Annotated in this window: 52 protein-coding genes, 1 tRNA gene, 1 pseudogene and 2 riboswitches (1 of these 56 running past the window's edge); of the genes and pseudogenes, 25 read left to right on the top strand and 29 right to left on the bottom strand. The window is 33.0% G+C overall.

Annotated features, from left to right (window positions below; genetic code table 11):
* The 9 genes from N4T77_RS17395 to N4T77_RS17355 all read left to right on the top strand — a co-directional run.
* Window positions 1-582 carry the 3' portion of a TetR/AcrR family transcriptional regulator gene (locus tag N4T77_RS17395; protein WP_261673120.1) on the top strand. It extends 87 nt beyond the left edge of the window, so only the last 582 of its 669 coding nucleotides appear in the window; its start codon lies off the left edge, out of view; its stop codon occupies window positions 580-582.
* Between the two features lie 186 nt (window positions 583-768).
* A complete protein-coding gene (locus tag N4T77_RS17390) occupies window positions 769-2,193 on the top strand; it encodes a sigma-54-dependent Fis family transcriptional regulator (RefSeq protein ID WP_261673119.1) in 1,425 nt (474 codons plus the stop codon).
* A gap of 76 nt (window positions 2,194-2,269) precedes the next feature.
* Window positions 2,270-2,368: riboswitch (guanidine-I (ykkC/yxkD leader) on the top strand.
* 57 nt (window positions 2,369-2,425) lie between these two features.
* The gene (locus N4T77_RS17385; RefSeq protein ID WP_261673118.1) at window positions 2,426-2,740 is read left to right on the top strand and encodes a hypothetical protein; all 315 of its coding nucleotides are present in this window, start codon (window positions 2,426-2,428) and stop codon (window positions 2,738-2,740) included.
* A 355-nt stretch (window positions 2,741-3,095) separates the two neighbouring features.
* On the top strand, window positions 3,096-4,232 hold the full coding sequence (locus N4T77_RS17380) for an acyl-CoA dehydrogenase family protein (RefSeq protein ID WP_261673117.1): 1,137 nt from the start codon (window positions 3,096-3,098) through the stop codon (window positions 4,230-4,232).
* A gap of 31 nt (window positions 4,233-4,263) precedes the next feature.
* On the top strand, window positions 4,264-5,049 hold the full coding sequence (locus N4T77_RS17375; RefSeq protein ID WP_261673116.1) for an electron transfer flavoprotein subunit beta/FixA family protein: 786 nt from the start codon (window positions 4,264-4,266) through the stop codon (window positions 5,047-5,049).
* A gap of 17 nt (window positions 5,050-5,066) precedes the next feature.
* Entirely contained in the window at window positions 5,067-6,068 is a 1,002-nt protein-coding gene (locus tag N4T77_RS17370; RefSeq protein ID WP_261673115.1) for an electron transfer flavoprotein subunit alpha/FixB family protein, read from the top strand.
* A 133-nt stretch (window positions 6,069-6,201) separates the two neighbouring features.
* Window positions 6,202-6,918, top strand: a complete 717-nt coding sequence (locus N4T77_RS17365; RefSeq protein ID WP_261673114.1) for a CoA transferase subunit A — start codon at window positions 6,202-6,204, stop codon at window positions 6,916-6,918.
* A 13-nt stretch (window positions 6,919-6,931) separates the two neighbouring features.
* Window positions 6,932-7,597, top strand: coding sequence for a 3-oxoacid CoA-transferase subunit B (locus tag N4T77_RS17360; RefSeq protein ID WP_261673113.1), 666 nt, complete (start codon window positions 6,932-6,934; stop codon window positions 7,595-7,597).
* A gap of 254 nt (window positions 7,598-7,851) precedes the next feature.
* Window positions 7,852-7,940 (top strand) — tRNA-Leu (locus N4T77_RS17355).
* 777 nt (window positions 7,941-8,717) lie between these two features.
* On the opposite strand, the gene N4T77_RS17350 is transcribed toward N4T77_RS17355, so the two are convergent.
* The 5 genes from N4T77_RS17350 to pckA form a co-directional block, all read right to left on the bottom strand.
* Window positions 8,718-9,551, bottom strand: coding sequence for an undecaprenyl-diphosphate phosphatase (locus N4T77_RS17350; protein WP_261673112.1), 834 nt, complete (start codon window positions 9,549-9,551; stop codon window positions 8,718-8,720).
* 243 nt (window positions 9,552-9,794) lie between these two features.
* Window positions 9,795-11,114 (bottom strand): hemolysin family protein, encoded by a 1,320-nt coding sequence (locus N4T77_RS17345; RefSeq protein WP_261673111.1) that lies wholly within the window; start codon window positions 11,112-11,114, stop codon window positions 9,795-9,797.
* Window positions 11,115-11,200: 86 nt separating this feature from the next.
* Window positions 11,201-12,262, bottom strand: coding sequence for an AI-2E family transporter (locus tag N4T77_RS17340; protein WP_261673110.1), 1,062 nt, complete (start codon window positions 12,260-12,262; stop codon window positions 11,201-11,203).
* A 64-nt stretch (window positions 12,263-12,326) separates the two neighbouring features.
* Complete coding sequence (locus tag N4T77_RS17335; protein WP_261673109.1) at window positions 12,327-13,178, bottom strand: aromatic acid exporter family protein; 852 nt, start codon at window positions 13,176-13,178, stop codon at window positions 12,327-12,329.
* Between the two features lie 186 nt (window positions 13,179-13,364).
* Complete coding sequence (pckA, locus tag N4T77_RS17330) at window positions 13,365-14,951, bottom strand: phosphoenolpyruvate carboxykinase (ATP) (protein WP_261673108.1); 1,587 nt, start codon at window positions 14,949-14,951, stop codon at window positions 13,365-13,367.
* A 435-nt stretch (window positions 14,952-15,386) separates the two neighbouring features.
* On the opposite strand from pckA, the gene N4T77_RS17325 reads away from it, so the two are divergent.
* Window positions 15,387-16,238 (top strand): YitT family protein, encoded by an 852-nt coding sequence (locus N4T77_RS17325; protein ID WP_261673107.1) that lies wholly within the window; start codon window positions 15,387-15,389, stop codon window positions 16,236-16,238.
* A 168-nt stretch (window positions 16,239-16,406) separates the two neighbouring features.
* Here the strand turns inward: N4T77_RS17325 and N4T77_RS17320 are convergent, their stop codons facing one another.
* Window positions 16,407-17,303, bottom strand: coding sequence for a DMT family transporter (locus N4T77_RS17320; protein WP_261673106.1), 897 nt, complete (start codon window positions 17,301-17,303; stop codon window positions 16,407-16,409).
* An 18-nt stretch (window positions 17,304-17,321) separates the two neighbouring features.
* Complete coding sequence (locus N4T77_RS17315; RefSeq protein WP_261673105.1) at window positions 17,322-18,065, bottom strand: glycerophosphodiester phosphodiesterase; 744 nt, start codon at window positions 18,063-18,065, stop codon at window positions 17,322-17,324.
* 328 nt (window positions 18,066-18,393) lie between these two features.
* On the opposite strand from N4T77_RS17315, the gene N4T77_RS17310 reads away from it, so the two are divergent.
* Together N4T77_RS17310 and N4T77_RS17305 are read left to right on the top strand one after the other, a co-directional pair.
* Window positions 18,394-19,752 carry a Mur ligase family protein gene (locus tag N4T77_RS17310; RefSeq protein ID WP_261673137.1) on the top strand — a complete coding sequence of 453 codons (1,359 nt, stop codon included), beginning with the start codon at window positions 18,394-18,396 and terminating at the stop codon, window positions 19,750-19,752.
* A 15-nt stretch (window positions 19,753-19,767) separates the two neighbouring features.
* Window positions 19,768-20,502 (top strand): type 1 glutamine amidotransferase, encoded by a 735-nt coding sequence (locus N4T77_RS17305; RefSeq protein ID WP_261673104.1) that lies wholly within the window; start codon window positions 19,768-19,770, stop codon window positions 20,500-20,502.
* Window positions 20,503-20,563: 61 nt separating this feature from the next.
* On the opposite strand, the gene N4T77_RS17300 is transcribed toward N4T77_RS17305, so the two are convergent.
* The 7 genes from N4T77_RS17300 to N4T77_RS17270 form a co-directional block, all read right to left on the bottom strand.
* Entirely contained in the window at window positions 20,564-21,334 is a 771-nt protein-coding gene (locus N4T77_RS17300; protein WP_261673103.1) for a polysaccharide deacetylase family protein, read from the bottom strand.
* Between the two features lie 127 nt (window positions 21,335-21,461).
* Window positions 21,462-22,454, bottom strand: coding sequence for a UDP-glucose 4-epimerase GalE (galE, locus tag N4T77_RS17295; RefSeq protein ID WP_261673102.1), 993 nt, complete (start codon window positions 22,452-22,454; stop codon window positions 21,462-21,464).
* Between the two features lie 130 nt (window positions 22,455-22,584).
* Complete coding sequence (locus tag N4T77_RS17290; RefSeq protein WP_261673101.1) at window positions 22,585-23,838, bottom strand: helix-turn-helix domain-containing protein; 1,254 nt, start codon at window positions 23,836-23,838, stop codon at window positions 22,585-22,587.
* A gap of 21 nt (window positions 23,839-23,859) precedes the next feature.
* Window positions 23,860-25,164 carry a helix-turn-helix domain-containing protein gene (locus N4T77_RS17285; RefSeq protein ID WP_261673100.1) on the bottom strand — a complete coding sequence of 435 codons (1,305 nt, stop codon included), beginning with the start codon at window positions 25,162-25,164 and terminating at the stop codon, window positions 23,860-23,862.
* A 267-nt stretch (window positions 25,165-25,431) separates the two neighbouring features.
* A complete protein-coding gene (locus N4T77_RS17280) occupies window positions 25,432-25,596 on the bottom strand; it encodes a YtxH domain-containing protein (protein WP_261673099.1) in 165 nt (54 codons plus the stop codon).
* 174 nt (window positions 25,597-25,770) lie between these two features.
* Window positions 25,771-26,691, bottom strand: a complete 921-nt coding sequence (locus tag N4T77_RS17275) for a ribonuclease H family protein (protein WP_261673098.1) — start codon at window positions 26,689-26,691, stop codon at window positions 25,771-25,773.
* A 27-nt stretch (window positions 26,692-26,718) separates the two neighbouring features.
* The gene (locus N4T77_RS17270; protein WP_261673097.1) at window positions 26,719-27,669 is read right to left on the bottom strand and encodes a YkvA family protein; all 951 of its coding nucleotides are present in this window, start codon (window positions 27,667-27,669) and stop codon (window positions 26,719-26,721) included.
* A 528-nt stretch (window positions 27,670-28,197) separates the two neighbouring features.
* Here N4T77_RS17270 and N4T77_RS17265 point away from each other — a divergent pair.
* The gene (locus N4T77_RS17265; RefSeq protein ID WP_261673136.1) at window positions 28,198-29,928 is read left to right on the top strand and encodes an ATP-dependent metallopeptidase FtsH/Yme1/Tma family protein; all 1,731 of its coding nucleotides are present in this window, start codon (window positions 28,198-28,200) and stop codon (window positions 29,926-29,928) included.
* 147 nt (window positions 29,929-30,075) lie between these two features.
* On the opposite strand, the gene N4T77_RS17260 is transcribed toward N4T77_RS17265, so the two are convergent.
* The 3 genes from N4T77_RS17260 to N4T77_RS17250 form a co-directional block, all read right to left on the bottom strand.
* Window positions 30,076-31,083, bottom strand: coding sequence for a rhomboid family intramembrane serine protease (locus tag N4T77_RS17260; RefSeq protein WP_261673096.1), 1,008 nt, complete (start codon window positions 31,081-31,083; stop codon window positions 30,076-30,078).
* 90 nt (window positions 31,084-31,173) lie between these two features.
* A complete protein-coding gene (locus N4T77_RS17255) occupies window positions 31,174-32,232 on the bottom strand; it encodes an HD-GYP domain-containing protein (RefSeq protein WP_261673095.1) in 1,059 nt (352 codons plus the stop codon).
* 144 nt (window positions 32,233-32,376) lie between these two features.
* Complete coding sequence (locus tag N4T77_RS17250) at window positions 32,377-32,781, bottom strand: DUF6762 family protein (RefSeq protein WP_261673094.1); 405 nt, start codon at window positions 32,779-32,781, stop codon at window positions 32,377-32,379.
* 103 nt (window positions 32,782-32,884) lie between these two features.
* Here N4T77_RS17250 and N4T77_RS17245 point away from each other — a divergent pair, with 103 nt between their 5' ends.
* On the top strand, window positions 32,885-33,217 hold the full coding sequence (locus N4T77_RS17245; protein ID WP_261673093.1) for a hypothetical protein: 333 nt from the start codon (window positions 32,885-32,887) through the stop codon (window positions 33,215-33,217).
* A 26-nt stretch (window positions 33,218-33,243) separates the two neighbouring features.
* Here N4T77_RS17245 and N4T77_RS17240 read toward each other — a convergent pair whose 3' ends face one another.
* Together N4T77_RS17240 and N4T77_RS17235 are read right to left on the bottom strand one after the other, a co-directional pair.
* On the bottom strand, window positions 33,244-33,663 hold the full coding sequence (locus N4T77_RS17240) for a Fur family transcriptional regulator (protein WP_261673092.1): 420 nt from the start codon (window positions 33,661-33,663) through the stop codon (window positions 33,244-33,246).
* A gap of 18 nt (window positions 33,664-33,681) precedes the next feature.
* Complete coding sequence (locus tag N4T77_RS17235) at window positions 33,682-34,233, bottom strand: manganese efflux pump MntP family protein (RefSeq protein ID WP_261673091.1); 552 nt, start codon at window positions 34,231-34,233, stop codon at window positions 33,682-33,684.
* Window positions 34,234-34,523: 290 nt separating this feature from the next.
* Here N4T77_RS17235 and N4T77_RS17230 point away from each other — a divergent pair, with 290 nt between their 5' ends.
* Window positions 34,524-35,438, top strand: coding sequence for a transposase (locus N4T77_RS17230; RefSeq protein ID WP_261673090.1), 915 nt, complete (start codon window positions 34,524-34,526; stop codon window positions 35,436-35,438).
* A gap of 180 nt (window positions 35,439-35,618) precedes the next feature.
* On the opposite strand, the gene N4T77_RS17225 is transcribed toward N4T77_RS17230, so the two are convergent.
* The 10 genes from N4T77_RS17225 to N4T77_RS17180 form a co-directional block, all read right to left on the bottom strand.
* Window positions 35,619-36,332: a M48 family metallopeptidase gene (locus N4T77_RS17225; protein ID WP_261673089.1), complete on the bottom strand. Its 714-nt coding sequence runs from the start codon at window positions 36,330-36,332 to the stop codon at window positions 35,619-35,621.
* A 9-nt stretch (window positions 36,333-36,341) separates the two neighbouring features.
* On the bottom strand, window positions 36,342-37,958 hold the full coding sequence (locus N4T77_RS17220; protein WP_261673088.1) for a S41 family peptidase: 1,617 nt from the start codon (window positions 37,956-37,958) through the stop codon (window positions 36,342-36,344).
* A gap of 258 nt (window positions 37,959-38,216) precedes the next feature.
* Window positions 38,217-40,925: a cell wall-binding repeat-containing protein gene (locus N4T77_RS17215; protein WP_261673087.1), complete on the bottom strand. Its 2,709-nt coding sequence runs from the start codon at window positions 40,923-40,925 to the stop codon at window positions 38,217-38,219.
* Window positions 40,926-41,199: 274 nt separating this feature from the next.
* On the bottom strand, window positions 41,200-43,326 hold the full coding sequence (locus N4T77_RS17210; RefSeq protein ID WP_261673086.1) for a cell wall-binding repeat-containing protein: 2,127 nt from the start codon (window positions 43,324-43,326) through the stop codon (window positions 41,200-41,202).
* 316 nt (window positions 43,327-43,642) lie between these two features.
* Complete coding sequence (locus N4T77_RS17205) at window positions 43,643-45,121, bottom strand: cell wall-binding repeat-containing protein (protein ID WP_261673085.1); 1,479 nt, start codon at window positions 45,119-45,121, stop codon at window positions 43,643-43,645.
* 467 nt (window positions 45,122-45,588) lie between these two features.
* Complete coding sequence (locus N4T77_RS17200) at window positions 45,589-47,082, bottom strand: zinc ribbon domain-containing protein (protein ID WP_261673084.1); 1,494 nt, start codon at window positions 47,080-47,082, stop codon at window positions 45,589-45,591.
* A 27-nt stretch (window positions 47,083-47,109) separates the two neighbouring features.
* The gene (locus N4T77_RS17195; RefSeq protein WP_261673083.1) at window positions 47,110-48,039 is read right to left on the bottom strand and encodes a zinc ribbon domain-containing protein; all 930 of its coding nucleotides are present in this window, start codon (window positions 48,037-48,039) and stop codon (window positions 47,110-47,112) included.
* Between the two features lie 280 nt (window positions 48,040-48,319).
* Complete coding sequence (locus N4T77_RS17190; protein ID WP_261673082.1) at window positions 48,320-48,952, bottom strand: hypothetical protein; 633 nt, start codon at window positions 48,950-48,952, stop codon at window positions 48,320-48,322.
* Window positions 48,953-49,099: 147 nt separating this feature from the next.
* Window positions 49,100-50,257: an ABC transporter permease gene (locus N4T77_RS17185; RefSeq protein WP_261673081.1), complete on the bottom strand. Its 1,158-nt coding sequence runs from the start codon at window positions 50,255-50,257 to the stop codon at window positions 49,100-49,102.
* Window positions 50,241-50,960, bottom strand: coding sequence for an ABC transporter ATP-binding protein (locus N4T77_RS17180; protein ID WP_261673080.1), 720 nt, complete (start codon window positions 50,958-50,960; stop codon window positions 50,241-50,243). Before N4T77_RS17180 ends, N4T77_RS17185 begins: the two co-directional genes overlap by 17 nt.
* A gap of 297 nt (window positions 50,961-51,257) precedes the next feature.
* Window positions 51,258-51,366, top strand: a riboswitch (TPP riboswitch).
* 96 nt (window positions 51,367-51,462) lie between these two features.
* Here N4T77_RS17180 and tenA point away from each other — a divergent pair.
* From tenA to N4T77_RS17130, 10 genes and pseudogenes are all read left to right on the top strand, one after another.
* On the top strand, window positions 51,463-52,122 hold the full coding sequence (gene tenA / locus N4T77_RS17175; protein WP_261673079.1) for a thiaminase II: 660 nt from the start codon (window positions 51,463-51,465) through the stop codon (window positions 52,120-52,122).
* Between the two features lie 6 nt (window positions 52,123-52,128).
* Window positions 52,129-52,881 carry an ABC transporter ATP-binding protein gene (locus tag N4T77_RS17170; protein ID WP_261673078.1) on the top strand — a complete coding sequence of 251 codons (753 nt, stop codon included), beginning with the start codon at window positions 52,129-52,131 and terminating at the stop codon, window positions 52,879-52,881.
* A complete protein-coding gene (locus N4T77_RS17165) occupies window positions 52,878-53,618 on the top strand; it encodes an ABC transporter permease (protein ID WP_261673077.1) in 741 nt (246 codons plus the stop codon). The genes N4T77_RS17170 and N4T77_RS17165 overlap by 4 nt, the downstream gene beginning before the upstream one ends.
* Window positions 53,618-54,637 (top strand): ABC transporter substrate-binding protein, encoded by a 1,020-nt coding sequence (locus N4T77_RS17160; protein ID WP_261673076.1) that lies wholly within the window; start codon window positions 53,618-53,620, stop codon window positions 54,635-54,637. Before N4T77_RS17165 ends, N4T77_RS17160 begins: the two co-directional genes overlap by 1 nt.
* 271 nt (window positions 54,638-54,908) lie before the next feature.
* A complete protein-coding gene (locus N4T77_RS17155) occupies window positions 54,909-55,133 on the top strand; it encodes a DUF1659 domain-containing protein (protein WP_261673075.1) in 225 nt (74 codons plus the stop codon).
* Between the two features lie 99 nt (window positions 55,134-55,232).
* Window positions 55,233-55,451, top strand: a complete 219-nt coding sequence (locus tag N4T77_RS17150) for a DUF2922 domain-containing protein (protein WP_261673074.1) — start codon at window positions 55,233-55,235, stop codon at window positions 55,449-55,451.
* A gap of 67 nt (window positions 55,452-55,518) precedes the next feature.
* Window positions 55,519-55,683 carry a YvrJ family protein gene (locus N4T77_RS17145; RefSeq protein WP_261673073.1) on the top strand — a complete coding sequence of 55 codons (165 nt, stop codon included), beginning with the start codon at window positions 55,519-55,521 and terminating at the stop codon, window positions 55,681-55,683.
* A gap of 74 nt (window positions 55,684-55,757) precedes the next feature.
* Window positions 55,758-56,348 (top strand): sigma-70 family RNA polymerase sigma factor, encoded by a 591-nt coding sequence (locus N4T77_RS17140; RefSeq protein WP_261673072.1) that lies wholly within the window; start codon window positions 55,758-55,760, stop codon window positions 56,346-56,348.
* Window positions 56,349-56,383: 35 nt separating this feature from the next.
* Window positions 56,384-57,319 (top strand): DnaD domain-containing protein, encoded by a 936-nt coding sequence (locus N4T77_RS17135; protein WP_261673071.1) that lies wholly within the window; start codon window positions 56,384-56,386, stop codon window positions 57,317-57,319.
* Between the two features lie 148 nt (window positions 57,320-57,467).
* A pseudogene (locus N4T77_RS17130) lies at window positions 57,468-57,671 on the top strand (DNA replication protein); the annotation flags it as partial.

The following is a 57,671-nucleotide window of genomic DNA, read 5'->3' as shown; positions in this document are numbered from 1 at the left end:
TTTGTTACTATTAGAAAAGTTTCTGATATAGCTGGCTTTAATAGTGCTACAATTTATAATTACTTTGGTAACTTAAATGAACTATTATTTTTTAGTTCAATAAAATACTTAGAGGACTATGCTCACGATCTTCCTAATTATACTAATAACTGTAGCAATTCTTTAGACACTTTTATGGGTATATGGAGATGTTTTTGTCTTCATTCATACAAAAATCCAAGAGCATACTATAATCTTTTTTTTGAAGAAGGGGTGAACCCTTCCAATAGTTCAATTAGGAACTACTTTCATATTTTTTCTGATGAACTAAGTAATCAGTCAGAAGAGCTACTTCCAATGTTACTAGGTGAAAGAATATATGATAGAAACTTAACGATTTTAAAGAAATGTGCCAAGGATGGTTTTATAAAAGAGGAAGATTTAGAAGAAATTAATGAAATGATTTTGCTGATTTACCACAGCATGCTTTATAGAGTACTAAAGCATCAATGCAGCTATACCGCTGAAGAAGCAACTGAGAAAACTTTAAGCTACATAGGTCATACAATAGACTCTTTTAGAGATACGAACTCTAAAGCTTAGTATTTTTTCATACCTTTGGGGACAGTTCACAATTATTCAACAGATCAGAATAATTGTGAACTGTCCCTTTAATTGCTGAAAAATTGTAGAGTGTCCCCTAAAAGATATAATGATTTGCTGCTCTTATGAATATATATCTTATAAACGTAATTATTAATTTATATAACTTATGAGGAGGAGTATTAATTGGATAAAAAAGATTACTTATTTAACCCACTTACAAATACAGAAACCCTCATGAATACATTAAACACTCTGCTTGAAAATTCCTATGAAGGTATTATAGTTATAGATAAGGATGGTATCATAACTACTGTCAATAGTTCCTTTGCTAGATTTTTGTTAACAAAGCCAGAAGAAATAACAGGGAAACGCATTTTAGAGGTGTCCCCTGACAGCAAATTAGTAAACATTTTAGAAACAGGGAAAATAGAAATTGGTGAACTTGCCTACCTAGGAAAAAACAAAATGATAGTTATGCGTATACCAATCTTTAAAGATGATGAAATAGTAGGTGCTATAGGAAAAATACTATTTAGAGACATAAAGGAATTAAAATCTCTTGTAAAAAAGATTGATATGATGGAAAATGAACTTAAATATTACAAAGGTAAGTGTAATGGAACTCAGGGGGCTAAGTATGATTTCACCAATATCATAGCTGTAAGTGATAAGCGAAGTGAAATGGTGAAACTGGCTAAAAAAGTATCTAGGACAGATTCTACAGTTTTAATTACAGGTGAGACTGGCACCGGCAAAGAATTAGTTGCTCATTCCATACATAACAATAGCCTCCGATGCTATGGTCCTTTTGTAAGAATTAACTGTGCTGCTATTCCAAAAGAACTACTAGAAGCAGAGCTCTTCGGCTATGAAAAAGGAGCCTTCACCGGTGCAAAATCTGAGGGAAAACCCGGCAAGTTCTCTGCGGCAAATGGTGGAACTATATTCTTAGATGAAATAGGAGATATGCCTCTCTCTATGCAAACTAAGCTTTTAAGAGTCCTTCAAGAAAAAGAAGTTCAGCCTGTTGGTGCAAATTACGTACTTGACTTAGATGTTAGGGTTATAGCCGCTACAAATAAGAACTTAAAGGAAATGGTGACGCAAAATAAATTTAGGGAGGATTTATATTACAGACTTAATATTATAGCTCTTACTGTCCCACCTTTAAGAGAAACCAAAAAGGACCTTATTCCTTTAACACAGAAAATAGTCAATGAGTTCAATGATAAGCTAAATTTAAATATCAAAGGGGTTTCTGAGGAGGTTATAGAAACTTTTAAAAGATATAACTGGCCTGGAAATATCCGTGAGCTTCATAATGTGCTGGAAATAGGGGTAAACTTCTGTGAAAAAGATGTAATTGAGCTTAAGGATTTACCTACCTCCTTTTTAGAAAATTTTAAAGAAAGCTGTGAAGATGTGGCAATTACTAGAGAAGATACGGAAGTGCTATGCTTAAAGGATGCAATAACTCTTGCGGAAATAGATGCCATAAAAAAGGCATTAGCCTCTACCAAGGGTAACAAGGTAAAGGCAGCTAAAATACTTGGAATTCATCGCTCAAGTCTCTACCAAAAGTTAACCCAATACCATCTTAGCTTTTGATATATTAAATTATATTTATTTAACCCTGTTGTGTTTTTTAATAAACTGTAGTATAATCAAGAAAAATTGAAGAACTATCAATGTTTTCTAGGGTTCCGCAGCTTTTTAGCTGGTCTGGTCCGAGAGAAAACACACAGGATATCTGTGACCACGGTGGGATAAAAGCCCAGGAGGATTATTTTTAATTCCTCTTGGGCTTTTTTTGTTTTATTAATTATAAGGAGGTTTTTCTATGAACTATATAATCGAAAATAAGTGGCTAATATTAATATGTTTAGAGGTTCTTGCTTGGTCTTCAACTTTTTTTATGCTATATGCAAGATATGGCCTTAATTCCTCAGCTCTTTTTAAGGTTGGTACCGTGCTGACTATTTTAACAGGGGTAATTCCACAGGTTACATTGGGAATAGTTAACTTTATATCTTCTAGAAAGATAGATTTGTTTACTGTTATAATAGTTGTTTTAATTATCTATGGATCTACTTTAGGTCGTAAAAAAATTAAACAATTAGATCTATGGGCTAAAAACAAATTCCAAAGCCAGTAGAAACAATCTCGTTATATTTATTTACTGACAGCTTAATATACTGTAGAAACTTTTGCACATGTCTTATTTTATAGACATGTGTTTTTTCTTTATAATAAACAAACCGTTAACAAAGTGTCTGATAATCTATACATCTTCTCTTTTTATTAAAAGTTAATTAAATTAAACTTTTCCGCAAATTTACCTCTTATTTTAAAAATATTTTTTATGATATCTGACTGTGAAACAGGGCTTTAATGACAACTTTCCTTAGTCCAATCTTATATGATAATTCAATTTACTAACAAGGTGGCATAAGTATTGCTATATATAAAAGCGGGATAACTAATAATTCACTATTTAGGGGGTATATAAAATGAATTTTAAGCTTACAACTGAGCAGGAAATGATAAAAAATATGGTTAGAGAATTTACTGAAAAGGAAGTAGCACCTTACGATGGAGAAATGGATAAAAAGGGAGAATTTCCTTGGCATATTATCGACAAGATGAGAGAAAACGATATATTCGGTATTCCTTTTCCTGAAGAGTATGGCGGTGCTGGAGCAGATGCAATTTGTGAAGCAATTACTTTAGAAGAACTTGGTCGCGGAAGTGCCAGTGTTGCAATCACTTTAGATGCACATATGCTTTGTGCTAACCCTATGCATCTTTTTGGAACAGAGGAGCAAAAGAAAAAATATCTCCCTGACTTAGTATCTGGTAAAAAACTTGGAGCTTTCGGCTTAACAGAACCTTGTGCTGGCTCCGATGCTGCCGGAATACAAACTATGGCTAAACTTGAAGAAGATCATTATGTTTTAAATGGACGTAAGGCATGGATAACTAATTTCAGTGTTGCTGATGTTTATATAATAGCTGCTAAAACAAACCCTGATGCAGGAGTGAAGGGAATTAGTGCTTTTATAGTTGAAAAAGGAACTCCTGGCTTTATTATCGGTGATAAGGAAGACAAAATGGGAGTAAGAGGCTCAGATACTGGAGAATTAATATTTGATAACTGTAAGATACCAAAGGAAAATCTTTTAGGTTCAGAAGGTCAGGGCTTTAAAATAGCTATGATAGCATTAGACTCTGGAAGAATGGGTGTTGGCGCCTTTGGAGTAGGTATTGCTCAGCATGCCATGGAGGAAGCTATAAAATACGCAAATCAAAGAACAGCCTTTGGAAAGAATATAGGAAAATTCCAGGCAATTCAGTTTATGATTGCAGACATGGCTACAGAAATTGCTGCAGCAAGAAATCTAGTATATGCAGCAGCCTTTAAAAGAGATTGTAAGGAAAGGTTCTCCTTAGAAGCAGCTATGGCTAAATTATACTCCGCTGAGGCTGCAATGAAGATTACTAAAAACGCTATTCAAGTCTTCGGTGGATATGGCTATAGCAGAGAATATCCTGTAGAAAGACTTTTGAGGGATGCTAAGATTCTTGAAATTGGCGAAGGTACATCAGAAATCTTAAGAATGGTTATTGGCGGAAGCATGGTTAAGTAAAAACTTCAAAAGGAGAGGAGGTACTATAGCTTTGAATATAGTTGTGTGCATAAAACAAGTTCCAGATTCTATGGAAGTAAAAATAAATCCAAAGACAAATAACCTAGACAGAGAGGGCATTAAAAGTGTAATGAATCCCTTTGATAAAAACGCCTTAGAGGAAGCTTTAAGAATTAAAGAAAGTCACGGAGGTAAAGTCACTGTAATTAGTATGGGACCTCCTCAAACAGAGAGCATTTTAAGAGAAGCACTGGCTATGGGCTGTGACGAAGCAGTACTTTTAAGCGACAGAGCCTTCGCCGGTGCAGATACTATAGCAACCAGCTGTGTTCTAGCAAGGGCAATTGAAAAATTACAGGATAAAACAGACATTATATTCTGCGGCAAACAAGCAGTAGACGCAGACACTGGACAGGTAGGCCCTGGTATAGCTGAAAGACTTCAAATTGCTCAAATTACCTTTGTAGAAAAGGAAGAAATATTAGGTAATAAAATACAGGCTAGAAGAGAACTTGAAGATGGTTATGAAATAGTTGAGGCTTATCTGCCAGTGCTGATAACTATTACAGATAAGATAAATACACCTAGATATACAAAACCAATAAACATTATGAAAGCTGCTAAAAAGAAAATTACAGTTTGGAACTTAAAAGACCTGGATCTGCCAGAAGAAAAAGTAGGGCAAAACGGATCACCTACTCAAGTATGCAGACTTTATATACCACAGCCTAAGGGAAAAGCAGAAATATTTGAAGGAGAAGCAGAAGCCTTATGCGATAAACTCCTCCAAAAATTAATAAAGGATAAAGTGATTTAATAAGGAGGTTGGCCCTAATGATAAATGAATATAAAGGCATATGGGTTTTTGCAGAGCAAAGAGAAGGTAAGCTTCAAGAGGTAACCCTTGAACTGCTAGGTAAATCTAGAATAATGGCAGACAAAATAAAGGATAAGGTAACTGCCTTGCTGCTAGGAGAAAATGTATCCCATTTATCTGATGAGTTAATTTCCTATGGAGCAGATTCTGTGGTTATTGTAGAAGATAGCAGCCTAAAAGCCTACCAGACAAATGCTTATACTTCAGCAATTCGTCAAATCGTTAATAAACATAAACCATCTATTTTGCTTTTCGGAGCTACTACTATAGGAAGAGACCTAGCTCCTAGACTTTCTACTAGGCTAGAGACTGGACTTTCTGCTGACTGTATAGACTTGGAAATAGATAAGGACGGTATCTTAATTCAAACTAAACCATCCTTCGGCGGAAACATTATGGTAGAGATTATTTGCCCTAATCGCAGACCTCAAATGGCTACTGTAAGGCCTAAGGTACTGGGAACACCAGAGAAAGATTTAAAACGAAAAGGCTCCAAAGTCTTTGAGACTGTATCTATAAATCCTACTGATCTTCTCACAGCACTGATTAAATCAGTAAAAGAAACTACCTCCGCTGAGAGGATTGAAGATGCTTCTATCGTTGTAGCTGGCGGCAGAGGTATGCAGAATAAGGAGAATTTCGACAAGCTATATCCACTAGCTGACGTACTAGGAGCTATGGTTGGAGGTACAAGACCTGCTGTAAATGAAGGTTGGATTGGCGAAGATAAACAAATAGGACAAAGCGGTAAAACAATTTCTCCAAAACTTATGATTTGTTGTGGTGTCGGTGGTGCAGTTCAGTATCTTGTAGGTATGCAAACTGCTGAAACAGTTATCGCAATAAATAAGGATCCTAATGCTGCTATATTTAATTATGCCGACTACGGTATTGTAGGAGACTGCAGCGAGATTATTCCTATTTTAACAGAAAAGTTAAGGAGTTTGCTGAGAAAGTAGGACGTTGTTATTTATCAAAAATATTTAAACAACTAACCTTCCTATAGGGCGAAAACCCTATCTGAATTCTAAGAATTTTGTTTGTAAATTTATATAAGAAGCTGATATTAAGTTTTATAAGGGGGATATAAAAATGCCTGAAATTTTAAGTATGGAAGAAGCTCTAAAGAAATATGTTAAAAATGGCTCAAGTGTTATGATTGGGGGATTTTTAGGTTGTAACACTCCATTAATGGCTGTAGATAAGCTAGTAGAGCTAGGAATAAAGGATTTAACAGTTTTATCTGCAGTAAACTCCTTTCCTGGTGGTGGATGTGAAATAGGCTTACTTTTCGATAAGGGATTAGTTAAGAAATTTGTAGGTTCTCATATAGGAACTAACCCTACTGCAGTTAAACAGTATATGGCAGGTAATCTTGAAGTAGAATATTATCCTCAAGGCAGCTTTATAGAAAAGGTTCGCTGTGCTGCCGCTGGGCTTGGCGGAGTCTTAACTCCTACTGGACTTGGAACACTGCTTGAGGAAGGCAAAGAAAAAATAACTGTAGCTGGAAAAGAATACTTGCTCGAAACTCCTCTAACAGCGGATGTTGCTATAATCAAAGCTCAAAAGGCAGACAAAATGGGCAACTTAGTTTACAGCGGAACACCAAATACTAACCCTATAATGGCAGGCGCTGCAGCGGCTACAATTGTTGAAGTTGAAGAAATAGTTGAAACTGGCACTATTAATCCAGAAGATGTAGGTACTCCAGGAATTTTTATTGATGCTATCTGCGTAGGCTACTCCTTTGAACAGTATCGTGAGAAGATGAGAGCAATGTGTAATAATATAGGCGGTTTAAAATAAAGGGGGTATCATAATGGATATGAAAAATAGAATAGCAAAAAGAGCTGCTCAAGAATTTAAAGACGGTATGGTAGTTAACTTAGGCTTCGGTGTTCCAGTTTTAGCAGGAAACTATATTCCTGAAGGAGTAAAGGTTATCCTTCAATCAGAAAATGGAATTTTAAACTTCGGTGCTAACGCTAAAAAAGGCGAAGATAACCCATTCATCTGTGGTGCTGGTGGCCCACCATTAACTACATTACCAGGCTGCTCTATATTTGATTTAGCTACCTCTTTCCTAATTATAAGAGGCGGACATGTAGACATGACAATACTAGGTGCTCTAGAGGTTGACCAGGAAGGAAATATAGCAAACTGGGCAATACCTTATGGCAACGGAAAATATGGTCCAGGAGTTGGCGGTGCTATGGACTTGCTTGTAGGTGCTAAGAAGGTTGTAGCTACTATGACCCATACCGCAAAGGATGGTTCTTCTAAAATCTTAAAGAAATGCGCCCTTCCTCTTTCTGCAGCTAAAGCAGTAAACTTGATTATTACAGAACTGGCAGTTATGGAAGTTACCGATAAGGGACTAGTTCTAAGAGAAATAGCTCAAGGCACTACTCTAGAGGAAGTTATTAAAAAAACTGATGCTGAATTAGTTGTTCCAGAAGACTTGAAGGTAAGCGACATTCTATAGGGACAGTTCACAACTTTTCAACAGCTTACAACAGACTCTTACATGGGGACAGTTCACAACTTTTCAACAGCTTAGGGGACAGTCTACAATTATTCCACATTACAAATAGGGTTTATTTTTAATTATGCTAGCGAAAAATTGTGAACTGTCCCCTTTATATGTGGAATAATTGTGAACTGTCCCTAACTTTTTCTTATTTTGCTATTGACTTCATTACATCTTTCTAATATAATAAATCTTGTCGATGAAGATATGCTGAAGTGGCGGAACTGGCAGACGCACAGGACTTAAAATCCTGCGGGCCTTAAAACCCGTACCGGTTCGATTCCGGTCTTCAGCACCAAAAGATGAGATATTTTATATCTCATCTTTTTTTATTTTTATTTAATTAAAAAATATCTTAATATGGACTTTATATACATGTATATGCTCTGCCTCTTATCTTCAAGCTAAACTTGCCTATCAGTGATATGGCAGTATTTAAGAGCTAGTTCAACTACATTCTTGCTTCACTTTTAAATCATAGTGTGGAGGTAAAGGTATATAATTAAGGATACAATACCTAAAATCATCCTTAATACTCTACTTTTTTTGTCTATCACTATCTCAATAAATAATACCCCTGCCACTAGAATCCATATTCTCTCAATGAAAAACAACCCTAAAAGGGTCAGAATGGAAAACCCAAATATGGGAGTGACTAAAAATAGTGATATTATAAAAATCCCACCTAAAAAGATAAGTCTTATTCTAAGAGAATACTGTTTATAATAGGAAATTGCTATGAAGCATATAATAGTACACAAAACTATCCATTGAATAATCATATATAATTCCTCCATTTTGCTGAAATGACGGTGCCATTTAGTAGTTATAATACTTAATATACTGCACTATATTAACGCTACTTTATTCTATTAATTATGCTATTGACACATTTTTATTGGCAGTATTTATATAACAGAAATTTTTATGGTGCTAAAAACAGGTATATAGATAGAGGTGTAGCGTGTAGAAGGCTTCTAATAAGCGATTAGAAACTTTCTACACACTACACCTCTATTTAACCCACTGATATTTAGTGTCTTAAAGGATTTGCTACACAATATTGTACAAAATCCTACACTGTTATCACCTTTGTAAAAGCTAAAACAAGTATTATTATACCAATAAATATTCTATAAATAGCAAATATCCTCATTGGTTTTCTCTTTAAGAAATTTAGAAACTTTTCAACAACTACTAATGCTACTAGAAAGGATACAACAAAACCTACTACTAGCGCGATGATTTGCGTAGTATCCATTGCAATTTTTACTTTTAACAATGAATATCCAGAAGCAGCTACCATCGTCGGTAAAGCTAAGAAAAAGGAGAACTCAGCTGCTGCAAAGTTATTTAATCCACTTATCCAAGCACCCATTATAGTAGATGCAGATCTTGACATTCCCGGCCATAGTGCAAGACACTGGAAACATCCTATTTTAAAAGCTTGTACCAAGTTTACATCATCTATACTTCTAGTTTTGTTTCCTCTTCTAAATTTATTCTCCATGAATATCATTACAAATCCACCAATTACAAGAGCAAAGGCTACTGTAACAGCATTAAATAGCTTTGCCTTTATAAGATCATCAAGTAAAAGTCCTACTACAGCTGATGGTATAAAAGCTACGATAACATTAAGCCATAGCTTAAAGCCCCACTTGCCTGGTGCAAGATTTTTTAATGAGTTAAATATTTTATTCCAGTATAAAACTACGATTGCAAGTATAGCTCCAAGTTGGATTACTATTTCAAACATATCAACATACTCTTTTGGATATGCTGGAGCTTGAAAGTTAATTAAGTTACCTACTATAATCATATGTCCTGTAGAAGATACTGGTAGAAACTCTGTTATTCCTTCCACTATACCAATTATAGCTGCTTTAAGCATAAGTATTATTTCCATTATTCACACTCACTCTCTTATTTCATTTTATAGCACAATTTTTATTATACTATTTTTAACAATAGCAATACAATATGTAATTGTTATATAGATTCCCTCACCTTATAAGCGGCTTAGTTTTTCTTAAAACACAATGTACCAAATACCTCATATTTATCAGTATTAACCTTGGTAAAGTTAACACTGATAAGAGACATCTGGTACTGTGTCCTAAAATAGCTGATACAATGACATAGGCAGAGGCTAAACCTCTGCTTGTATGCATATTCTTATCTTTTCAATTCTTTTTTCCTTAAGCTCTTCAATATTAAATATAAAGTTTTCATATTCTATATTTTCTTCTTCAGCACTTTCAGGTATACGTCCAAGAAGGTCGATTATAAATCCGCTTATAGTATCGTAACCCTCATTTTCAATATTAGTATGGAAATACTCATTAAAATCATTAATTGAAAGCATACCATCTATTAAAAAAGTAGCATCATCTACTTTATTTATTTCTGGTTCGTCATCATCATATTCATCCTCAATATTTCCCATAACCTCTTCTATAAGGTCTTCTATAGATACTATTCCTGAAAAGCCTCCGTATTCGTCTATCAATATTGCTAAGTGATTTTTAGACTCTTGAAGTTCTTTAAACAACTCATCTATATTTTTTGTTTCTGGAACAAAATATGGTACATGTAATATTCCTTTGATGTCCACATTTTCAAAACCATGTTTTCTAGCTTCAACAAAGAAATCTTTCATATAAAGAATACCTATAATGTTATCACTATCTCCTTCATACACAGGTACTCTTGAATATCTTTCTTCTATCAATTCATCTAAATATTCATTTAATGGTTTTTCTATATCAATTAAATATACATCAGTTCTTGGTGTCATAACCTCATAGGCCAACTTATCGTCGAACTCAAATATACTATTTATCATTTCTTTTTCAGTTTCATTTATTACTCCATGTTCCTGTCCAACTTCCACCATAGACTTAATTTCCTCTTTTGACACCTTTTCATCCAGACCTTCTTTATCTAGACCTGATAAATTCACCAAAATATTAGTTGATGATGAAAGTAGTCTTACAAAGGGTACAGTTATTTTAGAGATATATGCTATAGGTTTTACAGAAAACATTGCAATTGCCTCTGCCTTCTGCAGTGCTACTCTCTTTGGAAATAGTTCTCCAAATACCAATGTTATATAAGATAGTATTATAGTTACTGTTATTAGGGCTATTTGTCCACTATACGGTATGCCAAAACCATTTAAGTAATGGGCAAAGTCATCTGATAGCCCGGTAGCGGCAGAAGCACTTGAGAAAAATCCAGCAAGGGTTATACCTACCTGTATAGTAGATAAAAACTTAGTTGGCTCTTCCATAAGCTTTATTAAGAGCTGTGCTTTTTTATTTCCTTCTTCTGCTAGAAGTTTTATCTTGTTCTTGTTTAACGATACTATAGCCATTTCTGCTGATGCAAAGAATGCATTAATTAATGTTAAAACAGCTATTAGAATCAGCTGGGAAGTTATATTCCCCGGCTCAGGTTCTGATTGCATTAATAATTCCTCCTAAATATTTAAAATATATCATTATAATAATACCATAAATCCTATGCTTATTTATGTATAAATCAATATTTTAACTATTTATTAATATTTAATTTCTTCATTGTATATATTACATATATTTTTTTTACCGCTATACTTAATACAACAAATAGTGGAATTCCCACAAAGGCCCCTAGAATTCCAAATAAAGTTACGCTTATAATTACTATTAAAATTACTGCTAAGGGATGTACATTTAGCTTGTTTCCAATAATATTAGGAGTTATCAAATTCCCTTCTACTTGCTGTACAACCAGAGATACTATTATAATCTTTAGTATCATTGCCCAGTTTATGGTTAAAGCGATAAACAATGCCGGTATTATACCTAAAAAAGGTCCTATAAATGGTATAATAGAAGTTATCATAGAAAAAAAGGCCATTAATAGAGCATTAGGCATTCCAATAATTAGATATCCAATATACATTAAAACACCAATTATCACTGCCACCATTAATTGCCCTGATATGTAAATAGATAGTACACTGTCTATTTGAATAAACATATCCCTTATCTGATTTCTATAATTTACAGGAACTACTTGCATAGACCACTCTGCAAATTTTTTGTCCTCTTTTAAAAAATAAAATAGAATAAAAGGCACTAGTATAACTTGGGTTCCTATACTTCCTATTTGAGAGAATATTCCTACTGCACTTCCACCTATCTTTACTATTGCTTCCCTTGAAGTTTCTAGTAAATTCTGAGTAAACTGGAACTGGGATAGTACTCCACCTAACTTGTTATCTACTGTGGTAAGATAATTACGAACAGAATCCATGTTATAAGAAAAGGATCCTGTGAACTCCTTCTTTACCGCTACACCACCAAAAACTATTACTGTGAATAAAGCAGATATAAATATTAGCATAGTTAAAATTATTAGGATACTCTTATTTTTATTCTTACTTTCAAGCTTTTTTATTACAGGTCTTAATGCATAATATAGGAATAATGATATCACCATAGGTATAAGCAGTACATTTATGACGCTTTTTAAAGGTGTCAGTACATAACTCACTTTATTTAAAAGTATAACTATCACCAATAGCAAACTAATATTAAGCAATATTATGGTATGTTTGTTAATATTCAAATAAAATCTCCTCCAAATTGTTATTAATCATATTATTAACAATTTGGAGGAGATTTAATCTGTATTAAGCTATATTTTTTAGTTGATTTAAGCCTTCTATTATTTTACTTATGTGATAATTAAATACTATATTATTAATATCATCACCGCTCTTTTCAACATCTATATCACATTGAAAAAGCTCTTTTACCTTTATATAATTTTCCTCATTTAAACTATAACCCTTTTCCAGAGATTCAGTTATTTTTAAATGCATGTATATATCTTTACAAACCTCAATACTGTTCTTTATCCTGTCCATACCTAGTACTTCCTGTTTTTTTATTCTCAACTCTGATAAGCATATTTTAAGAATCTCCTCAAGCTTTGAAATCTCATCATTCATACTTTGTAAGTCAATTTCCTTATTGTTGCAAAGTTTATCTTGTACAAAGGTAAATATCCTGTCGACTATAGCAATACGGGCTTCATAGACCTTGCCGATATATTCTGGCGGAGATATGAAATAGTTAACTAAAACTGCTACTATAATACCTAAAAAGGTATCAAAGGTCCTATTTAAACTGTAGGCAACTGGTCCTCTATCCTGTAGACTCAGCATAATTACAAGGAATACTGTACAGGATATGGTTACGGACTTCTTCCAGTTAAAAAAGTTGCAAATGTATATTATTATAATAATTCCTATTCCTGAAAGAGCCGTGTTTCCTGGACTTATAATAGCAAATATAAGCCCGATAAACGCACCTACTATTGTTCCAAGCATTCTGTTTTTCCCAGCTTTAAAGGAATCTGAAACTGAATTTTGCATGGCCATTACTGCTGCTACTGCTGCATAAAAAATATAATCACTATTAAAGAACTTGGACAACTCTACACAAATTGACACTGAAATTGCGGTTTTTATCGTCCTCATCCCAATCTTCCCTAACTTCATCATAGCACCTACCTTAAAGAAACCTGACTTATTTTCATTATCTAAAGTTTTATTTTAACATATTCTACTAGCAGCTACTACATTTTAAAGAAAAAACCTCGTTTTCTTTAGTTTCTACGAAAACGAAGTTTTTTAATAACTTACATATTTATTTTAAAATCCTGTCTACAGATAGTTAACAGTTTTCGTTCTTGGTGCTGCTTTAAATATTTCTTCTGGTACCGTATTAAATTTCTTAAAGTTATCATTAAATTTATCTGCAAGTTCGTAAGCTTTAACATCGTAAGCTTCTTTATCTTCCCAAGTATTTTTAGGATTTAATAACTCAGATGGTACTCCTGGACATTCTTCTGGCATCAATATTTTAAATACTGGATGCTCAACATAATTAATATCCTTTAGCTTACCTTCTAAGGCTGCCTTAACCATAGCTCTTGTGTAAGAAAGCTTTATTCTGCTTCCCTTACCATATCCACCACTTAACCAGCCTGTGTTAACAAGATAAACTTCTGTATTGTATTTATCTATTTTTTCTCCAAGAAGCTCAGCGTATACTGTTGGGTTCATAAGCATGAAAGGCTCTCCAAAGCAAGCTGAGAAAGTAGCTTTAGGCTCTGTTATACCTCTCTCTGTTCCTGCAACTTTACTTGTATATCCTGACATAAAATGGTACATAGCTGCTTCCTTAGAAAGCTTGGATATAGGTGGCATTACACCAAAAGCATCTGCTGTTAAGAATATTATTGTGTTCGGGTTTCCACCAGTTCCACTTTTCTCTATATTTTCTATATATTCAAGAGGGTATGCCGCTCTTGTATTTTCCGTATATTTATTGCTATCATAATCTGGCTTTCTATTGCTATGAAGCTCAACATTTTCTAGTATTGTACCAAATTTTATAGCATTATAGATTTCTTTTTCCTTGTCCTTATCAAGCTTTATAGCCTTTGCATAGCATCCGCCTTCAAAGTTGAATACACCATTGTCACTCCAGCCGTGTTCATCATCACCAATTAGGTTTCTTTCAGGATCAGCAGATAGAGTAGTCTTTCCAGTTCCTGACAATCCAAAGAATACTGCAGTGTTTCCGTCAGCTCCTATATTAGCTGAGCAGTGCATTGGCATAACTCCTTTTTCTGGAAGTAAGAAGTTCATTACTGAGAATACAGATTTCTTTATTTCTCCTGAGTACTGGGTTCCACCAATTAATACAATTTTTTTATCAAAATTCACTATAATAAATGCTTCGGAGTTTATTCCATCTTCTGCTCCCTTTGCCTTAAAGCCTGGTGCAGCAATAATATTAAATCCTGGAGCAAAGTCCATAAGCTCTACAACACTTGGTCTTCTAAACAACTGGTTTGAAAATAAGGCCTGTGAAGCTCTTTCGCACACTACTCTTATAGGCAAAGTATATTCCTTAGCAGCGCCTACAAAGCCATCAAATACAAATAGGTCCTTTTCCTTTAGGTACTCAGTAACCTGATTATACAAATTATTGAATACCTTTTCATCTGTAGGTAGGTTTACTGTTCCCCAATTTATTTTATCTTCAGTGCTTTTTTGCTTTACTATAAATCTATCTTTAGGAGATCTTCCTGTGTATTTTCCTGTATATACCACTAAAGCTCCCTTATCCGATAATACGCCTTCTCCTCTTTTAACAGCAAACTCTGTTAACTCAGCTACGGATAAGTTTCTATACAAATTTTTATAATCATTAATATTTAAGTAATCTAAGCTAATATTCATTATTTACCCCCCTAGTAGTCTATACTTATATATTACAACATTGAGGGAAAAATGCAAGAAAAATTTTATTTTCAACCTAATTTGCCGTCATTTCCTTTTCCAACTTTCAATGATATATCACATTGCCACGTATTTACCTTAATAATGCTATACTTTTTGTTATGTGATACATTATTTTTGCAATTTTTTCTCATTGTGACTTGCAAAGCTAGTATGTTAATTAATTTTTTATATTTAATATCTGTGATAATACTTAAAAATTTAATACATTAAAGTCTCATTAACCGGTGAAAAGGTATACATTATTCCTTAATGATAAAAGGTAACAAATTATTAATATTCCTCCTGTTGTTTATTAACATATTTTATGCTAATATCTTTTAGGCATGAATTTTAAATTTCAAAATTAATATTTGTTACGGGAGGGTTATCAAGGTGAAAAATAGAATTACAGAGTACTTTTTAATTATACTTGGAAGCGTTATTTCAGCTTTTACTACATATGCATTTATGATTCCTAGTGGAATAGGTAGTGGCGGAGTTACTGGTATAGCACTTTCTCTAAATCACTTATTTGGTGCTAAAGTTGGACTGACTACTATTTTAATTAATGTTCCTTTATTTATTTTTGGTTACAGGCTTTTAGGAAGAAAGTTTACAATAAGAAGTGTTTTCGTGGTATTTGTGAGTTCCATACTGTTAGATAACATGAATTTATTATTTAAACTACCTGCTCTTGAAGACAGATTACTTTCATCTATATTCTGTGGAGTACTTTTTGGTGTGGCAGCCTCTTTAATATTTATTGCTAAAGGCTCCACTGGTGGTCTAGATATATCTGCTAAGATAATAAATAACAAGTTTAAGTCCTTACAGCTTTCACAATTGTTATTAATCGAAGACATTATAGTTTATATTTTAGTAGGAATTGTAATGGGTCCAAGCTCCGTTATGTATGCTCTTATAATGAGTTTCGTAAGAACAAAAACTATGGATGCCATTCAAGAGGGACTTGCTTCTTCAAGACAGTGCGTAATAATCTGTGAGAATTCAGAAGTTATGATAAATGAAATTAAAACTAGACTTGTAAGAGGTGTTACTGTTTTAGATGCCGTTGGTGGATATTCTAGTGGCAGTAAAAAGTTTATATATTTAGTTATTCAAAAAAATCAGCTTAACACATTAAGATCCATTGTAGGTGAAATTGAGCCAAACTCCTTTGTAACCATATCTCCAGTAAATACTATCATAGGTAATTTTACAAACAGAGCTTTAACTGTTCAGTAGATTTGAATATATTAAACATATTTAGTGCCTTTTCCAAGGTGGTATATAACTGACCAGTAGTTTTGATATACTAAAATAGTAATATAACTTTTAAATAAAAAAGCCCTTTACTTTAATAAAAAGTGAAGAGCTTTTTTATTATGTATTAATTCCAATAATACTTCATTCTTAAGATGCCTTTTTCGATACCATAGTTTCTTCCTGTCTTACTAAGTGTATCGCATAAAATATGAGTACAGCTCCTAGAATCTGTGTTAGTGATACCCCCTCCTTTAAGAATATAAAGGACACTATTATAGAAGTTGGAATCTCTAGGTTACTTATTATGGAAACCTTAAGTGCTCCTATATGGTATATCGCTTCATACAATAAGGTAAGAGGTATTATTTCACATATAATTGCAAGTATAGTTGTGTATAATAAGCCTTCAAGCTTTATTTCTCCAGTAAATAAAATTTTAGGTGGCTGATATAAAATTAATATCAGTAAAGAAAATAAGGTAGAATAAGCATTAATAGACAGAGAATCTACATTATCTAATTTCTTTTCTGTATACAAATTCATGAAGGCATAGAAAACTGCGCTTAATAGCCCAAATATTAATCCCTTTATAGAATATTGAAATCCGCCAGATAAAATATTTAACGTCAAAACACAGCCTAGAAAGGCTGCTGCTATAGCCATAATCTTTTTTCCATTTATATTTTGCTTTTCAAATACTACAGAATAAATAAAAACCATTATTGGATATGTAAATAAAAGCATTGTCACCATAGCCACTGGTAAATATTCAAAGGCCATGTAATAAAATATGGTCATAAAGGTATTCCCCACTCCACCCAGTACTGCCATATTTAATAGTTGCTTTTTAGTTACCTGGAGCTTTTTTCTATCCTTTAAAACCGCAGTTAAAAACATTAATGATACTGCTATTATGTACTGAACTGTAAGCAAGCTTACAGAGTCAAGACCTGTGTTATGGCCAAGCTTTACAAATATCCCTGCTGTTCCGAAAAGAACAGCAGACACTATAGAATAAATATATCCTTTTTTCAGAGTAATCACGTCCTTAGTCCTTTATATTTAAGGTAAATGTAGTGTTGAAAGTATCCTTTTTAATTTATCAGGATAGTTAGTAATTATACCATTTACCCCTAAGTTTATCATACTTATCATGTCCTTTTCTTCGTTAACAGTGTACACATTTATAGGAATACCTTTTTCTGTCGTTCCTTTAACAATGTTATCATGGTAAAGAGTTGAAAAGTCTGGATGAAGTGCATCAGCTCCTACATATTCTGCATATTTCTCTGGCCTGTATAATATTTCGCTATATAAAAGCCCTGTTTTTATACTATTGTCTATTTTCTTACACCTAACCATTGAATAGTGATTGAAGGATGATAGTATACAATTATTCTCCATCTTATATTTGTATATTCTGTCTATAACTATTTCTTCCAGTGATGGATATTGTATTATACTATTTTTTAGTTCTATATTTATTAGTATGTTTTTATCTTTAGCAAAGTCTAAAAGCTCATCTAAAGTCGGTATTCTACAGCCTTTAAATTTTCTATCCCTCTTTATACCTGCATCTAGTTTAGAAAGTTCTTTATAAGTATAGTCTTTTATGAAACCCTTTCCTGTAGTAGTTCTGTCTAAGGCCTCATCATGGCATAGAACTGGTATACAGTCTTTGGTAAGCTGTACATCTGTTTCCACACCATCACATTGTATCTCAACTGCTTTCCTAAATGCAAGCATCGTATTTTCAGGGTAAATACCACTGAAGCCTCTGTGGGCTATGTTCAAAACCTTTTTCATCTAATCATCTCCTTTGGGGACGGTTCACAACTATTCTACACTTCTTGGGGACAGTCTGCAATTATTCAACCTTTAATAGGGGACGGTCTACAACTATTTTAGTAATTATAACCCCTCCCCTAATATATGTATTGTTAAAAAGTTGTGAACTGTCCCCCGTTACTCCCATGTTGAAAAATTGTGAACTGTCCCCATTTATCCCCATTTATCTTGAATAATTGTGAACCGTCCCCATTTATTTTGTTGATGTAAAAAAAGTTATAATGTATTATAATATTTAAGTATCGTGATTAGTTTGTACAATCTATCTGTTATTTATAAAAAGGTGGTGTGGAAAATTAATATCAAATCTTTTTTTAGTATATTAATTTCAAAGTTAGTAATAAAATTGTCTAGAGCCTTGTTTAAAGGTGGAAGTAATTTTCCTGGAAAGGTTGCTTTAAAATTAGATAGGGATATTTTAAAGACGGTATGCAAAGATTACAAGGTGCTTCTTGTAACAGGCACCAACGGAAAAACTACAACCACAAGTATGATATATAATATGCTTAAGGACAGCGGAAAATACGTTATAACAAATAATACAGGTGCTAATATGCTTCCTGGAATAGTTTCTTGTTTTGTAGAGAATTTCTCTTTTAGCAGATGTTCTGAGACAAAATATGCTGTTATTGAATGTGATGAAGCTAATGTGCAGTTTTTTACTGAATACGTAACTCCAGAGGTAATAACTATTACAAATCTTTTTAGAGATCAGCTAGACAGGTATGGTGAAGTTTATACTACTCTTAAGAAGATTCTTCAGGGTGTAGAAAAGGTTCCTCTATCAAATTTAGTTTTAAATGGCGATGAATCCCTTTTAGGAGATTTAGGACTGCCAAATAGAACTATTTACTACGGCTTTAATACTTCTCTAGATAACAATAAAGTTTTAGATTTAAATGCAGATGCGAAATTCTGTAAAAAGTGTAAAAGCCCTTATCAATACAACTATCTTACATATAATCATCTAGGGGATTTCTACTGCGAAGACTGCGGATATAAGAGACCGGAACTTGATTATACTGTAGACGAAATTAAAGAGCAAACTCCTGAAGGCTCTCTTGTTGCCATAAATGGAAAGGAATATTACATAAACCAACCTGGAACTTACAATATATATAATGCTCTATGCGCATATTCTGTATCTAAGGTTTGTGGCGTTGAGAACGAAGTTATAGCTAACTCTCTAAAGAGTCAGCAAAGCAGCTTTGGAAGACAAGAGAACATAAACATAGAGGGTAAGGATGTAAAAATAATCCTAGTTAAAAATCCTGCAGGATATGACCAGGCTATAAATACTATAAGCCTAGATAAAAGAACCTTCGATTTGGCAGTATTATTGAACGATAACTATGCCGATGGAAGAGATGTATCCTGGATTTGGGATGTTAACTTTGAAAAGCTCAGCTCTCTTAGTATTGAAAAAATAATGGTAGCTGGAATAAGACTTTATGATATGGCTACAAGACTTAAAGTTGCTGGTCTTCCTTCTGAAAAGTTTACAATTTGCGAGGAATACGAAAAATTACTTGAGGAAATTAAAGGTTGTGAAACAGATAAAGTTTATATACTTGCTACTTATACTGCTATGATAAACTTTAGAAAATTCCTTAATAGTAAAGGATATATAAAAAAATTATGGTAAAGGGGTGCCGTTAAAATGGAACTTAACATATGTCATTTATACCCTGACTTGTTAAATGTATATGGTGACTTAGGCAATATTCTTATTTTAAAATATAGAGCTGAACAAAGGGGAATAAAGGTCAACGTATTCAACGTGTCCTTAGGAGATCCCTTTGACTCAGATCAGTATGATATAACCTTTTTCGGCGGCGGTCAGGACTATGAGCAATCTATAGTATCTGAAGACCTAGACAAAAACAAAAAAGAAGGAATAACAGAGTATATTGAAAAAGGAAAGGTATTCCTAAGCATATGTGGAGGATATCAATTATTAGGAAAGTATTACACCACTCCTGACGGTGAAAAGCTAGATGGCCTTGGAATACTGGATATATATACAGAAGGTGGAGATACACGTTTCATTGGAAACACTGTAATTCACAATGAAGAATTTAACGAAACTTATGTAGGCTTTGAAAACCACTCTGGAAGAACTTATATTGGAGATTTAAAGCCTCTTGGTAAGGTAATCGCCGGTTACGGTAATAATGGTGAAGACGGCTACGAAGGTTGTATATTTAAAAATTGTTTCTGTACTTATTTTCACGGCTCTCTTCTCTCTAAAAATCCAGAGCTAGCTGACAGACTTATAACTACTGCTTTAACCAGCAAGTATGAGGAAGTAAACCTATCACCTTTAGATGACAGCTTAGAACTTAGAGCAAAGGAATTTATTATCAAAAGAGAAAGCAAAAAGAAGGATTCTTAGAACCCTTCTCTTGTCGCTTAGTAAATAAAAGGGAAAACCTCTTAAAAGGTTTTTCTCTTTTTTATTTTCTATTTAATATTCCCATTTTCACCATCTTATCTTCCTCTGATGGTGTTAAATCGTCAAAGGTCCTAAAAACAAAACCTTCCTTTTGAAGGTACTTTATAACTTCTGGAAGAGCTTCTGCAGTAAATTTTTTATAGTAGGTATCATGCATTAAAACCACCGCAAAGTTTTTATCCTTGCACTGACTTATTATGTTATTTTTCACCTTTTCAACAGTAACCTGAGTACTTTCTGCATCTCCAGCACATACATTCCAATCAACATATTTTAAGCCGTTATCATTTAGAGTTTTTTTTATACTTTCTAGGTTACTTTTACTTGTAACCAAGTTGTCAGAACCACCAGGTAACCTTATATAGGAGATAGGCTCTCTCCCAGTTACATTTCTTATAACAGTCCTGCACTTTTCAAAGTCCTTAATGTACTCCTCTAAACTTTTGTACATTATCTTATAGTCATGAGAATAAGTATGTATACCTATGCTCATTCCACTTTCACTTAATTCCTTCAACATTTTAGGATTTTCCTCGCTTTTCATTCCCACTATAAAGAAGGTAGCTCTTACATTGTTATCCTTCAAAGTCTTTAATATTTCCTTTGTGTTATTTTCACTAGGACCGTCATCAAAAGTTAGAAATACCTCCTTTGGGTGAATAGCTTTATCCTGTACTTCATTAGAATTGCAAGCTAAGACTTTCTTGTTAACAGTTGAAAAAATCATTAAAGAAAATAGAATTGCACATGCAATAGAAAAATACTTTTTCATAAAGTCACCCTCTTCCGTCATGCTGAATTAATCAAGCTTTTCTATTACATATGTTAACCCTTATTGTTCAAATATATTATAGTAAATAAAAGCACTGATGGAGGAATTGTCCTAACATTAATGGAAATTAATCCTCATATCCCTTTGGGTGAGTTTTGTGCCAATTCCAGGCAGTATCAATTATAGTTTCAAGAGAATTATACTGTGCTTTCCATCCAAGCTCCTTTTTAGCTTTATCAGAGGAGGCTATTAGTACTGCTGGATCTCCTGCCCTTCTCTCTGCAATCTCTGACTTTATTTCCCTGCCTGTAACCTTTCTAGCAACTTCTATAACCTCTTTAACAGAGAAACCTTTTCCGTTTCCAAGATTATACACAGCACTTTCTCCGCCCTTTTCTAATCTTTTTAATGCCAGTAAATGAGCTGAGGCTAAATCTGTAACGTGTACATAGTCTCTTATACAACTTCCATCTTCAGTATTATAATCATTACCATATATCATTATTTTATCCCTTTGTCCCAATGCCACCTGTAGTACTATAGGAATTAAGTGAGTTTCCTGCTTGTGATGCTCTCCTATAGTTCCGCTTACATGGGCTCCAGCTGCATTAAAATATCTCAAAGCAGTATACTTTATACCATAGGCATTATCACACCATTTTAAAATTTTTTCCACTGCAAGCTTTGACTCTCCATAAGGGTTTGTAGGAAAAGTTTTATCACTTTCTATAATAGGAATATTCTCAGGTTCCCCATAGGTAGCTGCTGTAGATGAGAATACTATATACTTTACTCCGTGATCTTTCATAGCGTTTAATAGCCCTATTGTTCCACCAACGTTATTGTCGAAGTATTTTAACGGTTCATTCATACTCTCTCCAACTAAAGAATCTGCTGCAAAATCTATAACTGCATGAATTTTATTTTCACTAAAAACCTTATCTAAAAAAGCTCTATCTCTTAAATCACCAAAATAAAACTTTCCTCCTACTTTATGGACTGCAGCCTCATGACCCTTTTGCAGATTATCTAGTACAACTATATCTTCTCCCTGTTCCTTCAAATAGGCTGCCATGTGGCTTCCTATATATCCAGCGCCGCCGCAAACCAAAATTGCCATGTTTAAGCCCCCCTTTTTTGTTAGTTTATGTTAATTATATCAAATTAAAATTTTATCAACAACTATGTACCCTTTACTGGTAATAAAAAATCACCATCAAAATATATTAATTTGATAGTGATTTTATAAGTTACATCTTCTTTTCCAATTGTATCGCAAAATTAAAATATTTTATAGACTCGTTAATATTTTCCATGCGATGATACATATCTCCCATTTCCATATATCTTTTATAAATCTGACTATTGCTTGCAAACTTAAGAAGGGCATCTAAGGATAAATTCATATACATTTCTGCCGAATTAAGATTGCCTTCCCGCTCCAGTATCAACGCTTTATAATAGTAAGCTCTTTCAACGAATATAATATTATCTAAGGCTATTGCATAATTTAATGCCTCATCGCAAATACCTTGAGCTTTTTCTAATACATCGTTCTCAATAAGCTTATTAATATTAGTAAGCATGAAGCCTACAAGAAGCTCTTTATTATTTCTAGGATAACAATTTAGTGCTCTATTTACGTAATTTATAGCCTTGTCCCTAAGTCCTACACTAAACATAACGGCAGCATAATTGTATATTGCCTGAGCTTTATGCACCTGATCACTTTTATATAATTCATAGGATTTTTGTTCATATTCACTAAACTTATCCCTGTTTCTTCTAAGACAGAGCATAGCAAGCATATGGTAAGCTTCTGCTTTCTTTATATCCGTTTCTATGTAATCCATTAAATCAATAAGCCTTACTGCTATCTCATAAGCTTTATCGTAATCTTCCAACATTAAATAACAAGCCGCTTCATTATAAGTTGACCTAGAAAGAAGACCGTAGTTATCCCTAGATTTAGAGATTTTTCTAACATTGTTATAATAGCTGGCAGCTTGGGAAAATTCTTTAGTACTAAATAAGAATCTAGCTATATCCATATAATATATAGCTGATCTGTCTTCTGTAAAGCACTTTTGTAAGTAATCATAATACTTTGAGATCATAAGATGTATCTTTTCGATTTTGTTTTGGTCAAGATAATAATTAAAAAGTAAATGTATAACCTCGAAGGATAAATCATAATAACAATATTCCTCTATATACTTTAGGTTATACTCTAGTATTTCCTCATATTCCTTTGAATAATGCTGCTTTTTTAGCTCATCAACATTTCTAACTAACTGAGTTCTTATGTCTTGCTTCAAGTAATCTGGATCCACCTGTAGTTTCTCTGCAATAAAATCTAATATCCATTCCTCCGGCTTAATTTTTCCATTTTCTATACAGCTCATCTTCGAAACAGATATCTTTTCTTCACATAAGTCTTTTAAGGTTAATCCCTTATATATCCTTGCCCTTTTAATTTTTTCCCCAGTAGAAAGTATCTCCATAATCCTCACCCTATCCACACATTAAGAATCTTTAAGTAACCCTAGCTTCTTAAACGTTTCCACGCCCTCATTTAGGTATTGAGCTGCCTCTTTATCCCTACCGTTATCTATATAGAACTTTCCAAGCATGATAGATATTTCTGCAGTTTCTTTTATGTAATCCATATTTTTAACGAAGGTTAAAGCTATAATTAGAGTATTTTCAGCTTCTCTAAGATCAGACTGAAGCATGTCCACTCTGTGTTTAAGCAGATAATAATCTATTAATGCTTTGTCAGTACCATCAGTAATGTTGTCCATTATTTCACTAAGAACTATTTTTGCGTTTGTAACATCCTTAAGTTTTATATAATTTTCACAGATACTTACAAGTGTTTCAACTATGCTAGTATCCTTGATTTTCATCCTAAGTTCTTTTGCTTTGTTCAAGTGTACAAAGGACTCCTCAATATTGTCAAATTCACAGAATAACTTACCTAAGCTATTCTCTATTTTGGCAATATTTATCACATCTTCTATCTCTCTGTAAACATTTAAGGTTTTCTTTGAGTATTTAATAGCGTTGTCTACATCGCCTTTTTTATTGTATTCTTCAGACAGAAGCAGAAGAGTCTTTGCATATTCTTTTTTGTTATCCATCTGTCTAAATTTTTCTTTTGCAAGATAAGAATAGTTTATAGCTTTATCTACGTTTTCTAGTTTAAAATATATAGAAGCTATATGATAATATATCTGTCCTAGTAAAAAATCATTTCCTATGTCATTTTCATTATAAACATTCTCCGCTTGCTGAAAATAGCCGGAAGATGAATGATAGGACTTTAATTCCGTAGTGATTTTGCCTAAGTTCATAAAGGTCTTAATAGTATCCTCATAGTTGTTATTCTTTATGAATATAACATTGGCAGAGAGGAAAAACTGCTGCGCCAGCGCATACTCGTCCTTTGACATATATATAATCCCTCTAAGATATAAATTTTTAGCCTTTCTATATTCAAGATTATATCTTTCCGCATAGTATAACGCCTTCTCTATATACTTCTCTCCTTGTCCCAAATCTTCATTGATTATATAAGATTCAGCGATATTTTCAAAGTAAGTGCAGATTTTTTCTGCCTGGGTCTCCTCTGATTCCATAAGATACTCAATTGAAGTATTTAATGATTCTGCTAAATACTCTAATAAGTCCATACTTGGATTTGATTTTCCAGATTCAACAAGGCTAATTTGTCCCGGAGTTATCCTATCTCCTGCTAAATCTTTTAGAGTCATATTAAGTTCTTTTCTTCTTCTTTTTATCTTTTCTCCTAAAGACAGTATTTCCATAACTCACTCTTCCTTTACTACCTACATATTAGATGGATAAAAACTTAACCGTTCGATAAAAATTACTATAGGTTGCTTATTTTATTATAACATATTTTTTTAATCATAATATAAAAATTTTTAATAAAATGTGATATTTTTCATTATATTGGCATTTTCTTCAACAATCTGCCAACACCTACATAATTTTTATATAGAAAAACTGCGTACTTTGGCACTGATAGGATGCTAAAGTACGCAATTTTATAATATATCATAGTTAAATTTTTATCCCATTCTGCCTTTCATTCCATCAAAGGCATCCTCTGCTACATTTTTCATAAACTTTGCTGTTCTTCTTATTTTTCTTTTTGTTGATCTGTCAAGGTCTGGCATCATCATCATTCCAACTGCTGCTCCAACTATAGCTCCTGCTATAAACTTTCCACGCATATTCTAATCACTCCTTTTGCTTTTATACTTCATATATAGAATATGCAATTTTACATTTATTAAACAAAGAAAAATATAACAGCTTCCTTTTTATACAAAATGTTGTATTTTTCTTCGATAGTGTTAATTATAACAACAAATTAAACTACGACGACTTTAGATTATAGTTTTTATTTAATCTAATAAAAAAATAATAAACCTTGTCTTCTCTTCTTCACTTAAGTTTTGTATTAGATCTCTTCCTCTTTCTGGGCTTTTCCTATACTCACTAATGAGATTGCTAAATTGATGATTTATTTCTGAAGTAGTAGTTGCTTTATCCTTTGGTAATGTACTTTCATCACACACTATTATATTTTTCTCTCCCTTAGGAGCTATTTTTAAAATTTCCTCTTTTACATTTTCATTTGATACTTTTAAAGTATTGGTTAGGAGCCATTTTTCTACAACTTTATCTGAGGTCACGGATAGTTTTTCTTTGCACTTTTCATCTACAAGTTCATTAAAAAGATCTCCAGTATGACTATCTACCTTTACAAATATCACTTCAATTCCAGATTTAATTAATTCATTCATCTTATTATAATATTGTATTGAAGACTCCTCTCTTCTCTCCCAAAAGCCTGTAGCATGGTGGCTGATTCCTTCATAATCATGGAATATAACCACTTTTTTATCACCTTTACTTAGCGCATATTGCACCGCTTTAACTGCACCTTCTAATTCTCCTGCTATCTGTCTAATATTTTTTTGAGAGGTGTCCTTAGCTGAACTGCTTTCAATATATTCAATAACATTATTTCTAACTGCTACAACTCCATAGGAGTATTTTTCTGTGCTAATGTTATAGCTTCCATCAACATAAACATGAAGACAATCCTTTGGATAGTTATCTTCTGATTTCTTTAATAACTTGTTTCCATCTTCTAGATACGCCCTAGCTTCATTAATATCTTCAAAACTTTTGTACTTAGCTCCTTTAACGCCCTTTACATATTTCAAACACTCTGCCCAAGTGTTAACTATCTTATTCTCTACTTTTTCATTTTTTTCAAAATTAAAGCCTTCCTTTATTGCATAAACTTTCTTTGCCATAACACTTGCTCCTATCTTCAATATATTTTATATATTAACCCTTTTATCCTCTCTTTCAAATATCTCTTTTATAAAGGACAATAGGGTGTTAACATTTTGACTTCCAACAATCTTAGAGATATGCCTAACTGCAGATTGCGTCAATAATATGATATTTTCTTCTCCTTGCCAATTTTGTAAAATAAGCTCTTTTGGCACTTCATTAATTATAGCATTCAGCCCAAAAAAAGCTATAGCTACATCATCAATTCCTCCTACTAAAGGTATGAAATCTGGAAGAATATCTATGGGACTTGCCAGGTAAGCTATTACTGCTGCTGCCTTTATTTTAACCTTTACACTTACTCTGCTATCTTTAAATAATCTCCAAAACAGTGCAGTTATATCCGGTATAAGCATTGCATATTGGACAACTCTGTCATACTTATCTGGAATCTTACGTAATATTTCTCCCCTAACCTTGCTGTACTCATCCTTAAGGGGTCTCCTTGGGGACGGTTCACAATTTTTCTTCATATTGACTATTGGTTTTCTCTCACAATAGATTACATCCTGCGCTTCTATTTCTATAACGCCTTGGGCTAGTCTTATACCCTTCAGCTTAAAGTAGAAGTACGGTACGAGTTTAGATACAGTATCTAACTCTAAAGTAATAGTATCCTTGTCCACTTTAACTCCATATTCCTGAAATTGACTAAGTATCTTTTTTAGAGCAATATTTTTAATGCCTTTAAATATACCTATTTTAGATACTTTAACGGAAAATAATTTTAAATTTACTATATTTCCATGTATGTTTCCCAAGCCTATCTGAGCTGTAAAAGGAATTGTTACTTTCCTCTTATAACTTCCCTTTACCGTTATGAGTTCCCTTATTTGTATGCTATTTATTACAAGTCCTTCTACGTCTATATAGTCTTCTATTATACTTAATATATCTTCTTCAGTTAGAACCAAATTAGTTGATGAAACCTTCATGTTATCTTGTCCTCCTTTTGTTCCCTGGAAAATTCTTCACTTTATAAATAAAGTATACAACAAATTAGTTTATGTGCAATAAGTATTTAGGGGACGGTTCACAATTATTTAACAGCTTAACTGGGGACAGTCTGCAACTACTCAGCTAATTAAGGCTAGCTAATACTCTTTGGCTGTTTTACTACAGGTGTAGAGGCCAATTTATAAATTTTAGGGGGTAGCTGCTATTGGCAAAATCCAATTATATACATGCAATAAGGACATTCTATATTACTTTACCCATAAGCACCATAAATTACTTTAGCAAATTTTATGATTTTCATTAGACTTTAAATAAAAAATATTATAATATCATTATTGTAATTTAGATAAGACCTTCAGTAACAACTCGTAATTTATCGTGATTTCTTATAAGCCATACCATATTGGGGACAGTTCACAATTATTCATCATAGAGAGTTCTAAAACAATTACTTTAATATAAAAAACAATAAAATTATTAGGGGGGTAACAAACTTGAAAAATAGAATGAAGAATAAGTTTATACTTATACCGATAATTACTACTATATTGTCTATTGCTTCTTTAGTAGTCTTTAATCTTGGCTTTGGTTCCAGTGAATATAAATCCTATGTGTTATTTTTAAAGGATGTGTCTAGTAAAAACGTTTCAACGGTGTACGTAACTCCTTCTCCAAAGATTAAAGTTAAGTTAACTAATGGTAAAATGTACGATACAGACAACCCTAGAACAAGCGATTTTAAGGAAACATTGTTGACAAAGGGAATTACTGTTTCTGAAGAAACACCTACTGATGCTAAACAGATTATTGCTATAACTGTTTTAATAGCTTCAATAATTTCTTTATTGGCTATGGTTATAAAATCATCTACCCTTACTTCTAAAAGAATGCTTTCCGTAGATGCACTAGATGCAACTGCAGTAGAAAAGTCTGGCTTTAGCTTTAAAGATGTTGCTGGAAATGAAGAGGCAAAGGAAAGTGTTAAGGATATTGTAGATTTTCTAAAGAACCCGGAAAAATATGCACAATATGGTGCAAGAATGCCTAAGGGAATTATTCTCTACGGTGAACCTGGAACAGGAAAAACTCTTCTTGCAAAGGCTGTAGCTGGTGAAGCTGGCGTTCCGTTCTATGCTGTATCTGGTTCAGATTTTATACAGGTTTATGTAGGGGTTGGTGCTAGCCGTATAAGACAGCTGTTTAAAAAAGCTAAAAACAATCCTACTGGTAAAGCTGTTATTTTCATAGATGAGATTGATGCTATAGGTAAGAAGAGAGATGGGGCGAGAGGTACTGGTGGTTCCGATGAAAGAGACCAAACACTTAATGCACTTCTTACAGAGATGTCTGGATTTAATGAAAAAGAAGGTATAATTATAATGGCAGCTACTAATAGATTAGACATACTAGATCCTGCCCTTTTAAGACCAGGAAGATTTGATAGACATGTAGAAATAATGCTTCCAGATGTAAGTGCAAGAGAAAAAATTATTGATCTTCACCTAAAAAACAAGCCTGTAGGTGATATTAATATTAATGAATGGGCTCACAAAACTTCTTACTTTTCAGGAGCTAAGCTGGAAAGCTTAATAAATGAAGCTGCTATATTGGCATGTAAAGACAATAGTCCAACTATTGAAGATGTCCATATTGATAAAGCTTACTCTATTGTATTGGCTGGATATGAAAAGAAAGAGAGAGTTCACATAAAGGATATTGATAAGAAGATAACTGCTTATCACGAAGCTGGACATGCCCTTGTTTCCTTAAAGGCCCTTCCAGAGGAAAAGGTATCAAAGGTAACAATAATTCCAACAACTAAGGGTGCTGGCGGATATACTTTAAGTATTCCTGAAGATAGCTTGTACAAAACTAAGGATTATCTAAGAAGAAGAATAATGGTATTACTTGGTGGAAGAGCTGCTGAAGAAATTGTATTTGGTGCTGAAAGCATAACTACCGGTGCTCACAATGATTTAAAGCATATTACAAGCATGGTATTTAATATGATAACTCAGTATGGTATGGGGGAAACTTTAGGTTTGTTAAATATGGAAGAACTTATGGAACTCAACCTAAATCAAGATGATGTTATTAAAGAATCTAAAGAGTTAGTTGATTCTCTATATGAGGAAGTTAAAGAGTTGTTACTGAAGGAAAAGAATAACTTAGATAATATAACAAACATGCTTTTAGATAAGGAAACGTTATATGCAGAGGACTTAGTTTTAAACTAAGATTTGAAGTCTTGAGGTCTGGGGACAGTTAACAATTTTTCAAGTGTAGAAAAATTGTTAACTGTCCCTTTTCTTCTTATGCAGTTACTCTAGGTACACTATTCAATTATCTAAGATATGAGAATAGTTGTGAACTGTCCCCATTTATTAGACCGCCTTTATAAAAAAGTAGGATACAGCAATGCCACCTATTAACCCACCTAAATGCCCAAAGTTATCTATATTAGGCATAGAGAAGCCTAAAATTAAGTTAACTACAATAACAGAAGCTATGTTAAACATAAAATTTTTTCCTACTGCATTCTTCATCTTTATGCCAAAAACTAAGGCTGCTCCCAGTAAGCCAAATATTGCCCCTGAAGCTCCAACGGAAATGTCTGTAGAAAACATATAACTAAAGATTGATGACACTATACCAGCTAAAAAGTATATAAATATATACTTAACTTTTCCATATACACTTTCAACTAGAGGTCCTAGTGAACTAAGAGCGTACATATTAAAACCAATATGAGCAATGCCACCATGTAAAAACATACAGGTAAGTAGTCTATAATACTCACCACTGCTTATTAATTCATTAACTTTTGCACCTAAAAATATCAACACATTTATGTCACTATCCATTATGCTTCCTGACAAATAAGCTGTCATAACGTAAACCAATAAATTTACACCTATTAAAAGATATGTTATAATGGATTTCTCTGTTTTTGAGGTTTCATTTCTTTCACTCTCCATAATCCCCATAGACTTTGCTACCTCATGAACCTCATTCTCCAATTCCTTACTGTAATATAATATTTTATTATCCACATTGTTAATTAAAATCAATTCACATTGTGGATTAATTTTATGACTTAAATGCCTTTCTCCATCTATTCCAACTTCTAAATGAAGCTTTTCATCTACTAAAATCTGAACAGGCTTTATGTTTTTCAATTGAAAATTGTAAACTGCGTACTGAACTACCTTGTTAATATCTAACGAGCCATTGCTCTCTAAGTCAGAAAAGAAGAATAATTGTGTACCGTCCCCTGTGCTTTTCATTACTCCCCATGAACTGCAGAGTCCTGCTATTTCCCCAAATTCTATAATTCTATATCCATATCTATTAAATAGTTCTTGAATCAGTTTTCTTATATAAACATCCATAAAAAATTTCTCCTTAGTTTATAAAATAAAAATGCACAGCATAAAAATAAACTGGTATACTAGTTTATTTTATGTTGTGCATATACTTTATCATGCAATATCGACTATGACAATACTTGGATTTTTTAATAAATCTACCTCATAGAAAGATATAGGACTTTTGGTTTTTGTATCATATAAAACTCTTACAACAGGCCTGTCCGGAAATCCTTGATTTTGACTGATGACATAGCCTTCTTCTCCATTTGAAAGCTTAACACAACATCCCAAAGGATAGATAGAAAAAGTATCTTTAAAGTTTTTAACTAACTTTTCATCGAAACTAGAACCACTTCCAGAAAGAATCAACTCATAAGCATCATTTGGACTAAACTTCTTTCTGTAACATCTATCATTGCTTATCGCATCATATACATCACAGATACAAACAATTTTTGCAAATTTAGATATTTGATTTGAACTTAAGCCGTAGGGATATCCTCTTCCGTCAACTCTTTCATGATGCTGCTCTACAATCTTTATTATTGGATCTGGTATTGTAAAATTTTTTCTAAGAATTTCAGCACCGTATATTGTATGTTTCTTTATTTCATTATACTCTTCATCTGTTAGCTTGCCTTCTTTGTTCAATATCTTAAGGGAAATCTGTGTTTTGCCTACATCATGTAGTATGGCTCCTATTCCTAGGTCCTTTACTTCCCACTCATTTAGCCTTGAATTAATACCTAGAAAGGTAGCCATTATACAAGTATCTAAAGAATGAACATAGGTATAGTTATCATGGGTTTTTATATCATAAAGACTTTTGTTAACATCCCCTACGTCTATTATGTAATCTATCATTTCTTTAACATTGTTTAAGGAGTCTTTAAGCTGTTTTCCATTGCAGTTATGTACATTTTTCATAACATGAGACATGCTTCTTATAGTTAATTGTTTAAGTTCAGAAAGCCTTTCATCTTCTACATCTACATCATCTAATCTATCATCTTCTACATAAATATAGAAAACCCCTAATTCTTTGAGTTTATTTATGTAAGTATTATTTAATTTTACACCAGCCTTCAGTAAGACATGACCTTCATTAGTTAATATGCTTTTACCTAGAGTGTCATCTTCCTTCACTCTACTTATATACTCCAACCTCATCTTTCCACCTCAATAAAGTTTCCTTGAACTTCTAACTTTTCTCCTTTTAAACTATAACACGATATCATAAAAAGTTAAATAGTTAACACTTATCTTTTGATAATTTTTATTATTTATTTCAATTTTCACTATAAATTATAGTCTTTAGTCTTCCCTATATTCTTCCTCTTTTCCCTCTATATCTACAATAACTTTACTAATAGAAGTACTTATTAAAATACATAATTTGTTAAGCTTTTCAGCCATCACAGAATGCTCTTCATCGTAATCAAATTTCACTAACCAAGTTGGATTATATTCACTGTCAATTTGTTCTATATTATATCCATTTTCTACAAATTCCTCTTCGTTAAATAAGTCAAATATTGCAGAATACTCCCAGTCTTCAACGTCCTTATTTGTATCAAAATATACGTTTACTTTTTCGCCGTCATAAAACATTTTAGATATATTTTCTGCACCTTCGCTAACTTCATAACTTCCTAATTCTTTTACCATAAAACCAGTTTCTTTATCTTTTTCCATTAATACTAAAGATGAAAATTCCATATATAAACACCGCCTTAAATCAATTTAATAGTATTTAGTATTTACTTATTTATAAAATTTAGTTATTATAGTATTGGATATATTTTCCAAAAGGAGTGAGACTATGAGGAAACTTTTATTACTTTGCTTATCAGTAGTCCTAGTTGGCGGGCTAATTAAATACACCTACATTTCTAATAAAAGTAAGGATATTAACTATGCTGTTGAAAATTATTTTACTACTGGGATTTTTAATGAATATAAAATGTATCAAATAAGTTCCTCTGATCTATCTTTTTCAAATGGCACTGTTGCTGTAGTTAAGATTAATGGAACTGAAAAAAAGATTCCACATAAAAAAGTAGCCTACAGCGTATTTCTAGAGAAAACCAGCCGCGGCACATGGAAAGTTAAAAAGGTATACCCTGATGAAGTTGCAGCAAAAAATGAATACTAATTAAATTAACAAGAATAGAACCCCTTCTATTCTTGTTTTCTACATTCCTCACATACTCCCTCTAGTTTAATATCTAGTTCTTCCTTATCAAAAACAAAACCAGTCTTATGTTTAATTAATTCTTTAATTTGTTGCATTGGACAATCTATTTCAACTTCCTTATGACATAACTTACACTGCAGTACATGCTTATGATCTTCTTTTTTTAATGCGTAGCTGTATTTTCCCTTTCCTAAATCAAACTTACCTACAATATTCTTACCTTCAAATAATTCTAAAGACCTATAAACTGTGGATAAATCAATATTCATACCACACCTCTTACACTCTTCAAAAATATATTCTACACTTACAGCACCATCACTTTTACATATTATATCTAATACCGCTATTCTTCCCTTTGTAACCTTTATACCATGCTGTCTTAAATATTGTTCTATCTCCAATACTTTCACCCCAAATTTTTAAAAAAACATAATTTTTATCCCAAAAATGATTAATATTATTCCGCCAATATAGTCTGCATATTTGCTTATCACGGTTATTCTTTTTAAATACCTTGCAATAATAAACGCTGTCATTGACATCAATAAAGTTATAAAACCTATAAACAATGTATTTTGTAAAATTACTAAGTTACTCGATATATTATTAAGAGCTGTAAACCCTATAACCATGGCATCAATACTTACAGATACTCCCAAAACTATAAACATGCCTGGTTTTATCAACGGACATTCATCCTTGCTTTCAAGCCCTTCCTTTAACATCATTCCTCCAACTATAGCTATTAGTGCACCACCAATTATTTCTGGCACTGATGCTATATATGTATTAAACAAAAAGCCAGCATAGGCTCCCACTAAGGAAAACAGAAACTGGAAAAACCCAAATGAACTTGCAAATAATATCTTAGTACCTCTTTTTATTCCATTGTTAAGTCCTATACAAAGCGCTACGCCAAAGGCATCTAATGAAAGAGCTAAGGCTATTACGAATAATGAATACAAACTCATACTTTTTCTCCTTGATTTTAGTTTCTTTTCACAGTGATACTATTTTATATTTTACTTTATATCCATAATATTGTCTATATGACAGACTCTAAATTATGGGACAGTTAACAATCTTTTGGGATTCTGGAACGGGGACGGTTAACAACTTTTCTTTGATACCACTCTATTTTGATTAACACAGGATACTACGGAGTAACTATAATAATTAATTATCTTACATCTAATTATATACGTTTATATTACTATAATATGTCAATAATTTAATTAACATATAAAAGGGGTGAAACCAAATGCCAAGAACAGCTCGTAAGAAGGGCTTAAGCCACATACATCACATCATGAGTAGAAGTGTAAGTGAAATTCAGCTTTTTAGAGAGTCTAGTGACAAAGATAAGTTTATGAATATCCTTAGAAAGTATCAAAAAGCTAATAAATTCTTAGTTTATTCATTTGTACTTATGGATACGCACTATCACTTGGAGATTTGTGATAATGGTGCTGATATCTCCAAGTTTATGAAGTCAATTAATCAAAGTTATGCTCAATACTACAATAGAAAATATGAAAGGCATGGTCATGTATTTGCAGATAGATTTAAGAGTAAGCCTATAGAAGAAGATGCTTATGCTGTTACTGCATCAGTATATATACACAGTAATCCAAAGGATATAAAGGAGTATACTAATAATATACAAGACTATCCTTATTCCAGTTTAAAAACTTATCTAGTAAATAAGTCTCCATTTTCTGATATTATAAATATAAACTTTATATTAGAACGCTTTGGTAAGAATATTAATACGGCAAGAAAAACATACTTGGAACTAGTACTTAGGTCTACAAGTTCAGATATTGAAAAGGAAATAGAATTTCAAGAAAAAGAGCAATGTTATGTAGCAGAAAGGCACTTGCTTATTAGAGATTTTAAGCCCGAAAATGTTGTGGACTTCGTTTCCAAATATACCAAGAAAGCCTTCTGTATACATGCGAAATATACACACAAAAACTCAGAATTAAAGTCAGTATGTGTATTTTTGCTTAGAGCTTTATGTGGCTTCAGCTTAACTGGGATTTGTGATGTTATTGGTAACACTACAACTTCTAACATTTGGCGGCTATATGAAAAGGGAGTTTCTCTAGTAAGTACTGATGAGAGATATAAAAATATTATAAACGATTTTATTGAATACAGTAAAACTGCTTAAAAATTTTTCACCCACTAAAAATAAGCTGATAACCCTCTAAAAGCTAAATTAAACTTATTTTATGCAATTATAAGACAAGCTATTAAAATGATTAATCCGTTTAACTAAATTCAGCAAAATTAGAGACAAAAATTAGGGACGGTTAACAATTATTCTATAAAAATAATTGTTAACCGTCCCCTAAATTCTAAGTTTATTTCCATTAACCTTAAGCCATTGTCTTCGTTCCTCATAATCTGGCAATACTGACTGAACAACGCCCCAATATTGCTTAGAGTGATTCATGTGTCTTAAATGACATAATTCATGCACTACCACATAATCAATAATTTCTATAGGCGCCATTAGAAGTCTATAATTATAATTCAAGTTCCCTTTAGATGAACAGCTGCCCCAAACGGTTTTTTGATCTTTGATTGTTATTCGCTTCGGATATACTCCAATTATGTCCTTGTAAGCAATAGTTCTTTCTAAAAATATTCTCTTAGCCTGTTTTTTATAAAAATTTATTACCAAGTCTCTTATATTTTCTCCCTTACTTCTTTGGTTACTACCTATAAATACCTTCATAAGCTTATCCGAAATTAAAATGCTAGAATCCATAATATTAGCTTGGAAAATCTCTAAAGTTATATTCTCTCCTAGATAAAGCAATTTTTCTCCTGACTTAAACTCTATGCTTTTGTAAGTAATCCTTGCCTCATTAATTTCTGTAAGCTTATTTTTTATCCATTTTTCCTTACTTTTAACCACAGCATCTACAACCTTTTTATCAATATTTAAAGGAGAGATAACAACAATCTCCCCTCCCTCTGTTATCTTAATGCCAATGGTTTTTCTCTTTCTTCTTATTATTTTATAGTTAAATGGTGAATAATTGTAAACTGTCCCCATTATCTCACCCTAATTTTTTACAGTAAAAGGCTTTATAACATTTTTTATTTTTATATAGTAAGTTTTTCCCTTTTCTAGACTTTCTTTTGGAGCTAAACTTATTTTGCTGTCATCAACTTTGTTAATATCAAAGGCTGCACGTTTGCCTGTCTCTGAGTCTATAACCTCAATATCTGTATATTGTCTTATAGTATCTATGTTTACGGATTTATTGAATGTTACAGTGAAAACCTTATTTTCGTCTACGTCTTTTAGAGTATCGAAGGTTTTGTAATTACCGTATAAAAATTTATAAATATTATTGAAATAATCCTCTGGAGCCTTTGTCCATCCATTCTCAGTACCTATATAGACATCTTCTTTTGAAACATTATCTATAATATACTTAAATGCTGCCCAGTGATTTTCATCTTTTGCCAATTTCAAATCTATATTAAATTCTTTTCCGCCGGCGCTTACCTTCACATATCCTCTTTTATCTACATTACTTACATATTTCCCAGAAAATAATTCTGCAACTGCTAAGGAATAGTCAGCTTTAACCTCAAAATCTGGAGATATACCGACTTTATTTATCTCATTCTGCATTGGTGAATAAAATTTCTGTACCGTTAGCTTAATTGAGCTGCCATCAGTTAACGGGAATATCTGTTGAGCAACCCCTTTTCCATAGGTTGTAGTTCCTATAAAAAACGCCTTTTTATAATCTTTAACCGCTGCTGACAATATTTCAGAGGCACTTGCCGTATATTCATTAACAAGAAAAATAATTGGCTTGTCAATAACATTTTCATTGGCCTCTGCTAAATATCTTTGTCGAACCCCATCTTTATTTTCTATAGTTATCGCAGGTTCTTCACCAATGAAGTTTCCAGCTATCTCTAAAGCCGAATACATGTATCCTCCACCGTTGTTTCTCAAATCAACTATATAGTTCTCTGGATTCCTCATCCTAAGTTCCTGAAGCTTTTTTGTAAATAACTGTGCAGTGTCGGTACCAAAAGATGTTATGTTTATATACGCTGTTTGGTCATTAAGTATTTTTGCCGTTACTGTTGGTAAACTAATTTCTTTTCTCATAACATCGAAAACTTGTGAACCGTCCCCTCTATTTATTACCAAGTTAACCATAGTGCCTTCTTCTCCCTTGATATAGGAAGTAGCTTGATCCGCTGTTAAACCTGCTAAAGAATGTCCATTGGCAGACACTATTATATCTCCATCTTTAATACCTGCACTATAAGCTGGAGAATTTTCAATTACAGACTGAACTTTCACTCCTTCAGCTACCATTTGTACATGTATTCCTATTCCATACATTCTGTTATCTATTGAGTTCACAAAATCTTCTTCTTCTTGCTTGGAGAAATACTGTGAATAAGGATCATTCAGCCCTTTTACAATTTCCTCTACAGTGGACCTATTTAAAATACTATCTGGCACAGGGCTTATATAGTTTTCTTTAATTATACTTCTAGCTTCTTCTAAAACTGTAGTGGAAGCTTGTACATTAAATGAAAAACTGCTTATAAAGAATAGCATTAAAAACACTATATTAAAGATACTACTTGCTCTACACTTTTTTACATAAGAAATATACTGCTTTAAATTATTTCTCTTATTCATTTGTTTCCTCCTTTTTATTCTTATCTAGTTAACAGTTTTAATTTAAACCTTTGTTATAAAAGATTATAAATTTAATGTTATTAAGATTATACATCATTTCCTACTTTATTAAAATCTAATAATTTATAAATAGTTTATGGAAGTTATTACACAATATTGTATTCATTATGCTTCCTTACCTTTAGACATAGAAAAAAGCATCTTAAAAAAACTTACCTTTCTAAGATGCTTATATACTAGATATTACTCTATAAGTATTTACTCATAAACTTGTACATCAATGCCGTTATCTTTACAGCCAGGATTTAGTTTCTTTAAATTTTCACTAGTCTTTTTTCTCAGCTCTCCACTACTTGAAGAATCTGCTTTCACTTTTATTCCGAAACTATTATTCCTTATGTCGTTGCCTTTAACTGACCAAAGTCCTCCTATCTCTAACTTAATTCCACAGGAAGATTTACCTTTGTATCCTGTTATAACATTATTCTCAATAGAAGCTTTTCCTCTACCCTGTGACACTATTGCAGCAACTGCTTCTTCATTATTGCCTCCTTCGAATACATTAGACATTTCAGTTCCTATATAAGATGAAGATTCATAGGAAGCTGCTACTGTTATATTTTGTATATTCCTAAAAACGCTGTCATTAATTCTTAGAATACTGTTGCCAATTGCTCTAATAGCAGCAGTTTTTTTATAAATATGATCTCCTATATTCTCAATAGTTACCCCATTTAATATTGTCGTTCCTTCCGATTCAATAACGAATGTAATATTTTTACCTATATTATATAACCCATCTATAGATAGATCCTTTATCTCTAAAACTCCTGTCTTATTAACACGAAAAGCTTTGTTATCTACCAAAGGAGTTGAAGGCATATTTAGTTGTATCTTACTACTATCCTCTCCTTCTCCTATAATACTTACATGCCTATCTATATTAATGCTGCTGTCTATAACATAAGTTCCCCTGCCTAGATAAATGTCGCATATTTCCGGATTGCTTACTGCATTGCTTACACTTGAACCTACTCCTTCTATTATTGTTGCGGTATTTCCTTTAATTATATAACCTTTAGTAAGTAACTCATCAATTTCCTGCTGCAAAGACTCTTGTGTATTCAATTGATCCTTATTTTCATATATTGCCTCAGCTACTAATTCTTTAGCTGAAGGAACTAAATTTCCGTATGTATCTAACTCTAGGTGTAATGGATTTTCTTCTAAGAAGGTCATGATTTCGTATTTGTCTTTGCATCGGCCAAGACTCTCTACTTCTGAACTCTCATCTACAATAACCCTACATTCTGCCATTAAACCTTTACTCTCAGTTATTGCTGTAACCATTGCTTCTCCTGAAGCCTTAGCTTTAATTATTCCGTCATCATTCACTTCCACAATATCACTATTGTCAGATATTAATGATACGTTCTTATTGGAAGCATTCTCTGGTGATATCTGGTAGGCTAATCTTAAGCTATCTCCAACTTCTAGTTTTAATGTATCTTCTAATAATTTTATTGATTCTACATCTATAGCAGAATCCGTTGTCCCTTCTTCTGGGGTATTACCTGGATCTTTGTTTTCTTCTTCCTTTGGATTGTCCTTTACTATATCATCCTTTGGTGTGTCATTATGTGATGAATTATTGCTTGAGGAGTTTCTACTCGGTCTACCATGTGCTGACTGTTGATTTTTCTCAATTACTTCCTCATTTTTCTGTGAGCTAGAATCTTCTATTTTTATGATATTTTCAACTAAGTTATCGTATATTACATTATTAAGCTTTGTAGAGCTGTATCCTATGGAGTTTATATAAATAGTTCCATCTACGATTACATTATTAAGAACTACATCTGGAGATTCTATATAAAGATTCCCTTTAATTCTCAAATCCTTAAGCACAGTTCCTTCTCTTAAAATAGCTACATTATTATGTATTTCTCTATTACTAATCTCACTGACACTATCAAAACACTCCGCTGTTATTCTTAATTCATTCACTGTTGAATCCGATATATTTGAGCTGCCACCAATTACTGATATGGTACTCCTTGGAGACAGTCTAGGTTTAACAAAATTCCTACTAGATTCATCCTTATCCATTAGTACTACAGCAGCCTTTTCTTTGGCAGCCATTACAGAACTTGTCAAGGCATCTGAAAACTGATCTCCTCTAGCTAAATATACTTTCTTATAATCTAACTCTGTAGCAAAACCCTTTAAGACCTCTCTATTAGTTTCATACCTATCTAATCCACCAATTCTTTCGCTATTTTTAAGCTCCAGTTCAATATCTTTTCCAACAGCAGCTGTTCCGCCAATTATGTAACTTTTATTGATATTATCATAGTTTTCGTATATGTATTCCTTAGAGCACTTTGGAAGCTTGTCCTTGCTAACTAAAATAATTGGTGCTTCCTTCATCGCTGCTATAGCACCAATAGACAAAGCATCTGCGTAATCCTCTCCAGAGGCTATAAATATCTCTCTTGCATTATCAAGTCTTTCTGCAACTTTTGCGGCGGTTTCATATCTATCCTCTCCCCATATCCTATCAGTGGTTATTGCTAATTCAGATTTTATCGTATTTTCTACTGTCTTAGATATCACTCCTTCCCCGCCTATTATGTAAACATATGTTACCTTCAGTCGTTTAAGTTCTTCTATTGTCTTATCGTCTAGATTATCTCTATTAGTAAAAATAATAGGTGCATCTTTAATCTTAGCAAAAGGTGCTGCAGATAGCCCATCTGCAAAATCCTCACCGCTAACTATTACTGCACTATTAGCTCCCATTTTCCATCCAACCTTTGATATTTCTATGGCTGTTTCATATCTATCTTTTCCCCATATTCTTGTGGCAGTACTTTGAATTTCACTTTTAGCCTCAACCTTAAAGCATAACATAGCAGGCAATAGTGTGATTAGCATTATGGTATTTTTATACTTTTTCTTAATCATTACGAAGCCTCCATTTTAAAATAATTTAGTTATGCTGTAATATTATCTCGTTACCATGATTATACAAATTTATGTAATGTATTTCCATAATAGTTAATAGACAAATTAGGGGACGGTCTGCAACTTTTCACCATCTTTAGGGACGGTTCACAATTTTTCGTATAAAAATAAGGCATTAAAAAGCTTTTAACTTTTTAATGCCTTATCTAATCTTATACCTACTTCTCATCTATCAATAGTTCGTCCCAAATAGTTGAAAAGTTGTTAACTGTCCCTACTTTCCAGTTGTTGCTTTCAAAAGGTCAGCATAGTTAAAGGAGTTCTCTTTTGTAAGCTTAGGTAACTCTATCTTAACGTCCTTATTAATATTGTAATTTTCAGTAGTATAGTTAAATCCTAAACCTAGCATACCTTTAACATCATCTGAAGTGTTGTCTACTGGACTATTGCTTAGTTTGCTCATAACTGATACAAAGTTTTTAATGTCAAGTTGAAGATCTACAACTCCACTTTCCCCTATAATATATCCGTCGCAAACCTTGTATGTTATGTCAATTCCCTTATCTCCAATTACTTTTAAATCCTTTATGGCATCCATGAATACTTTTATCTGTTTCATAGCTTCCTGTGGATTTGCTGCTATATCATTAAACATCTGTTCTATCTGCTGCTTTTGAACATCCTTATCTGGTGTTGCTGATAAATCAACACAAGACAACATGAACTGTTTAACAAAATTCATATATTCTTTATTTGTTACAAAATCATTAGCAGTATAATTTAATATAGCCTTTAATTTCATATCATCAAGCTTTAATTGGTAAGTTTGTGCATACTTCATTCCTTCTTTAGTTTCTACTCTTGCCAATCCCTTATAACTTATGAATTTAACCCCTGGATTCCAGTTTTCTGAATACTTTTGCATAAAACTTTGGAATTGTGGTTGGAAATTCTTCGAGAAATTTACTAAGCCATTAAAATCTGGTGCTGGAACTCCAGCTTCCTTACTCATAGTTATAGGGTCCATAACCATATACTTCTTTCCAGCTAATTCTGGTGGAAGATACGGTGCTGCCATCGCAGGAATTTCTACGATTTCCTTAATTTTAGGCTGATTACTTGAAAAATCTGTAGTTACCCATACTGTAGTATTTATGTTCATGCCTGCTATTTGCATTGTTACATCTTCTTGAACATTGCTTATAGTTTTAGCACTATTGCTATTAAGTTTTATATTTAATCCCATTTTGGCATCATTTATTACTGGAATTGCCTTGTCAGCAACTTCTTGTGCTTCCTTTGGAAGGTCTTTTGCAGTAACATTTACTCCCAAAGTATTATCACTTTGCATAGAAGTAATGTTCATCTGATTTAAAGAAGCCTTTAATAGTCCACTATTTATAGTCTGATTTTTAGCAACAGGCATTAATGTTTCCAATACAGCTGGTTTTACAACTCCTTCACCGCCTAGTACATTCACCTGTCCAATGTCTTTAGTTTTATCATTAATATAACTTTGAACATTAGCTTGTGCGTTCTCTCCAACTAGTATAATTGGTGAGTAAGTCAATGCAGCTAGAGCTGATCCAGAAAGAGCATCTGCAAATCCAGTTCTGCTTGCTAAATAAACTGTATCATAGTCTATATCCTTAGAGAACTTATTTAAAGTATTTAGGTTTCTTTCGTATTCATCCTTACCTGTAATTCTCTCTACATTTTTAAATTCTTTTGATACCTTGTCGCTTATTATGTCTTCTCCGCCCATAACATATGTCTTAGATATATTATTATTTGATGCTAAGTAATCCTTTAGTTCTGAAGTTACTTCATCCTTTGGTACTAATATTATTGGCATACCTTTAGATGCTGCAATTGGTGCCATAGATAGAGCATCCGGGAAGTCTTGTCCAGTAGCTACAACTACTCCCTTATCAGTTCCTACTTGTTTTGCAATTTCAATAGAAGTAGCATATCTATCTTTTCCAGCAATTCTCTCTAACTCAATGCCCTTGCTTTTAATTATGTTCTCAACAGCCTCGGATACTGCACCAGTTCCTCCAATTAAGAATACCTTCTTTACCTTTAGTCTTGAAAGTTCACTAGTTACGTTATCTACTGTCGACTGATTGTCCAACTTATCTTTAGAAACTAATAATATAGGAGCATTGTATTTCTTTGCTAAAGGTGCCGCACTTAACGCATCTCCGAAATCCTCCCCATTAGCAATTACTGCATAGTCTGAAGTAGCATTCCATCCATTTTTTGAGATAGAAACAGAAGTGTCGTATCTATTTGCTCCCGATATCCTCTCTGGCGTAAATGCTGCCTTAGCCTTTGCACCTGCTCCAATACTTAAGCACAAGCTTAATGACAGTAAGCAAGCTATTTTTTTCATGTTCATTTTATATACCCCCTTGTCTCTGATAGTGTAATTATATCATTGGTAAATTTGGGTTACAATAGTTATTTGTGGGCATCTTTGGACATCCCGGGGACAGTCTACAATTATTCAGCTATAGTGAAGCAGTAAATAATTGTGTACTGTCCCCTAAAAATGCAGGGGTATTTATAGAGACTACTGCCATTTACTTTAATTAATTATTTAATACAACTAAATTTCGTAAACAATTACGAAAAAAATTTTCGTAAAAAAGGGGACAGTCTACAATTTTTTAACACAATAAATGTGTAATAATTGTAGACTGTCCCCTTAAGGTTTAATTATTGCTTTGAGTTCCTTCTTCAACTGTTACATCGGCACTGTTTTGATTAGAATTCTCTTCTATAACCTCTGGCTTAGTTGAATCTACTGTTGTATCTTCTACTTCATTTACTGTTCCTGTACTTTCCTCTGGTTTAGTTTGTGTGTCATTGTCAATTTCAAGACCTACTACCTCAGCTTTAACATTTTCTAAATGGATGTTTTCTTTTGTCCCAGAAAGTACAACTATCTTCTTTGCAGTTACTGACTTAATATTTACAATTCCATCCTTACCTGGGTTTACGTAAATAGTCCCATCTACAGTTATGTCAGAAACAGTAGCGTTATTTCCTTCTAAATATAAGTCACCTTTTACATTTCCCTTAAGGGTTACATTGTCTGCTATAATATCTACATTTCCATCATAGTTATCTGTGTAAGTTTTGTCCGCTTCATCTAAGAAATCTGCACTTATACCCATGGATAGTATTAATGAATCTGATATAACGCCCTCTCCACCAATGGCTAAAATATAAGTGCTAGGTGAAAGCCTGGACTGTATAAAGTTTCTAGTAGTCTCTGGCACTTCCTTGTTTACAAGTATTATAGGAGAGTTAGCTTTTCCTGCAAGAGCAGCTCCTGATAGGGCATCTGCGAACTCATTTCCAGTAGGACCTTCTCCTAGAGCTGTTAATACTCCTGTTAAGTCAAAGTCCTCAGCAAAATAATCCATTACTATTGTGTTTGTTTCAAATCTATCTGCTCCTCCAAGTCTTTCTGCTCCTGGCACTTTCTCTTTAGTTGCATCACCAACGGAAGCAGTTCCACCTATTACGTAGGTCTTATTTATACCTGAATGTTTCTTTATAAATTCCTCTGTCGGCTTTGAAAGTTCTTTGCTTTCTGTTAAAAGAATTGGCATTCCCTTCATAGCTGCAATAGGTGCTGCTGATAGTGCATCTGCGTAACCATCGCCAGATGCTAGAACTATTTTATCTGTTACACCTAACTTTTCTGCAACGGCAACGGCAGTTTCGTATCTGTCATTTCCCCATAACCTGTCTACATTTGCATCGCCAAATTCACTTTTCAACTTATTATAAGCTCCCTCAGATACTGAACCAGTTCCCCCAATAACATATATATTCTCTATCTTAACCTTATCATTTAATCTTTTAAGCTCCTCTAAAGTTTGAGAGTTTAAGCTTTTTGACTCAGTCAAAAGTATCGGTGCATCCTTCGCCTTGGCAAGTGGCGCGGCAGAAAGAGCATCAGCATAACCTTCTCCACTAGCAATGATTACATTCTTAGTACCATCTAACCAGCCTATTTGAGATACTTTTACAGAAGTTCCGTATCTATCCTCTCCTCCAGCTCTTAATAACCTGCTTTCAACTACTTCCTCTGCTGAAACCTTAACTGCTGTTGCTGAATTAGATAATAATATTGCTGCAAAAGCTACTGCTGAAATTGTACCTATACTTTTTTTATTCATTAAATGATTCCTCCTAAGTTTTTTTATTATATTAATAATTTAATATTTTACACATAAAATCTTTAATATCTTTTAAACTGTCCTCTTTATTAGTTATTATCTTGTATCTCTGCTACGTGTTTTATTGTATTACATTTAAATATAGTTATCTATGCAAAGAAATTTCTAGCTTGCACATCTAATGGAATATGAATTTATTCCTTCATATTTTGGTACAAGCATGCAAATGACTGAAATCATTGATATAAGCCTCTTTGTGCTACATTTTAAGAAAATAATCGATAATTTTCTCTTATAAATTACATAATGAAGTTATTAATACCAATTTATAAAATAACCTTTTAGCTATCAAATAGTAAAGTCTATGTGGGGACAGTTCACAACTATTCAACAACAAAACAAGGGGACAGTCTGCAATTATTAGAATAATTGCAGACTGTCCCCTAAATAATTGTGAACTGTCCCCATTAGTTGCTTGCTATGCTGTCCAATTGATAACCACCTTTTGCTTCATTATATTTAAAGGTGTACTTATACTTAAAACTCTTAACGGACTCTGATCCGTTCTTGTTAATATTGTAAACTTCTTCTGTATTTATTGTTCCAGACTTGTTATCCTCGCTTACAGTGTAAGAAAGTATATTGAAAGACATAATTGTTTCTCTAATTCCTTGACTATAAGTGCTTGGCACATAGCTCTTCTGCTCGTTATAAAGCTTACTTCCAGGATATATATAATCTTCTACAGCGTAAAAGCTGTTGCTATTTACAGCCTGAGTAAAGCCATAAGTATACCAGTATATAAGGTCATGAATTTGTCCCTCTATATTTTTTATAGTACTCTCAGCAGCCCCGAAATCTAGATTGATATTTAAATCTCCCTGAGATACTGTATACTCACTGCTTTTTAGAGCCTTTCCATTCTTGTTAACAGTAGCATAAACCTTCGTATTAGCACTTAAAGGCCCAAAGTTTTGAGCATCTGCCACTTTAACGCCTGTATCCTTACCATTTACAAAAAGCACTGCATCAGGATACTCACTTCTTATATTTATATAGTTAAGATTATTAAACACATCTAAATTCACTTTTCCACTATTGCTAGCAACTAAATCCACATCATGAGGATCGCTCAGTGTTACATACTTTCCTTTATAATTAGCTAGAAGCTTGTACTTTCCTGGTATAAATGGTCCAAACTCCTTACTAAAATTATTGGAATCACTTTTTCCAAGGTCTGTACTATTTAGTGAGAATGCTACATCCTTTATTCCAGTCTTAACTTGAATAAAAGCTGGTTTTATACCTATCTTATAGTTAGGGAAAAATATGAATTTCTTTCCTGCATGTACAATACTTAACGTGTTTTGAGAACTTCCTCCCCCTAAAGAAAACATTCCCTTAGAGCCTTCTATCTTCATTACTTGTTTATTTAAGTCCTCTGTTACTGTATTTAAATAAGATGGATTGTCCTTAAAATAGGAAATTAAAGGTGCAATGTTTTTCTCGTTTATTTCTAGTCTATTATCATCGCTGTAAATTATGCCAGCAAGCTCTTCTTTATTGTCTGAGGCAACAGCCTTCTCAAACTTGGCAACTACCTTTGAAGGTTTTGTCATAGAATTACCTAGATTATAAAGTCCAGTTAACAACACTACAGCTGCAGCCACTGCTGCAATTGCCATTTTTGTTTTACCGGAAAACCCCTTTTTCTCCTCTTTTTCAACTTCCTCTGAATATTTAGCGCTGACTCTTTCTTCTTTTTTATCATTAGTGTCAGTTTTTATATTTTCAGTAGCCTCAATACTACTTAGTATTTCATCTTTTTCTATAACTTGAGTTTCATATCTAATTTCATCTGCCTCAGCTTTGCTCTGTCTAGCAGTTAAATCATAGCCACATTTAGAACAAACATCTTGTCCCACATCTAATGTAGCACCGCATTTAGCACAATACTTCACTGTACTCCCTCCAATTTTAATAATATTTTAAAATCCAATAGTTTTTATAACATTTGAAACAGACATTATTATGTCTGAAATATTTGATGCTGTGAATTTTTGTAAACAAATTACAACAATGATTAAAACTACTATACCTGAAACTGCAGTAATAAATGTAGAATGATTTTCATCGATAGATAGCTTGTCTTTAATAACCATAGCCATAGTAGCTAAAGAAATTACTATTCCGATTAATCCTATAACCATTCCTGCATAAACTGATAAATAAGAAAACATTATAGAAAGAATTTCAAAGTATAAAGTTGGTATTAAAACAACTGTTGCTGTCTTGAAAATTTGTATTGGCTCACTTTTATGTTTAGATAAAATATTCGTTCCGAGATAGATTATTATAAATAGTACTGCAATTGCAATTAAAGCTAAAGCACTATTTTGTACAAATATTTTTCCATAAGGGATATTTATAAAATTCTTTAACTTATCAATTTGAGCTGTCAACTCCATTATATCATTAGAGCTTAATAACTTTCCTATTGAACCTGGCTGAATTAAATTCATGAATCCCATAGCTTTTTGCATTAGGTCTACAGCCATGTTCTGAAGGCTAGAAATAAACTGACTTACCTTCCATACACCTAAAATTCCTTGAATAAAAATAATAATTGCTGTTATTGCTATGACAGAACCCTTTTCTCCCTTTTCTACAAATTCTTTTGCTCCTGTTACAGGCTTTATTAACATCTTAATCAGAGTATCTCCTAAACCTGTAAAGCTCATCCCCTTTGTTAAATTACTAGATCCCCTTACTACCTCGCTGATAATTGGTTTTGTCTGAGTTCTAGTAGTCGACTGTTCTTCTTTTGCTGATGAAGCCTGTACTTGCTTTGTTCCACAATTAGTACAGTACACATCTTCTAGCTCAATCTGAACACCGCAGTTGTGACAATATGACATTATTAACCCCTCCTGTATTTATTTTTAGCTTTTGTAAAATGTTTCTAATACATATATTTTAAGATAAAATCGTCAATTTTTCTACAGTAATTGTAAACTTTTTTTGAATTATTTTTCTCTTTATATAGAATTTTAGGGGAAGTTTACAAGCATTTATCGAAAATGGTAACTTTAGGGAATACATTGTTGTTTCTACACCATAAGGGGACGGTCTACAATTATTCATCAATTGAATAATTGTAGACCGTCCCCTAACTTGTTGAATAATTGTAAACTGTCCCTATTTAATAAAGTCCTTTATCATATTCTCTAAAAACTTCAGTCTCTCCTCATAAACCCCTGAAACCTTCTCTACTTCCACAACAAGTATACTGTCTCTAACCTTAACATCCTTAATCTTAACAGGCATACTGGTTAAATCTAAATAAATGCTAGAGTTATCTGCCGTCATAGTCCCTGTCATAGCAGTCTTAAGCTTATTTAAAACAAAGTCCTTAGAAATAGGCAGCTTACCTAGATAGACCTTATTCACAGTATACTGGGCTTTATCTTCCTTAAAGCCTAAGTTTCCCTCTGTACGCAATAGAAAACTAATGCCTTTATAACTGGAAGGTATGAAAAATTGTAGACTGTCCCCAGACATCTCTCCATGGATTCCCTTTATAGTTAAGTCATCATAAGTCTTCTTTCCATTAGAGTAAAAGGCTATAATGCCATTTAGTTCATCGTTATTAAGCTCCATTACGCCCTTACTTTGAGCTTTTATTCCCTTATCAATAAGATCAAAGGATACTTTTGCTTTTGGAACAACATAAGAATGATTCCAAGATACTAAACTAAATATCACTCCTAGGGATAGTACCAATATTGTTATTAGAGTTATAAATATGAGAAGCCCTCTTTTATTTTTCATCTTACTAATTACCTCGCTCCTGATTTCCATTTTTGTTTGTTCTATACGAATTTTAGAACTGCTTTATTTAACTGCCCTTAGCAAGGGTCCATGCTAAAATAACACATAACTGACAATAAAGTTTTCATTACTACTATCTGCTTAAACTTAAGCATTCTGTCCCCCTATAACTTCAACAGGACTTAACCTATAGGACTTTGCCGCTGGAAAAAAGGCTGCTAAAGTTGAAGCAGTTATATCAATTATACAGGATATTATTATAAACCTGTTGTCAATGACTATGTCTACCAAAGGCTTTCCTTCCGAAGTTATGTATCTATTAAAAGCCTTTATATACATAATATTGAGCCCTACTCCAAGTAATGTTGCAATTACCCCTAAAATAAAGGCTTGAATTAAAAATATACTAGCTGCCGAACCATCCTCTATTCCCATAGCCTTTAATATTCCTATCTGCTTATATTTTTGAGTCACAGTTATGCCCAATATACTTATTATACTTAACACTGCTGCAAGTAATACGAAAATTTGAATTATAATAGTGCAAACTCTTTGTCCAATTATACCACTTACCAAAAGTTTATTTTGACTTTTCCAGTTCTCTAGTTTTAAGTTTTTATCCTTTAATTTTTCTTCTATGTTTTTTTCTAGAGTGTCTGCATTATAAGGGTTAACTGCAGATACTTCTATTGAAGTTACTTTGTCCCCAAATCCTATTAAATCCTGGGAGGTCTTCAAATCTGTAAAAATCCAGTATCTATTAAGCCCAGCAGAACCTAAATCATAAAATCCGGACACTGTAAGTTCTACGCTTTTCTTATCAATGGTTACTATGTTAAGCTTGTCTCCAAGCTTTAAATCTAACCTCTCCTTTAGTTCCCTACCAACTAAAGCATCCCTGCCGTCCTTCATCATCCTTCCTTCATAAACCTTATCCTTTAGTTTATACAAAAGATTGGCCTCTTCTGAAATAACTCCTCTTAATCTAGCAGGTTCATTCATGTCCTTTAACTTTATAAAAACCTGATGTTCTGCAACTGGCACTACAGCTTTTACATCACTGCCTAATGCTTTAATCTTTTCTTTCTTGTCCTGCCATCTCTCTATGCCGCCCTTTGAAAAATACACCGTTACATGAGGGGAACTTCCTATAATTTTATCCAGCAATGTTGTCTCAACGCCCTTACTTAAAAGCCCTAAAAATATTTGCACTGATACACCTATTGCTATACCTAACACTATGATTAAGGTTTGTGCCTTACTGTCTTTTAAAAATCTCCAAGCTATTTTAAAGGATGCAAACATTTTTCTTTTCCCTTTCTCTATTCCTATTTACATCAAAAACTACACCATCATTTATTTTAATTATCCTATCTGCCTTTTTTGCTATTCTATCATCATGAGTTATAATTACAAAGGTAGTATTAAATGTCCTATTAACCTTTCTAAATATATCATAAACTCCCTTAGCAGATTTAGAATCCAGATTTCCTGTAGGTTCATCTGCCAATATAATTTTAGGCTCATTCATAAGTGCCCTAGCAATAGCTACCCTTTGCTGTTGTCCCCCAGACAAGTCATAGACCTTTTTATGCCTAAACTCTGACAACTGTACCATATGAAGAAGCTCCTCAGCTTTTTCTCTAGTTTTACTGCCACAAAAAAACTTGCTTATAGTATGGGGCATAATAACATTTTCTAAAGCATTAAACTCTGGCAAGAGGTAATGAAACTGAAATATAAAGCCTATAGTTTTGTTTCTAAGAGAAGCAAGTGCTCTCCTGTTCATGTTATCTGTCCTCTTCCCATCTATATAGACCTGTCCATTAGTAGGCTTGTCTAAAGTTCCTATTATATTCAACAAAGTAGTTTTCCCACTGCCAGAAGCTCCTATTATTGAATTAAAAGAGCCTTCTCTTATTGATAAATTAATATCATGAAGTACTTTAGTTTTAGCATTTTTTCCGTAAGTCTTATTTATGTTTTTTAATTCTATAATATCTCTCAATTTCCCTAACCCCCAATAGCTTTAATTATTGCTTGAATTTCTCCCCATAAAATAGTTACATGACATAAGGAAATATTTTCTTAGTATTTATATTTTATCACAAAAGCCTAGGGGACGGTTCACAATTATTCATCAAAGGCTAAAAGCTTAGGGACAGTTTACAATTTCTCAACAAGTGGGGACAGTCCACAATTATTCAAAGATAAAACTGTTGAATAATTGTAAACTGTCCCCAAATATATCTTGACCTTACCAATTCATTGTAGTAATATGACCTTGTAGGAAAATTTAATAATTTGCCAATCCCAGGGGGGCTGATGTTATCAGCTGAGATTAAGAATGTAATTCTTTGACCCTATAACCTGATCTGGATAATGCCAGCGTAGGAAGAGGTTTCATGTATTTTAAAAATACCTTTATAGTTTTAAAGACATAGGTACAAACCTCCTCTGGTTTGTACCTTTTTTATTTTTCAAATTTTTATAAATTAGGAGGCACTAATATGAAGTTTTCAGAAAGCTTGTATGAAAGCGTTAAAGAAATTTGGGAATCCTATTATACCCATCCTTTTGTAAAGGGAATAGGCGATGGCACTTTAGAAATAGACAAGTTTAAATTTTACATGATTCAAGATTACATATACCTTCTAGACTATGCCAAGGTTTATGCATTAGGCATAGTAAAGGCAGATAGAGAAGATATAATGCAGGGCTTTTCCAGCATGGTGAACAATATTCTAAACGGAGAAATGAGTATTCACCGCTCCTATATGAAAAGACTAGGCATTACCTATGAAGAAATTGAAAATACAAAGGCTTCTCTTGCAAATATCTCATACACTAACTACATGCTTGCTGTGTCACAAATAGGTGGGCTGCCAGAGGTATCCGTTTCTCTGCTAGCTTGTATGTGGAGCTATTTGGAAATTGGCAGAAACTTAAGTAAAAATCCTGGTGCTGTAGAGCACGAGTTTTATGGTGAATGGATTAGAGGATATATATCAAAGGAATATGTGGAATGTACTAAGTGGCTTATAGACTTAGTAGATGAACTTTCAGAAAACCTTTCACCAAGGGATAAGGAAAGATTAAAAGAAATATTTATAAATACCAGCAAATATGAAGCAATGTTTTGGGATATGTCTTATAACAAGGAGATGTAATTATTAATGTTAAAGTTTTGTGACGTAACTTTTAAATATGAAGAGGACTCCTATACCCTTATAAAAAACCTAAGCTTCAATGTAAATAAAGGTGAATTTATAAGCATAATAGGTCCCAGTGGCTGTGGTAAGAGCACAATATTTAGATTGATTTCTAAACTTGAAAAAAGCTCTAATGGAGAAATCTATATTAATGATAACAACATTAATACTATTAGCGATCCTATAGGGTATATGCCTCAAAGTGACCTGCTGATACCCTGGAGAACTATTTTAGAAAACGCTTGCCTTCCCCTAGAAGTAGGTAACAAAAAACAAAAGGATGCAAAAAAGAAGGCTGAAGAATTTTTAAAAACCTTTGGATTAGATAACTATAAAAACAAGTACCCAAAGGATTTATCTGGAGGAATGAGACAGAGAGTTTCCTTTATAAGAACTCTCCTTACCGGTGCAGAGGTTATGCTTTTAGATGAACCCTTTAGTGCCTTAGACGCCATAACGAAGCTTTCCATGCAGGAATGGCTTCTAAATCAATGGTCAAAGCTTAATAAGACTATATTATTTATAACTCATGATGTTGAAGAAGCCTTGTTTTTATCTAATAAAATATTTGTAGTTTCCGAAAGGCCTATAACTAAATTAAAAGAAGTAGTAGTACCTTTTGGTTACCCAAGGGACAGGCATATGCTAAGTAAACCTGAAATACTTAGCATAAAAGAAGAACTTGTCAATGAATTAAAGCAGAGGATTGAACTATGAAGAAATATAAATCATCAATAATTGTAAGTATTGTATTTTTTATAATATGGGAAGCTCTAGCAAGATATATAGATGCTATGTACATACTTCCTTCTCCCAGTAGAATTGTAGAAAAGATTTGGCTTTTGAGAGAACCTCTCTTTTTAGTACATCTTCCCTCTACACTGTTAGTTACTTTTATAGGTCTTGCTATATCAATAGTTTTAGGTGTAGGCCTAGCTATAGCCATGAGCTTAAATGAAAAAATAGAAAAGGCAATATATCCTATTGTAGTAGTAACTCAAACCATACCTATTACTGCTCTAGCACCGATATTCGTGCTTTGGTTTGGATACAGCATTTGGAGTAAGGTGGTAGTAACTATACTTATTACTTTCTTTCCTATAACGGTGAATCTATATGATGGTCTTCGTTCTACTAAAAGAGAAATGGAGGAATTGCTGATTACTTATGGAGCAAGTAAAAGGGATATATTTATCAAATTAAAGTTTCCTTCTGCTCTTCCATATTTCTTTTCAGCACTAAAAATAGCAGTACCTCTTAGTGTAATAGGTGCTGCCATCAGTGAATGGCTTGGATCTCAATCGGGCCTTGGCTATTTTAGTAAAAGGATGATGACCCAGTTAGATGGAGCAGCAGTCTTTGCTCCAATAGTGATTTTATCCCTTGCTGCAGTTATCCTTGTGTTTATAATTAATCTCTTAGAAAATAAAATAATAAAATGGAGGAACGAGTAATGAAAAAACTAAAATATCTCTCACTATTATTAACTTTTATATTTATAACCTTTATGGCAGCAGGCTGCTCAAATAAAGAAGCAGCTAAAACTAGTGCAGAAAAACTAGAGGAGGTAGACTTAGTGCTGGATTGGTATCCAAATGCAATACATACCTTTATATATGCAGCTATTGAAAATGGATACTTTAAAGAAGAAGGCTTAAAGGTTAATATCAAATACCCTTCTAACCCAACAGACCCACTTTCACTACCAGCTGCAGGTAAAGCAACCTTAGGTATTTACTATCAACCGGATATAGTAATTGCAAGAGCAAACGAAAAGGTTCCAGTAAAATCTATTGGAGCAATAGTACATACACCATTAAACGTAATAATATCTTTAAAGGAAAAAAATATAAATTCACCTAAAGATTTATCTGGAAAAACCATTGGATTTTCAGGAAATCCTTTAAATACAGAATATGTTAAAACTATGGTAAAAGCAGACGGCGGAGATCCAAACTCTGTAAAAGTAATAGATGTAGGCTTTGAACTTCTTTCATCAATGGTAACAAAAAAGGTAGATGCTACAACTGGGGGCCTTGTAAACCATGAAGTTCCAGTAATGCAGCATGAAGGTCATGAAATAAACTACTTTGATCCATCTAAATATGGAGTACCTAATTATTACGAAGAAGTCTTTGTTACCAGTGATAAAACTTTAAAGGAAAAACCTGAAACCTTGAAAAAGTTTATGAAGGCTGCAAAAAAAGGTTTTGAATTCACAAAAAATAACCCTGATAAATCCTTAAAGATATTGCTAAATAATCAGCAAAAGGATAATTTCCCTCTTATAGAGGCAGTGGAAAAACAAAGTATAGATATTCTTCTTCCTAAGATGGAATCAAAGGACGAACCTTTCTTATATCAAGACAAGAAGGTTTGGGAAAACAATATAAACTGGCTTCAAGAAAAAGGTCTGCTAAAGGAAAAAGCTAATGCAGAAGACTTTTATGTAAATCTTGATGAAATTAAATAGAAGAGAAAGGGGTTGTCTTACAGCGTATAAGACAACCCCTTAAAATATTTCCTTTAAATCTATTACCAAGTCTTTAAAAATTCTCTGGCTTCATCTCCTTACAATAAAAACTCTCCCTTACTTATGTCAAAAATTAGGGAAAGAATTCTCTTTACATAAGAACTTATGTTCCATATAATAAATATAGAACATAAGTTTGTAATTATTTTAAAAAATCCTGTCACCTTTTTAAAAATTCCCGGTATATATTAGGTGAAAGGAGTTGATAAATATGGCTGCAACAGCAACAAAGTTAAGTAGTTCATTAATTATTAAGTACATCGATGGGGTGGACTCAAAGGGAAAGGAAATAGTGAAAAAGCAGAGCTTTTCAAAAATAAAAACCTCTGCTGCAGAGCAGGATCTCTTTGATGTAGCAAAGGAAATAGAAAAGCTTATCGGCAAAACTTTAGATGAAGTTATAAGAGAAGATCAAAACTCAATAACTAACGTCTAGAAGGGTACTTATCCAAAAACCAAGAGAATGAATCAGTAGACAGTTAAGAACCTTACCTTAACTGTCCACCATTAACTAAATAAAAAGGGGGCTGTGTAAATGAGTAAAACGCTTGTAATGAATTTTTTAAATGAGGAAGGTAAAAAAACAGCAATTAGAGTAAGTAACGTTAGAGAAGACGTAACTGACTTAGAGGTAAAAGGTGCCATGGACCTTATAATATCCAAAAACATATTTACCTCTACCGGCGGTGACTTGAAAATTAAAGATTCTGCAGAGATAGTGGATAAGAGCACTACAGATCTTCAAGTCAAATAAACCCATTAAAATAACAAACTCCCCGGTGTAATATCTCTTGCACTGGGGATATATAGTAGGTGATTAAATGAATACAGACCTTTTAACTCTGATAGGTAATATGGGATTTCCCATTGCGGTATCCGTATACCTGCTGGTTAGATTAGAAAGTAAACTTGAAGCGCTCACCTTAAGCATAAATGATCTTTCAGTGACTATAAAAAACTTGCTAGCTTCAGAGGTCGGAAGATAAAAACAGGGCAGAACTTCTATAATAGAGGTTTTGCCCTGTTTTACATCTTCTAATATAAGTAGGGAGTGGTTGTTATGGTAAAAAACAATATTGATGTCTTAATTACGGAAGCACAAAAGGGTAATAAAGACTCCTTAGAAAAAATATTAAATTTGTACAAGCCCCTTATTATGAAAAATGCCAGACAGATTTACATAAATGGATATGAAACAGAGGATTTAATACAGATAGGCAGCCTGTCTCTTGTGAAAGCTGTGTATAAGTACCAAGCTGATAGAGGCGCTAACTTTACAATTTTTGCTGCAAAGGTTATTAAAAATGCCTTTAATGAAGAGTTAAGAAAAGTCATAAGCAAGAAATGGGATGAAAACTTTAAATGCAGCCTAAACAGCTTGAACAAAGACGGCATAGAGTTTATAGAAATACTACATTCACCAGAGGATTTAGAGGAGACTGTCCTTTTAAAGGAAAAGATAGCTATGCTTAAAAAGGCTATTAATAATCTTCCTGAAGAGGAAAGAGAAATTATTAATTGGTTTTACCTAAATAATAAATCCTTAAAAGAGTATGCTGCTAAAGAAGACATAAATGTTAACACTGTTGTAAAGCGAAAAGGCAGAGCATTAGGAAAACTAAAAAGATATTTTTTGAAGAATTATAAATAACTATTATAGGTGAATTATAAGTGGAGGGATTGAAATTGAAAAATTGGTTGTTCAAAGATGAAAGTGTAATGGTTTTTCAACCAGAACTGGCACAGCTTTTAGGCCTTAATGAAGCTATAATGCTAAATCAGATACACTACTGGCTGGAGAAAAGCAAAAATATCATTGATGGAAGAGCCTGGGTTTACAATACCTATGAAGATTGGCAAAAGCAGCTTCTTTTCCTATCCACTACTACTATAAGAAAGACTCTAAAAAATCTTGAAAATAAAGGCTTAGTTATCTCCGGCAACTTTAATAAATCTAAATTAGATAGGACAAAGTGGTACTCTATAAATTATGATCTTCTTCAAGATCTTATAAACCCAAGTAAGGAAAGTGACAACAGTACTGTCACAAAGAGCCAGTGCAACTGTCCAAAGATGACAGTCCATGTGACTGATTCTGACAGACCAATACCAGATAATACTACAGATATTACTACAGAAGTTAATGATAATGATAATAAGGACCCTGAGGAGACATTACCAAAACCAAAGGTCCTTGAAAAAGCTAATGGCAAAAATAGTGCCCTTAGAAGTGTACTAAGCTTTTACAGCAGTAATATAAGACTGCCAAGCTCCTATGAACTTGAAATATTCAACTCTCTCCTAGAAGAATTTAAGGAGCCAGAGATTATTATACTTGCCCTTAAGCAGTCCATAGAAAGTAATGCACGGAACTTAAGGTACGCTGAAAAGGTTCTTTACAACTGGCTGGATAAAGGCATAAGAACTGTAGAAGCAGCAGAAAAATTCATTGCTGATTATAAAAAATATAAGGGAGATGGGATAGATGGATACTCTAGAGAAAAGTATTGGCAGGATAAATGTTATTATCCAAAGACTTCGCCAAAACACAGTAAATGGTCAGGATACAAACCTCCAAGAGGAAATCACCCAGCAGACATCCACATCGAAGGACTTATCTAAGAAGTCCTCCTCTATAAATAACAAGAATCTTTCTCCAGTATCTAGAGAAAACCCTATTGGAGAATGTCCTCTTTGTTTAGGAAAGGGTTTTATAATAAAGCATAATATAAATGCCCAGGATACGATAATTTTCTGCAAATGCAAAGAAATGGACAAAACCCGTGCCCTGTGGAAAAACTCAGGAATAGAATCAGAAAAAAACAGACTTACCTTCTCAAACTACAGACCCTATAATCAATTCACTGAGGAGGCAAAAAATACCGCTCTAAACTACTTTAAAAACTTTAAGAACATAAGGGCTACAAGAAAAAATAGTGCAGCTTTTCTAGGACAGGTAGGCAGCGGAAAGAGC

The organism is Clostridium sp. CX1 (assembly GCF_025398335.1).
GTDB lineage: Bacteria > Bacillota > Clostridia > Clostridiales > Clostridiaceae > Clostridium_AM > Clostridium_AM tanneri.
The sequence above is the reverse complement of the archived record's forward strand: the minus strand, read 5'-3'. Positions and strand labels throughout refer to the sequence as shown.

Excerpts from the sequence above, each read along its gene's own strand:
- N4T77_RS17385 (WP_261673118.1), top strand. The coding sequence starts at position 2,426 with ATGAACTATATAATCGAAAATAAGTGGCTAATATTAATATGTTTAGAG.
- N4T77_RS17380 (WP_261673117.1), top strand. The coding sequence starts at position 3,096 with ATGAATTTTAAGCTTACAACTGAGCAGGAAATGATAAAAAATATGGTT.
- N4T77_RS17370 (WP_261673115.1), top strand. The coding sequence starts at position 5,067 with ATGATAAATGAATATAAAGGCATATGGGTTTTTGCAGAGCAAAGAGAA.
- N4T77_RS17365 (WP_261673114.1), top strand. The coding sequence starts at position 6,202 with ATGCCTGAAATTTTAAGTATGGAAGAAGCTCTAAAGAAATATGTTAAA.
- N4T77_RS17360 (WP_261673113.1), top strand. The coding sequence starts at position 6,932 with ATGGATATGAAAAATAGAATAGCAAAAAGAGCTGCTCAAGAATTTAAA.
- N4T77_RS17350 (WP_261673112.1), bottom strand. The coding sequence starts at position 9,551 with ATGGAAATAATACTTATGCTTAAAGCAGCTATAATTGGTATAGTGGAA.
- N4T77_RS17345 (WP_261673111.1), bottom strand. The coding sequence starts at position 11,114 with ATGCAATCAGAACCTGAGCCGGGGAATATAACTTCCCAGCTGATTCTA.
- N4T77_RS17335 (WP_261673109.1), bottom strand. The coding sequence starts at position 13,178 with ATGAGGACGATAAAAACCGCAATTTCAGTGTCAATTTGTGTAGAGTTG.
- pckA (WP_261673108.1), bottom strand. The coding sequence starts at position 14,951 with ATGAATATTAGCTTAGATTACTTAAATATTAATGATTATAAAAATTTG.
- N4T77_RS17315 (WP_261673105.1), bottom strand. The coding sequence starts at position 18,065 with ATGAAAAAGGTTTTGAACATAGCCCACAGAGGCTTCAGTGGTATTTAC.
- N4T77_RS17305 (WP_261673104.1), top strand. The coding sequence starts at position 19,768 with ATGGAACTTAACATATGTCATTTATACCCTGACTTGTTAAATGTATAT.
- N4T77_RS17300 (WP_261673103.1), bottom strand. The coding sequence starts at position 21,334 with ATGAAAAAGTATTTTTCTATTGCATGTGCAATTCTATTTTCTTTAATG.
- galE (WP_261673102.1), bottom strand. The coding sequence starts at position 22,454 with ATGGCAATTTTGGTTTGCGGCGGCGCTGGATATATAGGAAGCCACATG.
- N4T77_RS17290 (WP_261673101.1), bottom strand. The coding sequence starts at position 23,838 with ATGGAGATACTTTCTACTGGGGAAAAAATTAAAAGGGCAAGGATATAT.
- N4T77_RS17285 (WP_261673100.1), bottom strand. The coding sequence starts at position 25,164 with ATGGAAATACTGTCTTTAGGAGAAAAGATAAAAAGAAGAAGAAAAGAA.
- N4T77_RS17280 (WP_261673099.1), bottom strand. The coding sequence starts at position 25,596 with ATGCGTGGAAAGTTTATAGCAGGAGCTATAGTTGGAGCAGCAGTTGGA.
- N4T77_RS17275 (WP_261673098.1), bottom strand. The coding sequence starts at position 26,691 with ATGGCAAAGAAAGTTTATGCAATAAAGGAAGGCTTTAATTTTGAAAAA.
- N4T77_RS17270 (WP_261673097.1), bottom strand. The coding sequence starts at position 27,669 with ATGAAGGTTTCATCAACTAATTTGGTTCTAACTGAAGAAGATATATTA.
- N4T77_RS17265 (WP_261673136.1), top strand. The coding sequence starts at position 28,198 with ATGAAGAATAAGTTTATACTTATACCGATAATTACTACTATATTGTCT.
- N4T77_RS17260 (WP_261673096.1), bottom strand. The coding sequence starts at position 31,083 with ATGGATGTTTATATAAGAAAACTGATTCAAGAACTATTTAATAGATAT.
- N4T77_RS17255 (WP_261673095.1), bottom strand. The coding sequence starts at position 32,232 with ATGAGGTTGGAGTATATAAGTAGAGTGAAGGAAGATGACACTCTAGGT.
- N4T77_RS17250 (WP_261673094.1), bottom strand. The coding sequence starts at position 32,781 with ATGGAATTTTCATCTTTAGTATTAATGGAAAAAGATAAAGAAACTGGT.
- N4T77_RS17245 (WP_261673093.1), top strand. The coding sequence starts at position 32,885 with ATGAGGAAACTTTTATTACTTTGCTTATCAGTAGTCCTAGTTGGCGGG.
- N4T77_RS17235 (WP_261673091.1), bottom strand. The coding sequence starts at position 34,233 with ATGAGTTTGTATTCATTATTCGTAATAGCCTTAGCTCTTTCATTAGAT.
- N4T77_RS17230 (WP_261673090.1), top strand. The coding sequence starts at position 34,524 with ATGCCAAGAACAGCTCGTAAGAAGGGCTTAAGCCACATACATCACATC.
- N4T77_RS17225 (WP_261673089.1), bottom strand. The coding sequence starts at position 36,332 with ATGGGGACAGTTTACAATTATTCACCATTTAACTATAAAATAATAAGA.
- N4T77_RS17220 (WP_261673088.1), bottom strand. The coding sequence starts at position 37,958 with ATGAATAAGAGAAATAATTTAAAGCAGTATATTTCTTATGTAAAAAAG.
- N4T77_RS17215 (WP_261673087.1), bottom strand. The coding sequence starts at position 40,925 with ATGATTAAGAAAAAGTATAAAAATACCATAATGCTAATCACACTATTG.
- N4T77_RS17210 (WP_261673086.1), bottom strand. The coding sequence starts at position 43,326 with ATGAACATGAAAAAAATAGCTTGCTTACTGTCATTAAGCTTGTGCTTA.
- N4T77_RS17205 (WP_261673085.1), bottom strand. The coding sequence starts at position 45,121 with ATGAATAAAAAAAGTATAGGTACAATTTCAGCAGTAGCTTTTGCAGCA.
- N4T77_RS17195 (WP_261673083.1), bottom strand. The coding sequence starts at position 48,039 with ATGTCATATTGTCACAACTGCGGTGTTCAGATTGAGCTAGAAGATGTG.
- N4T77_RS17190 (WP_261673082.1), bottom strand. The coding sequence starts at position 48,952 with ATGAAAAATAAAAGAGGGCTTCTCATATTTATAACTCTAATAACAATA.
- N4T77_RS17185 (WP_261673081.1), bottom strand. The coding sequence starts at position 50,257 with ATGTTTGCATCCTTTAAAATAGCTTGGAGATTTTTAAAAGACAGTAAG.
- tenA (WP_261673079.1), top strand. The coding sequence starts at position 51,463 with ATGAAGTTTTCAGAAAGCTTGTATGAAAGCGTTAAAGAAATTTGGGAA.
- N4T77_RS17170 (WP_261673078.1), top strand. The coding sequence starts at position 52,129 with ATGTTAAAGTTTTGTGACGTAACTTTTAAATATGAAGAGGACTCCTAT.
- N4T77_RS17165 (WP_261673077.1), top strand. The coding sequence starts at position 52,878 with ATGAAGAAATATAAATCATCAATAATTGTAAGTATTGTATTTTTTATA.
- N4T77_RS17160 (WP_261673076.1), top strand. The coding sequence starts at position 53,618 with ATGAAAAAACTAAAATATCTCTCACTATTATTAACTTTTATATTTATA.
- N4T77_RS17155 (WP_261673075.1), top strand. The coding sequence starts at position 54,909 with ATGGCTGCAACAGCAACAAAGTTAAGTAGTTCATTAATTATTAAGTAC.
- N4T77_RS17150 (WP_261673074.1), top strand. The coding sequence starts at position 55,233 with ATGAGTAAAACGCTTGTAATGAATTTTTTAAATGAGGAAGGTAAAAAA.
- N4T77_RS17145 (WP_261673073.1), top strand. The coding sequence starts at position 55,519 with ATGAATACAGACCTTTTAACTCTGATAGGTAATATGGGATTTCCCATT.
- N4T77_RS17140 (WP_261673072.1), top strand. The coding sequence starts at position 55,758 with ATGGTAAAAAACAATATTGATGTCTTAATTACGGAAGCACAAAAGGGT.